55 protein-coding genes are annotated in these 55390 nt (G+C 59.2%); 23 read left to right on the top strand and 32 right to left on the bottom strand.

From position 1 onward, the window contains the following. Positions 1-89: 89 nt before the first annotated feature. Complete coding sequence (locus AC0QKW_RS09165; RefSeq protein ID WP_473150757.1) at positions 90-713, top strand: late competence development ComFB family protein; 624 nt, start codon at positions 90-92, stop codon at positions 711-713. Between the two features lie 26 nt (positions 714-739). Here the strand turns inward: AC0QKW_RS09165 and AC0QKW_RS09160 are convergent, their stop codons facing one another. From AC0QKW_RS09160 to AC0QKW_RS09145, 4 genes are all read right to left on the bottom strand, one after another. After that, complete coding sequence (locus tag AC0QKW_RS09160; RefSeq protein WP_473150756.1) at positions 740-1996, bottom strand: glycosyltransferase family 2 protein; 1257 nt, start codon at positions 1994-1996, stop codon at positions 740-742. After that, positions 1996-3390, bottom strand: a complete 1395-nt coding sequence (argH, locus tag AC0QKW_RS09155) for an argininosuccinate lyase (RefSeq protein ID WP_473150755.1) — start codon at positions 3388-3390, stop codon at positions 1996-1998. Before argH ends, AC0QKW_RS09160 begins: the two co-directional genes overlap by 1 nt. 15 nt (positions 3391-3405) lie before the next feature. Further along, positions 3406-3780: a hypothetical protein gene (locus tag AC0QKW_RS09150; protein WP_473150754.1), complete on the bottom strand. Its 375-nt coding sequence runs from the start codon at positions 3778-3780 to the stop codon at positions 3406-3408. A 162-nt stretch (positions 3781-3942) separates the two neighbouring features. Next, the gene (locus AC0QKW_RS09145; protein ID WP_473150753.1) at positions 3943-4233 is read right to left on the bottom strand and encodes a hypothetical protein; all 291 of its coding nucleotides are present in this window, start codon (positions 4231-4233) and stop codon (positions 3943-3945) included. A gap of 424 nt (positions 4234-4657) precedes the next feature. Here AC0QKW_RS09145 and AC0QKW_RS09140 point away from each other — a divergent pair, with 424 nt between their 5' ends. Next, on the top strand, positions 4658-4879 hold the full coding sequence (locus AC0QKW_RS09140) for a DUF4327 family protein (protein ID WP_473150752.1): 222 nt from the start codon (positions 4658-4660) through the stop codon (positions 4877-4879). Positions 4880-4933: 54 nt separating this feature from the next. Here the strand turns inward: AC0QKW_RS09140 and AC0QKW_RS09135 are convergent, their stop codons facing one another. The 6 genes from AC0QKW_RS09135 to AC0QKW_RS09110 all read right to left on the bottom strand — a co-directional run bounded on the left by AC0QKW_RS09135 (position 4934) and on the right by AC0QKW_RS09110 (position 8801). Then, the gene (locus AC0QKW_RS09135) at positions 4934-5848 is read right to left on the bottom strand and encodes a DUF72 domain-containing protein (protein WP_473150751.1); all 915 of its coding nucleotides are present in this window, start codon (positions 5846-5848) and stop codon (positions 4934-4936) included. 136 nt (positions 5849-5984) lie between these two features. Beyond that, positions 5985-6287 (bottom strand): hypothetical protein, encoded by a 303-nt coding sequence (locus AC0QKW_RS09130; protein ID WP_473150750.1) that lies wholly within the window; start codon positions 6285-6287, stop codon positions 5985-5987. A gap of 4 nt (positions 6288-6291) precedes the next feature. Further along, positions 6292-6699, bottom strand: a complete 408-nt coding sequence (locus AC0QKW_RS09125; RefSeq protein WP_473150749.1) for an ExbD/TolR family protein — start codon at positions 6697-6699, stop codon at positions 6292-6294. Between the two features lie 93 nt (positions 6700-6792). Further along, positions 6793-7398, bottom strand: coding sequence for a 2OG-Fe(II) oxygenase (locus tag AC0QKW_RS09120; protein ID WP_473150748.1), 606 nt, complete (start codon positions 7396-7398; stop codon positions 6793-6795). 3 nt (positions 7399-7401) lie between these two features. Further along, on the bottom strand, positions 7402-8133 hold the full coding sequence (gene rsmG, locus AC0QKW_RS09115) for a 16S rRNA (guanine(527)-N(7))-methyltransferase RsmG (RefSeq protein WP_473150747.1): 732 nt from the start codon (positions 8131-8133) through the stop codon (positions 7402-7404). 11 nt (positions 8134-8144) lie between these two features. Continuing rightward, positions 8145-8801, bottom strand: coding sequence for an ABC transporter ATP-binding protein (locus AC0QKW_RS09110; protein ID WP_473150746.1), 657 nt, complete (start codon positions 8799-8801; stop codon positions 8145-8147). Positions 8802-9091: 290 nt separating this feature from the next. On the opposite strand from AC0QKW_RS09110, the gene AC0QKW_RS09105 reads away from it, so the two are divergent. From AC0QKW_RS09105 to AC0QKW_RS09095, 3 genes are read left to right on the top strand one after another with little or no spacing between them, the layout of a single operon-like run. Beyond that, positions 9092-10045: a Sll0314/Alr1548 family TPR repeat-containing protein gene (locus AC0QKW_RS09105; protein WP_473150745.1), complete on the top strand. Its 954-nt coding sequence runs from the start codon at positions 9092-9094 to the stop codon at positions 10043-10045. A 59-nt stretch (positions 10046-10104) separates the two neighbouring features. Beyond that, on the top strand, positions 10105-10557 hold the full coding sequence (locus AC0QKW_RS09100; RefSeq protein WP_473150744.1) for a DUF3531 family protein: 453 nt from the start codon (positions 10105-10107) through the stop codon (positions 10555-10557). Between the two features lie 21 nt (positions 10558-10578). After that, positions 10579-12066: a glycosyltransferase family 2 protein gene (locus AC0QKW_RS09095; protein WP_473150743.1), complete on the top strand. Its 1488-nt coding sequence runs from the start codon at positions 10579-10581 to the stop codon at positions 12064-12066. Positions 12067-12293: 227 nt separating this feature from the next. On the opposite strand, the gene AC0QKW_RS09090 is transcribed toward AC0QKW_RS09095, so the two are convergent. The 4 genes from AC0QKW_RS09090 to AC0QKW_RS09075 all read right to left on the bottom strand — a co-directional run bounded on the left by AC0QKW_RS09090 (position 12294) and on the right by AC0QKW_RS09075 (position 14761). Then, positions 12294-12458 carry a DUF1328 domain-containing protein gene (locus tag AC0QKW_RS09090; protein WP_473150742.1) on the bottom strand — a complete coding sequence of 55 codons (165 nt, stop codon included), beginning with the start codon at positions 12456-12458 and terminating at the stop codon, positions 12294-12296. A 467-nt stretch (positions 12459-12925) separates the two neighbouring features. Then, entirely contained in the window at positions 12926-13546 is a 621-nt protein-coding gene (locus tag AC0QKW_RS09085) for a glutathione S-transferase family protein (protein WP_473150741.1), read from the bottom strand. Positions 13547-13571: 25 nt separating this feature from the next. After that, the gene (locus AC0QKW_RS09080; protein WP_473150771.1) at positions 13572-14327 is read right to left on the bottom strand and encodes an ABC transporter permease; all 756 of its coding nucleotides are present in this window, start codon (positions 14325-14327) and stop codon (positions 13572-13574) included. 221 nt (positions 14328-14548) lie between these two features. Next, a complete protein-coding gene (locus AC0QKW_RS09075) occupies positions 14549-14761 on the bottom strand; it encodes a hypothetical protein (RefSeq protein ID WP_473150770.1) in 213 nt (70 codons plus the stop codon). 293 nt (positions 14762-15054) lie between these two features. Between AC0QKW_RS09075 and ppsA the strand changes: the two genes are divergently transcribed. Next, positions 15055-17547, top strand: a complete 2493-nt coding sequence (ppsA, locus tag AC0QKW_RS09070; protein WP_473150740.1) for a phosphoenolpyruvate synthase — start codon at positions 15055-15057, stop codon at positions 17545-17547. 95 nt (positions 17548-17642) lie between these two features. Here ppsA and AC0QKW_RS09065 read toward each other — a convergent pair whose 3' ends face one another. The 4 genes from AC0QKW_RS09065 to AC0QKW_RS09050 all read right to left on the bottom strand — a co-directional run bounded on the left by AC0QKW_RS09065 (position 17643) and on the right by AC0QKW_RS09050 (position 21532). Next, positions 17643-19745, bottom strand: a complete 2103-nt coding sequence (locus tag AC0QKW_RS09065; RefSeq protein ID WP_473150739.1) for an FAD-dependent oxidoreductase — start codon at positions 19743-19745, stop codon at positions 17643-17645. A gap of 275 nt (positions 19746-20020) precedes the next feature. Further along, positions 20021-20401: a ribosomal maturation YjgA family protein gene (locus AC0QKW_RS09060; RefSeq protein ID WP_473150738.1), complete on the bottom strand. Its 381-nt coding sequence runs from the start codon at positions 20399-20401 to the stop codon at positions 20021-20023. A gap of 62 nt (positions 20402-20463) precedes the next feature. Next, complete coding sequence (locus AC0QKW_RS09055) at positions 20464-21003, bottom strand: DUF4334 domain-containing protein (RefSeq protein WP_473150737.1); 540 nt, start codon at positions 21001-21003, stop codon at positions 20464-20466. Positions 21004-21274: 271 nt separating this feature from the next. After that, complete coding sequence (locus AC0QKW_RS09050) at positions 21275-21532, bottom strand: hypothetical protein (RefSeq protein WP_473150736.1); 258 nt, start codon at positions 21530-21532, stop codon at positions 21275-21277. A 231-nt stretch (positions 21533-21763) separates the two neighbouring features. Here AC0QKW_RS09050 and AC0QKW_RS09045 point away from each other — a divergent pair, with 231 nt between their 5' ends. Together AC0QKW_RS09045 and AC0QKW_RS09040 are read left to right on the top strand one after the other, a co-directional pair. Further along, entirely contained in the window at positions 21764-22000 is a 237-nt protein-coding gene (locus AC0QKW_RS09045; RefSeq protein ID WP_473150735.1) for a hypothetical protein, read from the top strand. A 107-nt stretch (positions 22001-22107) separates the two neighbouring features. Beyond that, positions 22108-22671, top strand: a complete 564-nt coding sequence (locus AC0QKW_RS09040; protein ID WP_473150769.1) for a Uma2 family endonuclease — start codon at positions 22108-22110, stop codon at positions 22669-22671. A gap of 8 nt (positions 22672-22679) precedes the next feature. Here AC0QKW_RS09040 and AC0QKW_RS09035 read toward each other — a convergent pair whose 3' ends face one another. The 5 genes from AC0QKW_RS09035 to AC0QKW_RS09015 all read right to left on the bottom strand — a co-directional run bounded on the left by AC0QKW_RS09035 (position 22680) and on the right by AC0QKW_RS09015 (position 30675). Further along, entirely contained in the window at positions 22680-25862 is a 3183-nt protein-coding gene (locus tag AC0QKW_RS09035) for a DEAD/DEAH box helicase (RefSeq protein WP_473150734.1), read from the bottom strand. 82 nt (positions 25863-25944) lie between these two features. Continuing rightward, a complete protein-coding gene (locus AC0QKW_RS09030; protein WP_473150733.1) occupies positions 25945-27339 on the bottom strand; it encodes an efflux RND transporter periplasmic adaptor subunit in 1395 nt (464 codons plus the stop codon). Positions 27340-27365: 26 nt separating this feature from the next. Continuing rightward, a complete protein-coding gene (locus AC0QKW_RS09025) occupies positions 27366-27521 on the bottom strand; it encodes a hypothetical protein (protein ID WP_473150732.1) in 156 nt (51 codons plus the stop codon). A 20-nt stretch (positions 27522-27541) separates the two neighbouring features. Further along, positions 27542-29911, bottom strand: coding sequence for an ABC transporter permease (locus AC0QKW_RS09020; protein ID WP_473150731.1), 2370 nt, complete (start codon positions 29909-29911; stop codon positions 27542-27544). Positions 29912-29919: 8 nt separating this feature from the next. Next, on the bottom strand, positions 29920-30675 hold the full coding sequence (locus AC0QKW_RS09015) for an ABC transporter ATP-binding protein (RefSeq protein WP_473150730.1): 756 nt from the start codon (positions 30673-30675) through the stop codon (positions 29920-29922). 145 nt (positions 30676-30820) lie between these two features. On the opposite strand from AC0QKW_RS09015, the gene AC0QKW_RS09010 reads away from it, so the two are divergent. The 5 genes from AC0QKW_RS09010 (at position 30821) to AC0QKW_RS08990 (ending at position 35808) form a co-directional block, all read left to right on the top strand. Next, positions 30821-31360, top strand: a complete 540-nt coding sequence (locus AC0QKW_RS09010; protein WP_473150729.1) for a superoxide dismutase family protein — start codon at positions 30821-30823, stop codon at positions 31358-31360. Positions 31361-31574: 214 nt separating this feature from the next. Then, on the top strand, positions 31575-32918 hold the full coding sequence (locus AC0QKW_RS09005; protein WP_473150728.1) for a mechanosensitive ion channel family protein: 1344 nt from the start codon (positions 31575-31577) through the stop codon (positions 32916-32918). A 48-nt stretch (positions 32919-32966) separates the two neighbouring features. Continuing rightward, a complete protein-coding gene (locus AC0QKW_RS09000; RefSeq protein ID WP_473150727.1) occupies positions 32967-34493 on the top strand; it encodes a hydroxysqualene dehydroxylase in 1527 nt (508 codons plus the stop codon). A 63-nt stretch (positions 34494-34556) separates the two neighbouring features. Continuing rightward, positions 34557-35039, top strand: a complete 483-nt coding sequence (gene ispF / locus AC0QKW_RS08995) for a 2-C-methyl-D-erythritol 2,4-cyclodiphosphate synthase (protein ID WP_473150726.1) — start codon at positions 34557-34559, stop codon at positions 35037-35039. 385 nt (positions 35040-35424) lie between these two features. Then, the gene (locus tag AC0QKW_RS08990; RefSeq protein ID WP_473150725.1) at positions 35425-35808 is read left to right on the top strand and encodes a phospholipid-binding protein; all 384 of its coding nucleotides are present in this window, start codon (positions 35425-35427) and stop codon (positions 35806-35808) included. Positions 35809-35947: 139 nt separating this feature from the next. Here the strand turns inward: AC0QKW_RS08990 and AC0QKW_RS08985 are convergent, their stop codons facing one another. The 3 genes from AC0QKW_RS08985 to AC0QKW_RS08975 form a co-directional block, all read right to left on the bottom strand. After that, positions 35948-36274 carry a DUF2973 domain-containing protein gene (locus AC0QKW_RS08985; protein WP_473150724.1) on the bottom strand — a complete coding sequence of 109 codons (327 nt, stop codon included), beginning with the start codon at positions 36272-36274 and terminating at the stop codon, positions 35948-35950. 102 nt (positions 36275-36376) lie between these two features. After that, positions 36377-36643, bottom strand: coding sequence for a TIGR02450 family Trp-rich protein (locus AC0QKW_RS08980; RefSeq protein ID WP_473150723.1), 267 nt, complete (start codon positions 36641-36643; stop codon positions 36377-36379). Between the two features lie 37 nt (positions 36644-36680). Beyond that, a complete protein-coding gene (locus tag AC0QKW_RS08975) occupies positions 36681-37163 on the bottom strand; it encodes a hypothetical protein (RefSeq protein WP_473150722.1) in 483 nt (160 codons plus the stop codon). 145 nt (positions 37164-37308) lie between these two features. Here AC0QKW_RS08975 and pheS point away from each other — a divergent pair, with 145 nt between their 5' ends. The 3 genes from pheS (at position 37309) to AC0QKW_RS08960 (ending at position 41134) form a co-directional block, all read left to right on the top strand. Then, positions 37309-38823, top strand: a complete 1515-nt coding sequence (gene pheS / locus AC0QKW_RS08970; protein ID WP_473150721.1) for a phenylalanine--tRNA ligase subunit alpha — start codon at positions 37309-37311, stop codon at positions 38821-38823. Between the two features lie 49 nt (positions 38824-38872). Beyond that, positions 38873-40447 (top strand): lysostaphin resistance A-like protein, encoded by a 1575-nt coding sequence (locus AC0QKW_RS08965; RefSeq protein WP_473150720.1) that lies wholly within the window; start codon positions 38873-38875, stop codon positions 40445-40447. 168 nt (positions 40448-40615) lie between these two features. Continuing rightward, on the top strand, positions 40616-41134 hold the full coding sequence (locus AC0QKW_RS08960; protein ID WP_473150719.1) for an alpha/beta hydrolase: 519 nt from the start codon (positions 40616-40618) through the stop codon (positions 41132-41134). A 128-nt stretch (positions 41135-41262) separates the two neighbouring features. Here AC0QKW_RS08960 and AC0QKW_RS08955 read toward each other — a convergent pair whose 3' ends face one another. After that, the gene (locus AC0QKW_RS08955; protein ID WP_473150718.1) at positions 41263-41424 is read right to left on the bottom strand and encodes a hypothetical protein; all 162 of its coding nucleotides are present in this window, start codon (positions 41422-41424) and stop codon (positions 41263-41265) included. Between the two features lie 277 nt (positions 41425-41701). Here AC0QKW_RS08955 and gap point away from each other — a divergent pair, with 277 nt between their 5' ends. Further along, entirely contained in the window at positions 41702-42754 is a 1053-nt protein-coding gene (gene gap / locus AC0QKW_RS08950) for a type I glyceraldehyde-3-phosphate dehydrogenase (protein WP_473150717.1), read from the top strand. A 32-nt stretch (positions 42755-42786) separates the two neighbouring features. On the opposite strand, the gene tsaB is transcribed toward gap, so the two are convergent. From tsaB to AC0QKW_RS08930, 4 genes are all read right to left on the bottom strand, one after another. Further along, entirely contained in the window at positions 42787-43425 is a 639-nt protein-coding gene (tsaB, locus tag AC0QKW_RS08945) for a tRNA (adenosine(37)-N6)-threonylcarbamoyltransferase complex dimerization subunit type 1 TsaB (RefSeq protein WP_473150716.1), read from the bottom strand. After that, positions 43419-45491, bottom strand: a complete 2073-nt coding sequence (locus tag AC0QKW_RS08940; protein ID WP_473150715.1) for a prolyl oligopeptidase family serine peptidase — start codon at positions 45489-45491, stop codon at positions 43419-43421. The genes tsaB and AC0QKW_RS08940 overlap by 7 nt, the downstream gene beginning before the upstream one ends. Before the next feature lie 92 nt (positions 45492-45583). Beyond that, on the bottom strand, positions 45584-46960 hold the full coding sequence (locus AC0QKW_RS08935) for an MATE family efflux transporter (RefSeq protein ID WP_473150714.1): 1377 nt from the start codon (positions 46958-46960) through the stop codon (positions 45584-45586). A gap of 504 nt (positions 46961-47464) precedes the next feature. Continuing rightward, positions 47465-48214 (bottom strand): SDR family oxidoreductase, encoded by a 750-nt coding sequence (locus AC0QKW_RS08930; RefSeq protein WP_473150713.1) that lies wholly within the window; start codon positions 48212-48214, stop codon positions 47465-47467. Between the two features lie 87 nt (positions 48215-48301). On the opposite strand from AC0QKW_RS08930, the gene AC0QKW_RS08925 reads away from it, so the two are divergent. Next, positions 48302-49228, top strand: a complete 927-nt coding sequence (locus AC0QKW_RS08925) for a LysR family transcriptional regulator (protein WP_473150712.1) — start codon at positions 48302-48304, stop codon at positions 49226-49228. A gap of 25 nt (positions 49229-49253) precedes the next feature. Here the strand turns inward: AC0QKW_RS08925 and AC0QKW_RS08920 are convergent, their stop codons facing one another. Beyond that, the gene (locus tag AC0QKW_RS08920) at positions 49254-50333 is read right to left on the bottom strand and encodes a GUN4 domain-containing protein (RefSeq protein WP_473150711.1); all 1080 of its coding nucleotides are present in this window, start codon (positions 50331-50333) and stop codon (positions 49254-49256) included. Positions 50334-50558: 225 nt separating this feature from the next. On the opposite strand from AC0QKW_RS08920, the gene AC0QKW_RS08915 reads away from it, so the two are divergent. The 5 genes from AC0QKW_RS08915 to AC0QKW_RS08895 form a co-directional block, all read left to right on the top strand. After that, positions 50559-51185: a hypothetical protein gene (locus AC0QKW_RS08915; RefSeq protein WP_473150710.1), complete on the top strand. Its 627-nt coding sequence runs from the start codon at positions 50559-50561 to the stop codon at positions 51183-51185. Positions 51186-51278: 93 nt separating this feature from the next. Beyond that, positions 51279-54203: a DNA polymerase I gene (polA, locus tag AC0QKW_RS08910; protein ID WP_473150768.1), complete on the top strand. Its 2925-nt coding sequence runs from the start codon at positions 51279-51281 to the stop codon at positions 54201-54203. 17 nt (positions 54204-54220) lie between these two features. Beyond that, entirely contained in the window at positions 54221-54406 is a 186-nt protein-coding gene (locus AC0QKW_RS08905; protein WP_473150709.1) for a hypothetical protein, read from the top strand. Between the two features lie 2 nt (positions 54407-54408). Next, a complete protein-coding gene (locus AC0QKW_RS08900) occupies positions 54409-54672 on the top strand; it encodes a hypothetical protein (RefSeq protein WP_473150708.1) in 264 nt (87 codons plus the stop codon). Between the two features lie 44 nt (positions 54673-54716). After that, the coding region (locus tag AC0QKW_RS08895; protein ID WP_473150707.1) for a type IIL restriction-modification enzyme MmeI at positions 54717-55390 on the top strand (674 nt) is incomplete at its 3' end.

The raw sequence follows: 55390 nt of genomic DNA, 5'->3' as shown, positions 1-55390 counted from the left end.
TGCTAAACGCTCTATTTGAGGAGTGTTCATGAGTCAACCGGGTGCCCTTGGCCGTTGCATTCGCACATATCGTCAGCATGGGGTTGGTTATGACAACAAGACACGACATTCCTAGACACGGCTACATAAACGTGATGGAGCTTCTCGTAGCCGAGGAAGTGGAAAAACAGGTAAAGGGGATGCAGCCCCGGATGCTGAAATATCTCAAGCAGGTAGAGGTAGAAACCTACGCCCTCAATCGCCTGCCCTCTCTCTATGCCTCTAGCGAAAAAGGCTGGCAGCTCCAGTACGAAAAAGCTAAGCGCGAGTTTCACAACCAGATCAAGAGTGCCGTTCGCCAAGCCTTTGCGGCGGTACAGGTCGATCCCATTCGCTCCTCTGAGCCCCTCCAATTGCAAGATAGCGAAACCGCCAGTGCCGCTCTCAACGCCCTGCGGGAGATGCTTAGACAGCCTGACCTGAGCTGGGATGGCGTTATCAATCGGCTGCGATCGGCCCTAGGTCAAAAAGCTGAGCCTCAGGCTGAGGTCGGAGAGGGGTCTCACCGCACTCGCTATCGTCCAGGGGCTCCCGAGATGCCCACCGCTGAGCAAGACCATGAGCACGGCCACTACTGGCGTCCCGGTACCTACGGTTCTGAAGTGTCGTGGCAAAAAAGCCACACCAACTCCACGGGTGAGTTTGACTGGAATGACTCTCGCTACGCCAAGTAGTGACTTTTTCCTAAACTTATATCAGGCTACATCAGGCCTGCCTGCACCATCAGCGATGCGGGCAGGCCTAATTTATTTACCCCCTGGCGCAGGTCGGCGGCGGCGGGGGGGTTAACCCTGTCGTAGAGGTCGATCGCCCGCCGAAAGGCCTGGAGTGCTTCGGGCATTTGGCCCAGCTTAAACAGAGCTACCCCCAGATTTTGGTGGGCCTCTGGGTAGTTAGGGGCGAGGGCGATCGCCTGGCGGTAGGCGGCGATCGCCTCGTCGAGATAGCCCCGAGCGCGGTGGGCGGTGCCGAGGTTGTAGTGGGCCAAAGCGAGGCTGGGGTCGGCAGCGATCGCCTGCTCAAACAGCGCGATCGCCCCTTCTAAATCACCCTCGTTTTTTTTCAGACTGCCGTAGTTGACCCAGGCTCCCAGCTTGAGCACGGGGGGAATAGGCTCAGCCAGGGCCGCTTCATAGTCAGCGGCTGCACCGGGGCGATTCTTCTCTAGAGAGGCTTGATTAACGCTTAGGGCCAGGGCGCGATGGTAGTGCAGCTCATAGCGAGTCAGCTGGTCAAGGTCGTTGGCCTGCCCCAGGGCGCGATCGAGTAGAGGCAGCGCCCGCTCGGCCTGGTCTGACTCGACGTAGAGAGCGGCCAGCTTGTTGAGCAGGTAGGCATCGTCGGGGTGATCGGCCAGATAGCCCTCCATCGTGGTGCGGGCGCGATCAAACTTGCCCCGCTGCACTACCACCGCCGGATCGTAACCGGTGTGGTGGATCGCTACATCGGTAAGGGTGACCACCTGCCAGTGGGGAGATTGCCGCTGGAGTGCCGCAATGCTCTCGTCGACGGTCTCATGGTAAGGACGGTTGAAGGTGATCTCTGGCTGCCGCCGGAACAGGCGGGTGATCAGGGTGTAGGGGGTCTGGGGCGCACCCAACTCTAGACGGAGCAGGTTGAGGGCCAGTACATCGGCGGCGGCCACCTGCCCTAGGGGTTGGCCCTGGTCGAGGTTTTGCAGTAGTGCCACAGCCGGGGGCAGCAGTACCTCGTCGGCGTCGAGCACTAGCACCCAGTCGCCGGTAGCCTGGCGCAGCGACTCGTTGCGGGCGGCGGCAAAGTCATTAGTCCAGTCAAAGTGGTAAACCTTGGCCCCATAAGACTGGGCGATCGCCACGGTGTCATCCCTAGACCCAGTGTCGACCACGACGATCTCGCCCACGGCCCCCTGGGCACTCTCCAGGGCGCGGGCTAGGGTGGCGGCTTCGTCGCGCACGATCATGCAGAGGCTGATCATCAGGCTTCTCCGAGGGTTTGGGTGGCCCGCTGAAGGGCCTGGCGCACCTGGTCAAAGCCGGTGCCACCGTAGCTGTTGCGGGCTGAGACTACCTGCTGGGGGGCGATCGCTGCGTAGATATCGTCCTCAAAGGCGGGATGAATGGCCTGCCATTCGTCTAGGGTCAGCTCTCGCAGCAGCTTGTTGGCCGCTAGCGATGTCTTCACCACCTTACCCACCAGGTTGTAGGCTTCGCGGAAGGGTACCCCCTTGGTGGCCAGGTAATCGGCCACATCGGTGGCGTTGGCGTAGTCTTCGTTGACTGCCTGGCGCAGACGCGGCACCTGGAAGTTGACGCCCTCCGCCAGCAAAATGGTCATCGCCTCAATGCAGCCGCGCACGGTGGACACCGTGTCGAAGATGGCCTCTTTGTCTTCTTGCAGGTCTTTGTTGTAGGCCAGGGGCAGACCCTTCATCATCACCAGCAGCCCTTGCAGGTGGCCGAAGACGCGGCCTGTCTTGCCCCGCACCAGCTCGGGCACGTCGGGGTTTTTCTTTTGGGGCATGATGCTAGAGCCGGTAGAGCAGCTGTCGTTGAGGGTGACAAAGCTGAACTCCTCCGACGCCCAGAGAATCATCTCTTCCGACAGGCGCGACAGGTGCACCATGATCAGGCTGGCGGCACAGGCAAACTCGATCGCAAAGTCTCGATCGCTCACCCCGTCGAGGCTGTTGCCATAGACCTTCTCAAACCCCAGCAGCTCAGCTGAGTACTGGCGATCGATCGGAAAGGTGGTTCCCGCCAGGGCACCGCAGCCCAGGGGCGAAATATTCACCCGCTTTTGCAGGTCGTGGAGGCGATCCCAATCGCGCTGGGCCATGTCAAAGTAGGCCAGCAGGTGGTGGGCCAGGCTGAGGGGCTGGGCTCGCTGCAGGTGGGTATAGCCAGGGATCAGGGTTTCGACATGGGTTTCGGCCAGCCCCAGCAGGGTGCCCTGGTACTGGCGCAGCTGGGTTTGGATCGCCTCGATCTGGGCGCGCAGGTAGAGGCGCAGGTCAGTGCCCACCTGGTCGTTGCGGCTGCGGGCGGTGTGCAGCTTTTTGCCCACGTCGCCGATCAGCTCGGTCAGCCTGCGCTCCACAGCAAAATGGATATCCTCAGCCTCTACCCCTGGGGTGAACTTGCCCTGACGGTATTCTTGCCGGATGGTCTCTAGGCCATGGACGATCTGCTCGCCCTCGGTGGGGCTAATGATGCCGGTTTTGACCAGCATTTTGGCGTGGGCCTCAGAGCCAGTGAGGTCGTACTCAATCAGCTGAATGTCAAAGCCGATGCTGGCGTTAAACTGCGCGATCGCCGGGTGTAGAGCGGTCTCAAACCGCTGGCTCCAGGTTTGGGGAAGGGGCGTTTGCATGACGTAAAAAGCTGTCTAAAAGGCCGTCAGATTGCGAATCATATAGCCAACCACAATACCGAACAGCATCGCCCACAACTGTCCTGACTCAACAAAGTTGTTCAAGACAGCGCCCATATCGCCCAAAAAGTCTTGGTCAAAATATTGGCCCACCACCGGAGACAGGGGGCCTACCTGCGCGGGGGTAGCACCAGCCGCCCCAACCAGGCTAGCACTCTCAAACCCAGCAAAATAGCTGCTGAAGCTATCGTCAGCCGCTTCTAGACTGACGGGCCGCAACAGCCCCTCGATTGACCACAACTCGATAGCAATGGGCGGCAATGGAGAACCGTTGAGAAGCTGAACGGAAAGCTGAGGCATAACGTCCATAGCACTGTGACGACTGAGCATGGTTAACACCCAACAGACTACCACCATACTGCTGAGACGGTTCTCCACTAACCTAAAACCGCCCCAACCGCCCGAGTCTTGGGGCCGGTGGCGACCCTAGGCCCGACCGCGCCCGCCGTCAGATTGCAGACTGCCTGGATAGGCGATTGACGGCAGCGTCGATTAATCAGACGGCTCTACGGTTTGATCTTGCCAATCGGGACAGCCACCGCCCCGCTGCCAGCCGTAGGGATGAATGGCGCAGATCAGCACCGTGCGGCGACTGGTGCCATAGGCAATGCCATGGTAGTGAGCGCAGCCCCGACAGGGCTGGGGCCGGGAGGCGGTCACCGTCTGAAAACCCACCTGCGATCGCAAAATTTGCTGCTTGCTCTGACCTCGATGCCACTGCTGGTAGGCCCGGCGGCGGCACATATCGTTGGCTCGATAAAACAGTTCGTCGGTCACGCCCATGGTCTGTCCTCCCGGTAGCTTGACGGCGAGGGGAAACGCTGACGGTAGATCTAGCCTGGCAAGGCAGGACTAATTGGCGCTGCTGAAGCCCTCTTTTAGACTACCTAAGCCCACTGGTGAATTTCGGAAAATTTAAAGGGCCGCAACTTTGCGAGAGAGACTGTTTTTGGGCCGAAATGCAATAAATGCATATATTTATGCAAGAATCGCATGTCTCGGTTTCGTTACAATCCTGTGGTGTGTTAAAGGAAAAATTCAGCATTTGTTAATGGCACCGCCTGGTGATTAAGGCGACAATAAGCCAGAGCTGACTAGCCAAATCCTAAAAACTATCAGTAAACTGGGATACGGAATCCAAAGATTCTTGACTGGCTTATTTGACTTCCGTCTCGTGCAGCTCCTCCGTTGTTTCTGGGTTTTAGGCATGCTTCAGTCCCTCCATTATTCTCTCGATCTCATCCGCGACGAAGCCCGACAGCTGGTGCAAAAGGGTATGGTGAGCCGTCAGCAGCCCATCTACACCCTGTGCCGCCACATTCCTGCCCGCGAGTGGGAGATGGTTGAAGCTGAGCTTGAGTCTTCGGGGTTTTTGCTGCGCGATCGCGTCGGCGACCTCATGGGCCGCGAAGACTGGGAAAACGACTAGCGATTTAGACTATCGATTTCGATAGGTTCCAACCCAATATCCACCCAAACCACATTATCCAAACAAGCTTAGCTGGGTCGAGGAAGACGATTCCTCGGCCCTTTGTCGTTCGACCTGATCCCACAGTAGGTCGGGCAGGGTGGCCCCGGCCTGCTGCAGCTGGTGATATACGGCGCGAGCCACCGCTGGCGATTTGGCCTCCTGGGGGCAGTGGGCAAAAAAGTAGACGTCGGTGCCGGTGGCTAGCCACTGGCGTAGCCGGGGCACCCACTCGTCGAAGTAGGTCTGGTTGTAGGCCAGGTCAGGGTGGCTGATGTAGCGAATGATTGTAAAAGGGGCCGTTACCTCGGGCTGGAGGGGTACCCTGGGTTTCTTGCGCTCGGAGCCAATCTGGGGGTCGTCGTCGGTGGTATCGATGCAGTCGTAGATGGGGCGCGTATCCAACAAGACCCGGCCCACGCCCAGGCTGGTCAACATTTGGTTGAGCCGGGTGGCCTGGGGCTCGGCAAACCAGTCGAAATGGCGCACTTCTACCGCGATGGGGTGCTGCTGCCGGGGCCAGCGGGTTAAAAAGTCGCGCAGGTCAGCCAGCTGCTCGGGGCTGTAGGTGGGTGGCAGCTGCACAAACAGCGGCCCCAGGCGGTTGCCTAAAGGCGCGAGGGTTTGCAAAAACCGGTGAGACGCCTCCACAAAAGGTACCAACTTGCCCTGGTGGGAGAAGGCGCGGGGCAGCTTGGGGCAAAACCGAAACCCAGGGGGCATGGTGGCCGCCCAGCGATCGATGGTTTTGGCGTCGGGCATAGAGTAGAAGGTGGTGTTGCCCTCAACCGCCGTCATGCGATCGCCGTAGAGCTGCAAAAAATCTCCCGCCTTGCTGCCGGGGGGGTAGAGCTCGCCCACCCAACCCTTAAACGCCCACACCGCACACCCGGTAAAGTACCTTGAGCCCAATGAATTTCTCTCTGGCATTTTCTCTCTGGCATAAAACTAATACTGATCTACTGCCCAGGCTCTGCTAAAGCGATCTGCTCAACAGAAGCTGCCATTTAACGCCGCCAGTGAACAATGCTTTCATAGTCAGTACCAGAACCGCTTTCAGTCAGTCCTACATCAGCCCAGCACTTTCGTAGTCTCTACAGTCAATGGCTGCCTCTGAGAGAGCAATTTTGGGGTGAAGGGGGCACTTGAGGCGGTGGTCATTGGTGAAGTAGCGACAGTCGGCACAGGGCACTTTGTGCATGACCGTGGCTCGGGTGACCCCGTCGCGCACCGCCGTGATCAGGTTCCAGGCAATGAGGCCCACTAGCCCCCAGGCCAGCACAAAGCAGAGGGGCACCAGCACTTGGTGCACCGCAGCGCCTAGCCACTCCGGCAAAACCATTAGCTGCAACGTTAGCTGTAGCACCATGGCCCTAGTCCATCCCGCCTGCGGTGGCGATCGCCAACTGTACCCCTGGCAGTGCCCGCAGTCGATCCATCACCGCCACCACCTGACCGTGGCTCACTGACGCGTCGGCCCGTATCACCACCAAGCCGCCGTCGCTCACGGTGCCCAGGCTTTGAATGGCTTCTACCAGCTGATCGGCGCTCACGGCTCGGTCGCCGACAAAGATCTCACCCGCCGCATTGAGGGTGACCACGACCTGGCGCTGGGCCTGAGCTTCGGCAGTCTCGGCGGCGGGCAGGGCCACGGGCAGCCCTTCACTGCGGGTGAGAAACAGGCTAGAAATAATAAAAAACGCCAGCACCGCAAAGACCACATCGATCATCGGCACGATGTTGATCTGGATGGGAGTTTCGGGGTCTTCGGGGAGGTTCATAGATCAAAACGGGCGGGGTGGCTAATGTGGCCATGGTCAAATCATAGACTGTGATTTGAGCGATGGATTGTGATGGGCCAGCTGCCTCGTTTCTCAGCGGCTGGGTTTAGCCGCTGAAGCCCTTGACTCGATTAAAAACTCAGGGATATCCCACAGGGTGTCATCGTCGAGGGCGTACTGCTCGCATACCAGGCTGAGACGACTGCCACCGCTGGCCATGGCATTGACCGAGTGGGTCAAGTCGCCCTGAAAGTGCAGCAGCAGCCCCGCCTGGGGTTTGATCTGGGCCACCCGCTGCCGCCCCCGCTGCAACACCAGCTCACCGCTGGCGAGGTCGGTGGGCACCTGCACGTAGAGCACACTCACCTGATCGGGCGGGTCGATGGTCTTGCAGTAGGAGCGCAGGGAGCGATCGATGTGGGGGTCAACCCGTGAGCCCTGCTTGAGCAACAGCGGGTTGAGGTAAAAGGCGTTGCAGTCGGGCCGCAGGGCCAAATCGAGGTAAGGCTTGAAGTAGGGAAACTGGCGATCGACCTCGGCTCGGCCCGTCTGCTTAAACACCACTGAAAACCCCTTGGTGCCGACAAAGTCGCGGTTGAGGTTATTGGTGGCGAAATAGCGACTTGCCTGAATGGCCCCCCGCAGGTTGTGGAGGTAAGCGGGGGCAAAGGCGTCAGGCTGGCAGCGATAGTAGGCCATGCCTTATACCAACGGTGACTTAGACGGTATGCCCGGCAGACGCGGAAATTTGTCTGGGGTGCGATCGACCTTGGTGAGAATGACGTTGTGGCGCACGCCCTGGGTGAGGGGAGTGGTCTGCGATCGCACCTCCACTAGCTTGCCCCCCAGACGCGGCAAGATGGCCTTCAGCCCGGCTTCCTCGGCCGCTGACCACTGGCCTCGGTAGAGCACCGCCTGGCCGCCTAGGTTGATCAGCGGCAGGGCGTACTCAGCGCAGGTGTTGACCGGGCCAACGGCCCGCAGCAGAGCCAGGTCAAAGGCTTCGCGGTGCTGGGGCTGGTGGGCCACCTGCTCAGCCCGCTGGGGCAGGTAGCTGACATCGCTCAGACCTAGAGTCTCGCAGACAGTCTCAAGAGCGGTTAGCTTTTTGCGGGTGGCGTCGAGGAGGGCGATCGCCCAGTGGTCAAACACCAGAGCCACCGGCAGCCCCGGAAAGCCGCCGCCGGTGCCAATATCTACTACCTTGAGGGGCAACGCACGGTCGGAGTTCAGCCATGGCTCCACCCCCTGGATTGAGTCCCACAGGTGCTTTTCCCAAAAATCGTCGGGGCTAGTGATGCGGGTCAGATTGACCTGCTGATTAGCGGCCAAAATGGCCTCGTACAGCTGCTGAAAGCGCTGCTGCTGAGCTTCGGTGGGCTGCCAGTGCAGGGTGCTCTGCCAGCGATCGCCGTAGGTGGGTAGGGCATCCATTGGGGTTTCCTCTAGGCGGCGGCTGACGACAGGGTGCCCAGGGGCACTGGGCTGAGCCGCCCGTGGTCGAGCCGCCAGCAGCGATCGGCGAGGGCGGCCAACTCGTCGGCATCGTGGGAGACCACCAGCAGAGTCCAGTTTTGCTTGAGCTGCTTGAGCAGGGCAATGATCTGCTGTCGCATTGACCAGTCGAGGCCCGCCGTGGGCTCGTCGAGCAGCAGCAGGTAGGGCTTGCGAATGAGCTGCACCGCCAGGGCCAGCCGCCGCTGCTGCCCGCCACTGAGGGCGTGGGGAGCCGCCTGGAGCGACAGCTGATCGAGCCCCACGGCCCGCAGAGCTTGCTCAACTTCGCTGCGGGGCAGCTCGGGGTGCCCCAGGCGCAGCTCTTCTAGCAGGCTGTGGCCACAAAAGTGACGCTCAGGGAATTGAAACACTAGCCCCGCCAGCTGGCGCAGCGACTCGGGATCGAGGGTCTGCTCGCGCCATTGAATGCTGCCGGTGGTGGGCTGGGCAAAGCCAGCCATCAGCTCTAGCAGTGTGCTCTTGCCCGAGCCGCTGGGGCCGTAGATCAACCCCATCTGCTGGGGAGGCAGCTCCAGCGAAATCTGGTCGAGAATGGCGCGAGGGCTGGCGGGGGGGTGGTAGCTGAGCTGGCGAAGGTAGAGCATTCAACTTCGAAGGCAAAACAACGAGGGAGATTGGCCCAACGAGGCCCGGCTTAATCACCCATGCTGACAACGTAATGCCGCCAGCTTCTCTAGTGTGCCCTGGGATGTCGGCTTTAGGGGTGACAGGGGCTAGGCCAGTGTAGCTTCTGTAACATTCCCTGCGCAAACACCGCTAGAATTCGCCACAATTGGCCTATCCAGCATCACGATAGTTGAGTGGGTCAATTGCGCTCTACCACCCGCTACAGGTCTACCTTCAGGTTATAGGTCCTAACGAGCACTAACGCACTATGGTTCTTTCTCCTCACCGTATTTCTTCTCGCCGGTGCCTCAACCGGCGCTCCGGCTTGCGCCTGAAGGCGCTGCTGGCGGGTACTCTGACCACGGCTTTTTTGGCCTTGGCACCGATGACGGCCCAGGCGGGCGACCCCTTCCGCCCCAACGATCCTCACGCCATCGGCGACAAGACCGAGGCGGTGTTTACGGCTCTCTTTTATGAGGGCAACTACACCTCGGCCCAGACCCTGGTGCGCCAGGCGATCGCCGCCGAGCCCGCCGAGCCGATGAACTATGCGATCGCCGCCGCCCTGGGCTACCTCAACAAAGACCTCGATGGTCTGGCCGAGCAGGCCAGCAACACCCAGTCAGCAGCGGCAGCCCTCAAGGCCACCGACCCCCTGCGGGGCCACCTCTACGCTGCCGTCGGCATCTTTATGGAAGGAGCCCACGTGCTGCAAACCCAGGGCATTGCTCGGGGCACCCCCACCGCCCTGCGCCTGCTTCAGCGAGTATTTAGCGAGCTAGATGCCGCCGAGCGCATCGATCGCAACGATCCTGAGCTCAGCCTGCTGAAGGGGTTTATGGATCTGCTGCTGGCGGTAAATCTGCCCTTTGCCAACCCTGACCAGGCGATCGCCCGGCTGCAAAACGGCAGCCCCGACTACCTGGTTCACCGGGGCGTAGCCATTGGCCTGCGCGACCTCGAGCGCTACAGCGAGGCCCTGGTCGAAGTCGACAAAGCTCTGGCGGCAGCCCCTGAGAATCCCGATCTGCTCTACCTCAAAGCCCAAATTCTCTATCTTCAGCAGCAGCCCGCCGCCAGCCTGCCCTACTACCGCTCTGCCCTCACTTATGCCGATCAGTTGCCGGTGTCAACAGCGCGACAAATCGCCTTTGAAGCCTGCCTGGCGGAGGGCGTAGACGGCCCCGTCTGTGCCGATCGCTCGGGATTGAGTCAAGGCTAGGCCAGGCTAGTTATGGCAAATTAAGCCCTATGCTGAGTAATGCAGTATGGGGCTTAACTATGCAGGTCGAATTTCGTGAGTGTGACTTCTTTAACCTATGGGTCTGGCTCAAGTTTGAAACCGTGCCCTCCACCATGGAGCAGCAGTACATCGACGAAGTCTTTTCGTCGTGGTTTTTTTTGGGGAAGCTAGGCGGCTTTAATGCCGAAAACCTTCAGGTGCAAGACACTGGTTTAGACATTAGCTATATGCCCTACCAGCAAGAGCAGTTGGGCAATAGCATGGTGTCACTTATGCACAATATGGGTGAAGTGCAGTACCAGGGGCTATGGGCGCGCTGCTGGTTTGACCTAGGTACCAGCGACGCCCTGGCCCTCGATGTGCTAGTCAATGCCCTGGAGCAATTTAGCCGCGAATACGTGGTGATCGAAACCTGCTATATCGGCGGCGAAAATTCTGACTGGCCGATACCCGGTAGTGGACAGCCAGAGTTCGTCGATGACGACGCCTAAGACAAGGAGTTGATGCTGCCAATGAAGTCAAGCTTGGCGCGGTGGGCTGGGCCGGTGCTGGTAGTAGCCCGGCGAGGGTTATGGTTGAGCACCTGGCTGCTGTGGATGCCGATGGCGGTCTATATACCCTGGTTAAACCAGGGCTATAGCCTGGGGCTGTTGCAGGTGGCGCTGCTGATCATCTCTGCCGTGGGCCTGGTGGTGATCAATGCTGAGACCGTTGCCGTGGTCTTGAGCAGCCGTAGCCGAGCTGCTGTGTCTCAACGAGGGCTGCTACAGCGCTGGGGCTGGGGGGCTCGATCTGGGGTTCGACTGCCAGATCAGGGCCAGACCTCTTATCTGGCGGCCAGGCCTGAGGTGATGCCCTTTACGTCAGTCGTGGTGGCGGCCTACCTCCCCAACGAGCAAGACATCATTGAAGAAACCCTAATGCACTGGCTGACCCAGGTCACCCCGCCGGCCCAGGGCTGGGAGATCATTTTGGCCTACAACACCCCCACCCCGTTGCCGGTAGAGGCCCGTCTGCAAGACCTGGCGCGGCGATACCCAGCCCTGGTGCTGCTGCCGGTAGCCGACAGCCACTCTAAGGCCGAAAACCTGAATGCGGCGTTGCAGGTGGCCCAGGGCACCATGACGGGCATTTTTGATGCCGACCATCACCCTGCCGCCGACTGTCTGAGCCGGGCCTGGGGCTGGCTCTACCGGGGTGATTACGACGTGGTGCAGGGGCGCAACGTGATTCGCAATGCCTCAGATAACTGGCTCACCCAGCTGATTGGGGTAGAGTTTGAGTGCATCTATGGGGTTAGCCACTACGGGCGATCGCTGCTGGCTGACACCGCCCTATTTGGCGGGTCCAATGGCTATTGGCGCACTCCGGCCCTGCGGCACCTGGGCTTTCACCACACCCGGCTGACCGAAGATATTGACGTGACTATTCGGGGGCTGGTGGGGGGCTGTCGGCTGGTGCACGACCCGGCCATTGTCACCACCGAGCTAGCTCCCGACAACCTGCGCGGGCTGTGGCTTCAGCGCCAGCGGTGGAGCCAGGGCTGGCTGGAGGTGGCCGGGCTGCACCTGGGTAGGGTGCTGCGATCGCCCCACCTAGACGCCGCCCAAAAGCCCTACTGGGTGCTCATGCTGCTGTTTAGCCAGGGCTTTTACCCCGTGGTGTGGCAGGTAGTGCCCATGCTGCTGAGCATTGCCATCAGCGATCGCAACCGCGATCTGGGGTTTGAAACCCTCAACCTGGTGCTCATGGGGCTGCTCACCCTCAGCATGGTGGTGCAGGTGGCGGTGGCGGTGAAGCTGCGATCGCCCACCTCGCCCTATACCCAGCGCCACGGCTGGCTGTACTGCCTGCTCTCACCGGTTTATTTTTGGCTTAAGGCTCTGATCGGCGTAGTAGCCGTTGTCAACCACCTCTCTGGCAGCCGAGTATGGCATGTCACCGCTCGCACCAAAACTAAGGCCAAAAATTGGAGAGTGGCCCTACGAGGAGTAAAGTAGCGGCGGGTTGATGCCAATGACCCAGTCGCAGAGATGGGGCGCAGGGATGGGGTAGGCAAAGGACTTTATAACCTGGCTATGACAAAGTCATCCCTCCGGTTTGAGGAATGACTTTACCGCTCACGGTTTAACCTTAGACCCATGGGTTAGGCCAAGACTAGCGACAAAAATGCCGAAGGTGTTTGTTGTTTTCCCAGGGTGCAGACTAGGCACTGCTCAGGAGTGGGCTAGGCGCTCTTGATAAAGTTCATGATGAGGGACACCACAAAAATGGCTAAGAAAATGTAAAACAAGATTTGGGCAATGCCAGCGGCACTAGCCGCGACGCCGCTAAAGCCAAAAAAGGCAGCAATGAGGGCCACAACCAGAAAAATTAACGCGTAGCGCAGCATGGGGATTCTCCTTGGGGAAGGGTAAATAGCATCAGGCCTAAAGCCAATGGGGCCATTATGGAGACTGGCCCAGGTGGCAGCATCTGCCCAGGGAGTAGGCTCTCTCTATAACTTCCGACATGAAACCCCTGGGTCTGGGTAACCTGGCTGACTGATACAACGCCGAAATTCTCGACGGGGTTTGGGTCTCGCTGCGCTGCGCCCAACCTACTTTGGAGATGTGTCAGGCAATCAGCTGGGTAAATCTTTAGATAGAGTCTGGCTGATCCCCCTCATTAGAATTTCGTCGTTGCTGGATACAGGTATGAATCAAAAATGCCAACGGTTCTCGTCAGGGCAAACGGCCGTTTGCCCCTACCCAAATTTATGCGTCGGTTCAGCAACGCCAGAATTTCTTAGGTCAGGCAGATAGTAGAGCCGAAGACCCATGCCAACTCAGGCGAGAGCCTCCAGCTCAATACCAATCTTTAGGCTGAGAAGTCTGTCTGAGTAATGGGTACATACCCCGGCTGATTTGCCACATCCTTTAGCCAGCGAGAGATATGGCCAAAGCGCTCTAGCTCAAAGCCGCCCTCGTTGGCCACATGGGTATAGGCATATAGGGCAATATCGGCAATGGTGTACTGCTCTGCAACAAAGTACCGATGATTTGCCAAATGCTGGTCCATCACGGCTAAGGCCTGGTAGCCCTGTGCCTGCTTTTGGGGCAAAGCAATTGTTTGATACTCATCCAGTTCAGGCGTATGACAGAGCCAAAACCGAGGGGTGGCAATGTTGGGCTCGTGGCTATACTGCTCAAAAAATAGCCAGCTCAACACCTGGGTTTGAGCCAGCGTGTCTTCTGGCAAAAAGGGTGTTCCTTTGGCCAAATAAAACAAAATTGCGTTTGATTCAGCTAGGTAGTGACCCGGCTCAAGTTCTAGCAGAGGAATGCGCCCATTGGGGTTTTTGGCTAAAAATTCGGCGGTGCGAGTTTCGCCTTTGAGAATATCTAGCTCGACATAGTCGAAGGCGATCGCCAACTGCGACAGCAACAATCTGACCTTGTAACCGTTACCCGAAGGAGGATAGTCATAGAGTCGATACATGGCTCCTTCTCCTCGTGTGGCTCACCTAATCTTGCTGGGTTGAAAACTGGCGCGCACCGATCGCCGCCAGCACCGCCGCTGCCACCACCAAAATTGGAATCGTAAACCAGGGAAACTCTGCCAAAGGCTTGTAGGCCGCCGCCCGCAGACCAATGGTGGTGTAGGTCAAGGGCAGCAGGTAGACGATCGCCTTAAGCGCCACGGGCAGCGTCGCCGGGTCAAAAAACGTACCGCCGAGAAACGACATCGGCACGATCAAAAAGTTGTTGAACAGGCCCACGCTCTCCAGGGATTTGACATTGAGGCCGACGAGCACCCCCAGGCCCGCAAACACGGCACAGTTGAGCACCACCAACAGCAAAAACAGCGGGTTGATAAAGCTCCAAAACCGCCCGGTGAAAATAATCGCCACCAAAATTACCGAGCCTGCGGTCATCAGGCCGCGCACGATGCCCGCCAGCATTTTGCCCAGGTGCAGCGCCAGGGGGTGCACCGGGTAGAGCAGCATTTCTTCAAAGGTTTTGGTGAAGAGGCGATCGCCGCAAATCGAGAACGTAGTGCCGCCAAAGCTAATCACCATCGACGACAGCGCCACCATGCCCGGCAAAATGAACTCTAAATAGTTGTCGCCCGCTGGCGGTGTCGCCACCTGGTCGATCGCACTGCCCAGCCCCAGACCAAAGGCCAGAATGTAGATCAGCGGCGACACCAGACCCGACGCCGCCACCTGGGGAATGCGCACCCGCAGGTCGAGCCAGTCGCCCCAAAATACCGTAAGCATGTCACCCCAGAGGGTGCTCAGAGGTAGCGCCTGGACCTGACGCTGGCGCGGACGAGAGAGAATATTGGTCACGATATCATTTGCAACGCTTCTTAATAGTCTAAGGCGTCAGGGGCGATCGATCGCTAGACAGGTTCCTGCGGGCGAGCCCAATTACCTGAGTTTTAGATGCTGAGTGCTCACGGTAGGCGCTGCATCTCTGACTCAAAACTCTCCGTACCCTAAGGGTTTAAGAACTGATCCTCGTTGCCGACCCACCATTCCCCTAGCCCCATCATTTCTTTGTGCAGGGCGCTGAGTTCTTCGATGTAGACCTCAGGGGCCGTGGTGTCTTTGCGTTCTTCCAGCTTTTTTAACCTGAGCAACACCAATAGCCAGGGTTTAGAGATACCATCTCGGGCTTCAATAAATTGGGCGAGTTCGCGGCTATCCATGGTCACCTGCTGTGTGGTGTTCATGAATAACTGTAACAACGGTTTCAAGGGTTTGCTGGGGGAGCGAGCTTCCTCTTCGAGCGCTTGAGGGTTGTATACATCTATTGCATTCGAGACACGAAAAGTTAAACAAGCTTGTGAGCTGATCCCTGGCTTTTTAGCATGAAGATGTACGGTGCGTTGGCCCAGCCTTGCCCAGGCAAAATCTCTGATTATCGGCTCTGGTACGCGGGTAACTCTGGGGGGCTGTTGTATCGTGCCGACCGTTGCGAATAGTCTTTTGAGGTGGTGGCATGGTAGCTACATCTGTGGTTCAGCAGTCTCTAGTGCAGCGCGATCAACAGTTGGTGCTCTGGCTTGACGAGTTGCGTCTCGACGATGTGCCCATCGTGGGCGGCAAAAACGCGTCGTTAGGCGAGATGATTCAGCAGTTGACTCCCCAGGGCATTCGGGTGCCGACGGGGTTTGCCACCACCTCCCACGCCTACCGCTACTTTATTGAGAAAACCGGGCTCGATGCCCAGCTGCGGGCGGTGCTGGGCGGCTTTGACATCAACGACGTCACGGAGCTGAGGCGACGGGGGCGCAAAGCGCGATCGCTGATTCTTAACGCCACCTTCCCCGACGATCTCAAGGCCGCTATTCTGACGGCTTACCACCAGATGTGTGAACAGGCAGGCCAGAATTTTTGCCTGGGAGATGAGTCGTGCCTGTCAGACCACGCCTACACCGAGGTCGATGTGGCCGTGCGCTCTAGCGCCACCGCCGAAGATTTACCAGACGCCAGCTTTGCCGGCCAGCAAGAGACCTACCTCAACGTCTACGGCGACCAGGCGGTGCTGATCGCCTGCAAAAAGTGCTACGCCTCGCTGTTTACCGATCGCGCTATCTCTTACCGCACCACCAAGCACTTTGACCACTTTGATGTGGCCCTGTCGGTGTGCATTCAGCGCATGGTGCGCTCTGACCTCGCCACCTCGGGGGTGATGTTTTCTATCGACACCGAGACTGGCTTTCAGAATGCGGTGCTGATTACCGCCGCCTACGGTCTGGGCGAAAATGTGGTGCAGGGCACGGTAAACCCCGACGAGTACGTGGTGTTTAAGCCGACGCTGAAGTCGGGCCACAAACCCATTCTCAACCAGCGCCTGGGCACCAAGGCGCTGCGCATGGTCTACGACACCACGGGTACTGAGCTGACCAAAAACGAACCGGTGCCCCTGGCCGACCAAAACCGCTACGCCATCGAGGAAGACGACATTTTGCAGCTGGCTCAGTGGGCCTGCACCATCGAAGACCACTACACCCAGCTGCGCGGCACCCCCAGCCCGATGGATATCGAGTGGGCTAAGGACGGGCTGACCGGAGAGCTGTTTATCGTTCAGGCTCGGCCTGAGACCGTGCAGTCGCAGAAGTCGCAAAACGAGCTGCGATCGTACATTCTCGATCTGCCTGATGGGGTGAAACCCGTGGCCACAGGTCGCGCGGTGGGCGACCTGATCGGCCAGGGCAGCGCCTGCGTCATCCTGGAGGTGAACCAGATCGCCCAGTTTCGCCCCGGTGAGGTGCTGATCACCAGCCGCACCGACCCCGACTGGGAGCCGATTATGAAACAGGCCAGTGCGATCGTCACTGACCAGGGGGGGCGCACCTGCCACGCCGCCATCATTGCGCGCGAATTGGGCATTCCGGCGATCGTCGGCACAGGCAACGCCACTCAGCTGCTCACCACGGGCGAACCTGTCACCGTCACCTGTGCCGGGGGCGAAGAGGGGGCAATCTACCGGGGCGCGATCCCCTTCCGCATCGAGACCACTCAGCTCGACAGCCTGCCCGAAACCCGCACCAAAATCATGATGAATGTGGGCAACCCCGAGCTGGCCTTTACCCTGGCGGCCCTGCCCAACGACGGCGTCGGTCTGGCTCGACTAGAGTTCATCATCGCCAACCACATTCAGGTACATCCGCTGGCCCTGCTCAATTTTGACAGCCTGCCCGACGGCGGCGAAAAGCGCCAGATTCAGAAGCTTACCGACCTCTACGACCACAAACCCGACTACTTTGTCGACAAGCTGGCCCAGGGGGTGGGCACCATTGCCGCCGCCTTCTATCCCAAGCCTGTGGTGGTGCGCTTGTCAGACTTCAAGAGCAACGAGTACGCCCACCTGCTGGGGGGCAGCGGCTTTGAGCCTGGCGAAGAAAACCCCATGATTGGGTGGCGCGGTGCTTCCCGCTACTACGACGATCGCTACCGCGACGGCTTTGCCCTAGAGTGCCGCGCCCTCAAGCGGGTGCGCGATGACATGGGGCTCACCAACGTGATCTTGATGGTGCCCTTCTGCCGCACCCCCGACGAGGGTCGCCGCGTGCTCAAAGAAATGGCCCGCCACGGCCTGGTGCGGGGCGAAAACGGGCTGCAAGTCTACGTCATGTGCGAGCTGCCCAACAACGTGGTGCTGGCAGACGAGTTTAGCCAGGTGTTCGATGGCTTCTCTATCGGCTCCAACGACCTCACCCAGCTCACCCTGGGTCTCGATCGCGACTCGGCCCTGGTGGCCCACCTGTTTGACGAGCGCAGCGAAGGGGTCAAGCGCATGGTGAAAATGGCCATTCAAACTGCTAAGGAGTACCACCGCAAGATCGGTATCTGCGGTCAGGGGCCGAGTGACTACCCCGAGTTCGCGAGATTTTTGGTGGAGCAAGGCATTGACTCCATCAGTCTCAACCCCGACACGGTGATCAAAACTCGCCTAGAGATCGCCGATATGGAACAGCAGATGGGTTGAGGACGTTATCAATCTCAGCGAGCGATCGGCCTCTTGGGAAGTGTGGTTGGCCTATCTTTAGAAGATGGCCAACCTTTCACAGGTGTGCGATCGCCCTACCAAGGCTTCCACTCAGTCCAGTCTTCGTTGAAGATCGAAGTGTTAGGAAACTTGGTGGGGTTGCCGCTGGCGTCTAGCTCGGCCCGCAGTTGCTCAAGCAGGGGCTCGTGGCTGGGCAAATTGTCAACTAGCTCGTAGGGCAGCACCCCGTTGCGCAGCGAGAAGTCGATGGAGTGAGCCGCAGCTGCCCCCACCGACCACTCGAAGGAATGCACCCGGTAGGCGGCAGCGGCGCTGTAGCTGGCGGCAATGCTCTTGCTGGCCACCAGCATGTTGTCTACCCGCTGGGGAATCATCGCCCGCAGGGGAATCTGGGCTGGGTAGGCCTGCCCGTGGGCCTGGCGCACGCCGGGGCGCTCAATGTTGCCGGGGGCTTCGGCGGGGTAGTCGCGCATACAGGGGTGAAAGTCGATGGCGTACTGGGCAATGCCCACGGTGTCGGGGTACATGCGCGATCGCCCTCGAATCGGAAACTCATTGGGGTCGGCCCCCGGCATAAAGGTATCCACCGTATCCAGCCCGGCGAGATAGCGGCGCATGGAGGTGAAGGTGCTCTGGTCGAGGTTTTCGCGGTAAAACTCAGAGGCAAAGTCATTCCACGAGAAGTCGATCTCGCTGATCATAAAGCCGCTTTCGTAGCCGTAGGCGGGGCGACCAATGATACGTCTAGCCTCGCGAATGTAGGGATATTTTGACAGCCCGTGGGCGGTGCCCATGGGCGAGTCGAGCCCCTGTAGGTAAATGTTGTAGGGCTCCGGCTCTTTCCACGAGTCGTCGATCTGAGAGTCGGTGGTGCCGGTGGTCAGCCAGTAGAAAAAGCCGATCGCATTTTCTTCGCCCTTGCGCAGGGTGTCGGTGCGCAGGCCCCCCAGCCAGCCGCCGGGCGCTAGCTGACCGCTCTCCCGCAGCTGGTCTTCGGTCAAAATCAGGTTGTCGCGGAAGGTGCCGGGGCGATAGTCGTTGCCCCAGGTCCAGTTTTGCATGGAGATGTCGCCGGGGGTGGGGCGGGGGGCACCAAAGATGCGCTCCCCAGTGCGCCGGGGGCTCTCACTCCACAGACGACGGTAGGTAAACACAAAGTCGAAGTGATCTTGGGGGGTGAGCAACTGGGGGCGCTCCCGTTCCCAGCTGTAGTAGGGCTCGTAGATGCTGTAGAACTCGGGCACCTCAAAGGTCTGGGCCTCGGCGGTGCGCTCCATCGCAAAGGTGTAGGTAAAGCCCTGGGTGCAGTAGGGGTCGCGCTCGGCCACGGGCGAAGAGGGGTTGAGGGGCGACCTGGGGTCTAGCCCCAGCTCGTAGGGCACATTGGCCAGTACGATGAGCTCGCCGGTCTCGGTGGCCTCGACCACAAACCAGTCGACCCGGCGCTCTACGTCGCCCTCGCCGCGCTTGGGCACAATACCTGCGGGCACAAACTGAATGATCTCTTTGCTGAGGCGGGCCGAGTCGTCAAAGGTGTAGGCGTCTTCGATGATCTCGGAGAGAAAGTCAGTATTCAGCGGCGCGGTGCCGGGTGCCGGGCTATGGCGAATGGCGATCACCTCGTCGATGTGGGTGCCATCGGCATTTAGGGTTAGGTCTTTGACCACGGTGTTGGGGAACCACCGCAGCTCACCGCCGCCCTCGCGCTCGGCGTCTGCCAGCATGTCCATGAGAATAGCGTTGGCATCGGCGGGCATAAAGCAGCTAGCACTCACCCAGCACTGGCCAGGGTTAAGCTCGCCGTACTTGGCCTCGACGCGATCGCGCAGTTCTTTATACCCCCGCGAGTAAAACAGCAAGCGGCGCTGCTCCCGCGATTCGTCTAGCGCGGTGGTGCCCTGGGACGAAATCTGCCCACCCACCCAGTCGGTCAGCTCGGTCATGCAGACGGTGTGGCCTAGCAGCAGGCTCTCGTAGGCGGCGGCAGTGCCCGCCAGCCCACCGCCGACAATCAGCAGCTCGCACTCGACCACCTGGTCGGCCTGGCGCGGAATCTGAGCCACGCGCGGAGCCACGGTTTCTTGGGCGCGGGCATTGCCAATGGGCAACGGAAGCGACCCAGCGACTAGGGTAGAGGCGAGCAGGGGGGCTGTGAGGGCACGAAAGAAGCTTTTCATGGCAAATCAAGGGGGCGAATCGATTGCAATTCTCAGCTTATTAGCTAACGGGGGGGGTAAGCTATTTTTTGACCCGCTGCCTTTGAATCTATGGGCTAGATGATTGGTTTGGTCATTGGCCTGGGTTGGCGTTGCTTGGCAGAGTCCGAGATGCCGCCCTTGGGTCGAAATGACATCGGTCTATGACGTGCCGCTGCTGGCAAAGTTTCGTAAGCGTTCCTAGAAACAGGCTGGCTGGGCGAGGTCGTGCGGGCAAATGGCCTTAAAGTAATGCTCTAAGCCGTTTTACTTGTCTTGAGGCGGTACTCTACCGCTAGCACTAGGGCTGCACCGATCGCGTAGGCCAAAATGTCTTTGCGATCGAAGGTGGTGCCGAGTACGGTGGCTATCAGCCGGTTGTCTCGCAGCCCCAGGCGATCGACAAATCTGAGGTATTGCAGCCCTTCGATGAGACAGGCAAAGGCAAAGACCCCAAGGGCCGCCGTGCTGGGGCGAATTGGCCAGAAGGTTTTGATAAAACAGTAGATGAGAACGACAACTAAAACATCGCCGACCAGGGGGCGAATGATGCGATCGCCTAGAAAAAGCGCGATCAGGACTTCAATTAGAAACAATAAAACCGCTAGATAGAAATACTTAGCGTTAAATTTAATCATGAGCAAAGGGTGGGCAATACCAGCCCTAATAACTAAAAGCCCTGCCGAGGAAGCAGCTGGTTCTACTCGCGCCGCAGCAGAAAAAAGAAGGGTTGGGGGATGTCTTTAAAGTCCATCACGCCAAAAACGGTGTTGTCGTCTACTTTTCTAAAGCTGTCGTTGATGGGCAGGGTGTCGTAGATCATGGTGGCGCTGACCTTGTGGCGATACTCCATCATGCGCAGCCGGGCTTGACTCGCTTGAGTGGCAGACATTGCTGTCATCGAGCGCAGCAGGGGGCGAAAGGTGGTCTGCCTAAACATAGGCAGCTTCAAACCCAGCCGCATGGCGGCTAGACTGGGAGCCACTTTAAAAATACGGCCCTGACCATCCTGAAATAACAGCGGGTGTACTGTCTCTGGGTCAACAAATTCTTTGCCGTACCAGTTGGAGGCGACTAACAGCCCATCCATGGGGTGGTTGGTTGACAGCTCAGACCCTCGCCACCGCCCAATCATAAACTCTAAACTGACGGGGTCTAGGGCATCAAACAGCTCAAGGGCAGCCTCAGTGGTGGCCTGCCCGCTTTGCAAAATCGGAATGAGCTGATCGAGTGTTGGCATGATTTTCCAGCAACTGAGCCATTGCTATCAATGTACGGTAGAACGCTCCATGTGGGGGCAAACCCTGCACCCTTGTAACATCTGCTATTTTCGGGCTGGCAGCGTGGGGCAGCTAGCGATTTTGGGATGAATCTTGGGCGCAGTATGTTTGACCGACCGCCCCTAGACGAGGGTGATGGCTTGTGCGATCGCGGAGTGGTGGGTGGAAAGAACTGATGGCATGGTGGGCACTGCCTATCCTATTGAGGGTAACGTCCCCTTTCTGGTAAAACTACTCATCCGATAATCGTTCTAGCTCATCGGCTAGGGAAGTTTGAAACTCATCATCGCAGTGAGTGTGCAGGTGAATTGTAGACGTTAAAAGTTCAGCCAGAATTTTGGTTTTCTGACCATCTTGTAATCCTGGTAGTTGAAGTTGATGAATCAGTTCGAGTACTCGACCACACTCATCCCCCAACTCTCGGATCAGTGCCCGAAGCGTTTCGTCTTTAATAGCTAGCGACCTTGTCCCTAATTGCATAACGGCCATATACAGTTGAACTCCCAGCGGACTTGGCGTAAAATATTCGTGCGGGGAATGACTTCTAGGCGGGGAAGAGAGAGGTGGCAGCCTCTCAAATCCCCTGAGACATCCCTCTTAGTTACGGTAAGTGAGATGCCCTTAGGAGACATTCTAAGAGCTAGCGTCTTGTTTTACCTTCACATCGGGATTGCTAGAGCCTTCCCCGTTTTCCTTCACCCGAAAACGGAGACACCGTACATGTATCAACCCAACCCTGGAGACCTCAACGTCTCCACCCAGTTCAAGCTGCCTACCTACCACCCAGACCGGCTCTGCCACATCTTGCTGGGTGACTATGCCGCCGTCGCCGAAGCCATCAACCGCATGGAAGTGGTGCGGTACTGCGATCGCATCGCCTGGATAGAACCCATCCCCACCGGGCGCAACGGCGAATACATCAGCGTTATGACCCGACGCATTACTCCCACAGAGTAAACAGATCACGAATAGCCGGGGCAGACATGAGCATCTGCCCCTCTATTTCAGTTGATCATCTAAAATCGAGATATCGCTTGCCAGCCGCCCTTCCTGAAACAATCCCCATGGTACAGGCCCCCTCTAAACCCATCACCCTAGAGGAATTTCTGCAACGGCCAGAAACAAAACCGGCCAGCGAGTATATCGACGGGCAAATAATTCAGAAACCAATGCCCCAGGGTAAACACAGCACTATTCAAACCGAGCTTTCTACCACAATTAATAGTGTGCTTAAGCCTCCCCAGATGGCACGGGCTTTTTCAGAACTGCGGTGTACCTATGGCGGTCGCTCAACCATTCCCGATATATCAGTGTTTACCTGGTCTAGAATTCCTCGGGATAACAATGGTGAGATTGCCAACGTCTTCCCTATTTCTCCCGATTGGGCAATTGAAATTCTTTCCCCAGAACAGAGCCAAACTAAAGTCACTAAAAACATCTTGCACAGCCTCAACCACGGCACTCAAATGGGCTGGCTGATTGACCCCCATGAACAAACGGTATTTGTGTATCTGCCCAAACAGCAACCGGACGTCTTTGATCAGCCTGAACAATTACTCCCAGTTCCTGCCTTTGCCAGTGGCTTAAGTCTGAGTTTAGGCACTGTGTTTGGTTGGTTGCTGGAGTAATGCCTGCATCAATCCATAATCGCGCTTTTGTTGAGGGCGATCAGTTGTTTGAAGGCGTCGTTGTCTAGCTCCGTCAGCCACGATTCATCGGCTCCGACGATCGCACCCGCCAGCTTTTTCTTATCCTCAATCATCTGGTCGATGCGTTCTTCGAGGGTGCCCATGGCAACGAACTTGTGGACGAAGACATTTTTCTTTTGGCCGATGCGGAAGGCGCGATCGGTAGCCTGGTCTTCGACGGCGGGGTTCCACCAGCGATCGAAGTGGAAGACGTGGTTGGCCTGGGTGAGGGTGATGCCCACCCCGGCGGCCTTCAGCGACAGCACAAAGATGGCGGGCTCGGTGTCGGGGTTTTGAAAGTCGGCGATCATCTGCTCGCGCTTGTTGCGGTTGGTGCCGCCGTGGATGTAGTAGGTGTTGTAGCGGCAGGTGTGGCGCAGGTGGTGCTCTAGGGCGTCGCCAATTTCGCGAAACTGGCTAAAGACGAGGGCGCTTTCGCCTTCGGCCACCACTTCGTCGAGCATGTCGAGCAGGCGGCTGAGTTTGTGCGATCGCTCGGGCGTAAACTCGCTCTCATCCTGCAAAAACTGGCGGGGGTGGTTGCAGATTTGCTTTAACTTAGTCAGGGTGGCGAGAATTAGCCCCTTGCGCTGAATGCCCTCGCTGGTTTCGAGCTGTTCGGTGACATCTTTGAGCACGGCTTCGTACAGAGAGGCCTGCTCGGGGGTGAGGTTGCAGAATAGCTTTTGCTCAACTTTGTCGGGCAGGTCTTTGATGATCGACTGGTCGGTTTTGAGCCGCCGCAGAATGAAGGGTTCCACCAGTTTTTTGAGGGTGGCGGAGCGGGCGGGGCTGTTTTCTTTTTGGATCGGCAGCTCAAACTGCTTGCGAAACTGGGTCTGGGTGCCCAGGTAGCCGGGGTTGAGAAAGTTAAAAATCGACCACAGATCCATCAGCCGGTTTTCGACCGGGGTGCCGGTGAGGGCGAGGCGGTGGTGGGCGTTGAGCTTGAGAATGGCTTTGGTCTGGGCGGCCTTGGGGTTTTTGATGTTTTGGGCTTCGTCGAGCACGATGCGGTGCCAGGTGACGCCCTCTAGCAGCTTGGCGTCTTTGCGGGCCAGGGTGAAGGAGGTGATCACCACGTCGTGGTCGCGGCAGAGCGCTTTGAAGGCTTTGGGGTCTTGGTTGCGTTCCCCGCCGTGGTGCACCACCGCCCGCAGGTGCGGCGCAAACTTTTCGATCTCGTGGTGCCAGTTGCCCACTACAGAAGTTGGCGCAATCAGCAGCGTGGGAGGGATGGGCTGATTGACTGCTTCGCGCTCCTGTACCAGGCGGGCGATCACCTGCACGGTTTTGCCCAGACCCATGTCGTCGGCCAAACAGCCGTTCAGGCCCAAATTCTCTAAGTAGTGCAGCCAGGAGAGACCGCGCTTTTGGTAGTCGCGTAGATTGCCCTGGAGCTGAGCAGGATCGGGGGTGAGTTCGAGGCGGGTTTTGTCGCTGAGCTGGGTGAGCATGGTGGCCAGGGCGTCGTCGCGATCGAACTCGACCTCCAGGCTATCGTCGGCCTCGCCGCTGGTCAGGCGCATAAAGTCGAGCAGGCTCATCTCGGGGTTTTCGGCCTGCTGCTGCTGCCAAAACTCCAGCATTTGCTGCATTTTGTCCTGGTCTAGCTCCATCCACTGGCCGCGAAACTTGACCAGGGGCGACTTGGCATTGACGAGCTGCTGCCACTCTTGCTCGGTGACGGGCTGGTCGCCGATCGCCAGGTCGTACTGGTACTGCACCAAGGTGTCGTAGGAAAAGTAGCCCTTCGATTTGTCGCTGCCGCCCAAGGATTTGCCCTTGGCCCGCAGCCGCACCTTGGCCCGCTGCCGACCCTTGGGCGTCCACCAGGCGGGGACGATCACTTTGTAGCCAGCATCTTCCAGCACCCAGGCGGACTCTTTTAGAAAGGTGAAGGCGGTGTCTAAATTCATGTAAATGCCGACGGGCTCGTCCGTCTCCAGACCACGCCACAGGTCTGGGTAAATGCGGGCGGCGTAGCCCAGGTTCATCAGCAGGTTTTGTTCAAATCCATCACCCATCTGAGCTTTGACTTGGGCCTGCTGCTTGGGGCGCATGCGCCAGTAGTCATCTAAAGAGACTCTAAGGGAGGGGTCATGCTTGGGAGCAACCTGAAACAGGAGTTGCCAGGGATCTTCTGGCTTGAACGGGTCTTGCAGATGAAAGTAGAGATAGAAGGTTTGATCGGTTTGGGTGCGGACAATGCGATCGCGCCATCCCTGCCACTGCTGATACCGCTCCAGATCTGCCGCCGATCTGCCCAGAGTCTTGCCCTGCAAGCAGTCCTGAATCAGCGTATTTTCAATGGTTTTGAGATAGGTCTGGGGCATCGCCGTACTCCGCACCAGCCCGTCAACAAAGCATTCTGAAAAGTGGCGGAGTAACGTTTCGCGATCGTAGAAGGTGGGCGTCTGGGGAGCTTCTTCAAACCCGGCCACGCAGAGCAATGGCATGTAGTCGGTGTAGGTTTGAATGTGCTCGTGGTAGCGATCGCCAATAATTTCCCACCCCGAATAAATCTCAAACTCTTTCTCTAATTTCGTCGTCTGCTTTTTAGTTGCTTTCGTCCCCGCCGCCTTACGCCTGGTGGTCGCCTTCGGGGCTTCTATCTGCCGATACTTCAAAGCGGGAATGTATTGATCGCGCAGAATGACTTGCTTGAATGCTTGGGTGTAGTGGTGCCAAAACAGCAGGTCGGCCCCCATCTGCACCTCCGCCAGGTTGTAGACGGCCAGAAAGTGCAGATTATTAAGCAGGCTAATCACGTCAGCAAGTACGGGCACCTGGTAGCAATCGACCTGCCAGTACTGCCAGTCAAAGCGTTCTGGGATCTCCACCTCCAGGTACCGCGACAGCTCTAGGGAGGGGAGCGGCTGGCCGTCTACCGTGGGCAACAGAAAAGTTCGGGGGGTGATGGTGGTCGGGGGACGGCGATCGGGCGACTTCAGCCCTAGCTCATCGGTGAGTACCGCCGCCAAATCGGGTTCTGGCAGATGGCAGGGGTGGGCGTGGGGCGATTGCTTGCGGCGGCTCTTCTGCTCGGTTTCAACCCACAGGCAAAAGCTACCCGTTTGCACAAAGTCGGAAGCGGGCCGAGGTATCCAAGTGCCGTGGAGGATCTGCATCGTTATATCCTGGCCTCACGGATTGGCATGATTCTATCGGGTTGGCCCATAAAAAACGAGGGGTTGAGGTTAGAAGGTGAGTCTAACGCCCCCTAATTCTGACATTGGCTTCGATCTGGTCGCCGGGGTAGAGAATCACCTGCTCCCCTTCGGCTAGCCCCGACTCAACGACGGCGGCAAAGTCGCTGCGGGGGCCGATCGCCACCTGCCGCCGCTGGGCGCGGCCTGCCTCATTCACAAAGGCGCACCAGTCGGTGTCGCAGCGAAACAGGGCGCTGATCGGCACCGTCAGCACGTCTTCCCCTTCCCACACCACAATCTCGGCATCGACGCGAAAGCCATCGCCCAGGGGCACGGCGGGGTCGGTGAAATCGGCGATCACATTCACTCGCTGCTCATCGACCCCCAGGGCAGACACTTCAGTAAAGGCTGACGGCTCTACCTGGCGCACGATCGCCTGCAAATTCTCGTCGCCGCCCCAGCGGTCGAGCTGCACCGCATCTCCTGGCGACACCCGCACCGCATCGGTGGAGAGAATGTCGATCACCAGCTCTAGGCCATTGGGATCGCCCAGGGTGATCAGAGGTGTACCCGCCGACACAAACCGGGCGCTGGGTTCGAGCACTTCAAGCACGCGCCCGGCGGCGGGGGCAGTGATGGTGGTACGGCGGGCATCGTCGGTGAGGTTGGCCAGTTCGGCATCGATGGCGGCTAGCTCCGCCTGATAGACATCCACCAGGTAGTCGGGGTCTTGCTGCTCGGCGGTGAGCACCGCCAGATTGGCTTGGGCTGCTTGCACGTCGGCCTGGGCCACAGAGACCTGCTGGCGGGCGGTTTCTAGCTCCTGTTGGCGCTGGGTAACGGCCAGTTCCATGGCTTCGAGCTGCTGGCGGGCGATGGCTCCCTGACTATGGAGGGTGGCCATGCGATCGCGATCCCTCTGGGCCTGCACCAACGCCGCCTCCGCCTCCGTCACCTGGGCCTGGGCCTGAGTCACCTGGGCCTGGGCGGCGCGAATGCGGGTTTCGGCCTGGTTCAGAGCCTCGGGTTTGGGGCGCTGGGTATCGACCCCGGCGATCTGGGCCTGCACTGCTCGGCGGCGGGCCTGGGTAGCCTCGACCTGACTGCTCAGCGGTAGCGGATCGATGCGGGCGACGATCGCCCCAGCGGTCACCGTATCTCCAGGGTCTAGGTCAATGCGCTGAAGTTCGCCATCGACGGAGGAGGCGATTATGTAGCGATCGCGCACCCGCGTTTGGCCCTCTGCCCCCACCGTCACCTGCAATGCCCCTCGCTCTACCGGGGCCAGATCGACTGCGATCGGCTGGGGGCGCACAGCGTAGGCGATCAGCCCCACCAGGCCCAGCCCGCCGATGCCGTAGAGCCATCGCCGTCGCCATTGTCGTTTGGGCGGTGGGGCCGGGGCAGCGCCATTGCCTGATATTCGTTGGTCGCTGGTGGGTTCTGTGCTGGTCATGGATCTACCTTTTTGATGCGTTTGATTCAAAAGCCGTAGGGTGTATTCGCGGCTAAATCCCCATTGAGCAACTCTCCAATTCCCTTGACCAGCCGCAATGCACCACCGGGGAAGCGGGGATAGCGGTGCGTTGCGGTGGAGCGGTGCATTGCTGCGCGAATGCACCCTACGGATCCCCCCATCTCCCCAATCTCCCACGTCCCTACTCCCTCGTCTTCAGCACGGCGATTAAATCTAAACCCCGCAGCTGACGGGCGATCAGCAACCCTGACGCGATCGCCGCCAGGGCCGTCACCCCCGCTGCGAACAAAAAGCTGGCGGGCTGAATGATGAAGGGCACCCGAAACAGCTCGGTATTCTGAGCTGGGGAATGGTTTAGCACCCAGGACAGGCCGTAGCCCAGTGCCCACCCCACCGGAATCGCCGCCAGGGTCAGCACCCCCTGTTCGCCCAGCAGAATAAAGGCGATCTCTCGCTGGGTGAAGCCGATGATGCGTAGGGTAGCTAGCTCGCGGCTGCGCTCGGAGAGGGCGATGCGGGCGGCGTTGTAGATCACCCCCACGGCAATGATGCAGGCGAACAGCAAAATGGTGCTGTTCATCATGCCGGAGCTGGCGGCAATGGTGTCTTCAAATTGGCCCAGGGCAGTTTCTCTCTGAGCCATACTGGCCACCGCTGGAATTTGCTTGATCTGCGCATATAGAGCTGACATCTGCAACGGATCCACCGTCAGGTAAGCACCGGAAAAGGTGGGGCCTTCCTGCATCAGCGTATTCAGGGCGGTGACATCCATATACATGGCCAGGCCCACCAGCTCATCCACCAGCCCCACCAGGGGAACCGAGAGCACCGGGCGCGCCCCTTCGAGCACTTCGACGGTGAGGCGATCGCCCACCCGGGCCTGCAAAATCTCCGCCAGTTTGGTGGTCAGCACCAGTCCGTCGGCGGGTAGGGGCACAGTCTGCCCATCGCTGTCGATCAGCCGTCGCAGGGTGCTGGGGGAAGTAAGGCCCACGATGCCCCCGAGGCGCGATCGCTGCTCAAACCGCAGCCGCACCGGCACGCCGCGAAAGGGCTCGACCCGCAGCACCCCCGGCAGCTGGGCCAGGTCGTACTGCACCCGCCCCGGCAGCGGCTCAATAAAGGTGAGGGTGACATCTTCCCGCTGCACTGTGCGAAACTGCACCTCGATAATCGCATCGATGCCGTCGCTGAAGTAGCGGCCCACCACCAGCATCGCCACCGCCAGACCAATGCCCAGCACCGCCATGGCCGCCTGGGCCGGTCGCCGCTCCACATTGCGCAGAATGATGCGCCCGGCGGGAGAGAGCAACCGCTGCAATCCCAACTGCTCGATTAGCGTCGGCTTAAAGCTGGCCGGGGGCTCAGGGCGCATGGCCTCAGCGGGGGGCAGGCTCACCGCACCGCCCACAGCTTTAAAGGCTCCGGTGGCGGCGGCGATCGCACTCACCGCCACCGCCCCCAGCATTAGCCCCAGCCCCGCCCGATACTCCACCGCCGGCAACTGGTAAAACCGCGTGTAGAACTGAGTGAAGTTGGCCCCCCACCAGCGCCCCACCCCAATACCCAGCACCGACCCCAGCCCCACCACCACCGCCACCAGCTTAAAAAAGTGCAGCCCCACCGCCCAGTTGCCGTAGCCAAAGGCCTTGAGCACTGCAATCTGATCGCGCTGGGTGCTGACCAGCCGGGCCAGCACCAGATTCACCAAAAACGCCGCAATGCCCAAAAAAATCAGTGGCAAAATCAGCGCCATCACCTGCAATCCGGCCAGGTCGTCAGACAAAAATCGGTGCGAGAGCTGGTTGTCACGCCCGTAGGCCCCCAAGCCGCCGTAGCGCTCCAAAATCTGGTCGAGGCGAAAGATCACCGCCTGCTCATTGGCCCCCGGTGTCAGGGTCAGGGCCACATCGTTAAAGGCTCCATCCAGGTCAAAGGCCGTGGCCAGGGCCTCGCGCCCCATCCAAAACACCCCAAAGCGACGGTTGTCGGGCAGTAGCTCGGTGCCGCTAATTTCGTAGATGTACTCCGGCGAGAGCGCCGTGCCCACAATTCGCAGCGGCTGCCAGCGACCGTTGATCACCGCGCTGATGGTGTCGCCCAGCGCTAGATTGTTCGCTTGCACAAAGGCCACGCTGGCAATCACCTCATCGGCCCGCCCCGGCTGAATGTAGCGCCCCGATCGCAGCACCAGATCGTTCAGCATCGGCTGCCGCTGCTCAGGAATTGAGATCAGCCGCCCGCTGGCGGGATCCTCCAGCCCCGGCACGTCTAGAGTTACTGTGGCCACCACCCGCGCCTGCCCCTGGCCCACCCCTGGAATCTCTAGAATCTGCTCCATCACCCCGTTGGGGGCACGCTTGAGCTGTACAAACACATCGGCAAAGCGGTATTGGCTGTAGTAGCGCTCCTGCGACAGCAGCAGCGACTGGTAGGTGCTCACCATGGTCACCAGGCTGGCAATGCCGCAGGCTACAATCACCACGATCGCAATCACCTGGCCCCGCAGGCCTTTCAGATCGCGAAATAGCTTTAGATCGAGGGTTTGCATCGGCCTGCCTACCACTCCAGTTCGTCGGGGGAGGCGCGGCGGGCGTTGACTTCAATGGTGTGAATTTGGCCGTCGCGCATGGTAATGACGCGATCGCCCATCGCCCCAATGCCCGCGTTGTGGGTGATCACCACCACCGTCGTGCCCAGCTCCTGGTTGACCTGGGCCAGCACCTCTAGCACCCGCTTGCCGGTGCTAAAGTCGAGTGCTCCGGTGGGTTCGTCGCAGAAGAGTACTTCGGGCCGTTTGGCGATCGCCCGCGCGATCGCCACCCGCTGCTGCTGCCCCCCCGACAGCTGGGAGGGAAAGTGATCGAGGCGATCGCCCAGTCCTACCATCTCCAGCGCTGTCTCCGGGGTCATCGGTCGGGGGGCGATATCCGTCACCAGGGCCACGTTTTCCTTCGCCGTCAGGCTGGGGATCAGGTTGTAAAACTGAAAGATAAAGCCAATGGACTGGCGGCGAAAGCGGGTGAGGGTGCGATCGCCCCCCGCCGTCAGGTTTTGGCCCTTAAAAAACACCTCACCGCTGGTGGGTACATCCAGCCCGCCCAAAATATTTAGCAGGGTCGACTTGCCGCTGCCCGACGGCCCCAGCAGCACCACAAACTCCCCCTCGTAGAGGTCTAGATCGACCGATCGCAGCGCCCGCACCTGCACCTCGCCCATGGTGTAGGTCTTGGTCAGGTGCCGGGCCGAGAAGATGATCGGCGTCTCGGCAGGGCGCGGCTGGGTAGGTAAATTGGGGCTGGGCTGACGGGGCATGGCAAGGCCAACATTGCGTCTTCCGTACCCAGCCTAATCAATGGCGATCGCCGCTTTGCAGAACCTCAACGTTTCTTTAGGCCCATCTGAGCCCCTGGGGCGATCGCGACTATGATCTAGTCGCAGACCCTACGAGATTGCCCCCATGTCAGCCTTGCTCAACTCACTCCAGCGTTTTGGTCTGGCCCTTTGCCTGATCGGCCTGGCCCTGGTGGCCTGTCCTACCGCTGCCTTTGCCCTCAGTACCCAGGCCGACTTGATCGACAACAGCGGCAACCCGATCGGCACTGTGCAGATCGAGCAAGGGCATAAGGGGGTTTTGGTGACGATTCAGGCCAAAGACCTGCCCCCCGGCTACCACGGCATGCACTTCCACGCCGTGGGCGACTGCTCAGATCTCGCCGCCTTCAAGTCGGCGGGCGGGCATGTCAACCCTTTTGATACGCCCCATGGCTTCCGCAACCCTGGCGGCCCCCACGAGGGCAACTTGCCCAACCTGGTAGTCGCGCCCAATGGCACGGTAGAAGTCGAGCTATACAGCGATTTGGTGGCCCTGGATGCGGGAGCCGCCAAGCTGCTAGATGACGATGGCACGGCGCTGATCATCCACACCGACAAAGACGATCACTATTCTCAGCCCATTGGGGGTTCTGGCGGGCGCATTGCCTGTGCGGTGATTGAGTAGAGCACTGGGATGGTGGTGTCAAACCCACAAAACCCCAATTCAAAATCGATACCTTGTAGGGGCATTACAGCGTGTCAGGCCCTGTAATGTTGTGCTCTCATAAGCGACATAAGGTTATGCAAATCGGGGGACACAGATAGGATTTGGTTATGACTGGTTAAACCAGGGGGAGGTCAGTATTTTTCAGCGGATTTGGCGACCATGGGCGGGCGGGATGGTTCTCGTTCTCATCCTGATTGCGCCGGGTGCCAGGCTTCAGGCTCAAGACGAGGCTAGCCCCGAAGAACTTTCCCCAGCACCGGCGTTGCCTGCTCCTACAGAAGCCTTACCTCAACCGACCGAAGCCGGGGTGTTTTTTGCCGATGTGCTGGTGCGGGGGCAGCCGGTGTTTCAGGTGGGCAGCTTGACGGGGCTGAGTGCCCGCGATCGCGCGGCCATCATCAACCGCCGCATTGGCGGGCTGCTGAGCCAGGCTCAAGCACTGGATGCCGTCACCGTGCAGGTGGACGAAGACCGCCAGATTGCCCTTCTGACGGTGAATAACCGGGTGCTGATGACCGTCACCCAGCAGGATGCCACCGATTTTGGCCTGAGTGTTGAAGACCTGGCCCAGCAGTGGGCCGACCGGCTCAACCGGGTGCTGGCCCAGCCCAACTTAGCCATTGACGTACTGCAACGGCTAGACGGCACGGCGCGTCAGCTCGTAGACGACACGATTGTGCTGCTGCCGTCGCTGGTGGGGGCGATCGTGCTGGTGGGCCTGACCTGGATGGTGGCCCTGGGGGTGCGGCGGGTAGGGCTGCTGTGGGCCGAGCAAACCGAGGGCGATCGCAGCACCGAAATTTTGATTGGGCGGCTGTGCTACGGCGGCGTTTGGGTGATCGGCAGCATTGTGGCTCTGGGGGTTTTGGGCCTCGACTTTGCCACCCTGCTCGGCACCCTGGGGCTGACCAGCGTGGCCATCGGCTTTAGCCTCAAAGACGTGCTCAGCAACTACATATCTGGGGTGATTTTGCTGGCGGCGCGCCCCTTTCGCATCAGCGACCAGGTGGTGATTGGCACTTACGAGGGCACCGTCGTGCAGATTCAGCTGCGGGCCACCACCATGCGCACCTACGACGGGCGGCTGGTCTATATCCCCAACCAAAAGGTGTTTCAGAGCAGCATTGTCAACAATACCGAATCTCCGGTGCGGCGCAGCAATGTGATCGTGGGCATCGACTACGAAGACAACATCACCGCCGCCCAGCAGGTGATTACCGAGGCCGTTACCCAGGTCGAGGGGGTCGAAAAAGACCCGCCGCCGCTGATTTTGGTCCATGAACTGGCGGCCAGCACCGTCAATCTGGAGGTGCTGTTTTGGGTCAACTCTCGCCGTCAGTCATTTTTACAGGTGACCTCAGCGGCCTCCCAGGCGATTAAAGAGGCGCTGCAAGCCGCCGGAATTGACATGCCCACCGAGATTTATACGCTGACCTTTCGCGATCGCACCATCGCCAACATCGCCCTGGCCAATGCCGAGGCGATCGCCGAGCAGCCACAGGCCGAGCCTGAGTAAGCCAAGTCCCTTACAGTAAAAGAGCAAGTCTAGGCGACGGAGCTAACCATGGCAACAGAACAGACAGAGCGAAAGCAGGTTGTTGTCGTGGGCGCAGGCTGGGCCGGGTTGGGCTCTGCCTATCACCTGGCCCGCCAGGGCTACGCCGTCACGCTGCTAGAGGCAGGTGCTTACCCCGGCGGCCTGGTGGCGGGCTGGCAAACCCCCCAGGGTCGCGCCGTTGAGGCGGGCATTCACGGGTTTTGGTACCCTTACCGCAATATCTTTGCGCTGACAGATCACCTCGGCATTCAGCCCTTTACCGAATGGACCAGGTCGGCCCAGTATTCGCCCCAGGGGCTAGAGGTCGAGTCGCCGCTGTTTCAGGCTCAGCCCTACCTGCCCACGCCCCTGGGCACTTTTCTCTATACCGATTTCAAACGCCTGCCGCTGATCGACCGGCTCTCGGCCCTGCCCCTGCTGCAAGCGCTGATCGACTTCGACAACTCCGACGAAGCCTGGCAAAAGTACGATCGCATCACCGCCCGCGAACTTTTTCGCCAGTACGGAGTTTCCTCCCGGCTCTACCACGAATCCTTTGAGCCGATGCTGCTGGTGGGGCTGTTTGCCCCCGGTGAACAGTGCTCGGCGGCGGCGGCGCTGGGGATGCTCTACTACTTCATTCTCGCCCACCAGCCCGACTTTGATGTGCGCTGGTGCCGGGGCACCGTGGGGGCGCAGATCTTTCGGCCCTGGACGGAGGCGATCGAGCGGGCGGGGGGCAAGATTCTCGCCAACCACCGGGTGTCGGATGTGCGGGTGGAGAACAACCGGGTGACGGCGGTGGTTTGTAGTAGTGCCGGGGGCGACGAGGTGTTTGAGGCCGATGCGGTGGTGTTTGCCGTGGGCATCAGCGGGCTAAAGAAAATTGTGGAGCAGTCGGCCCAGCTCAGAGAACGTCAGGAATTTCGCGATATTCGCAATCTGGGAGCTGTGGACGTGCTGGCTACGCGGTTGTGGTGCGATCGCAAAGTCAATATTCCCCTGCCCTCCAACGCCTGCTTTGGTTTTCACCCCACCACCGGCTGGACGTTCTTTGACCTCAACGCACTCCACGACGAGTACCGCGACGAACCGGGCACCGTAGTCGAGGCCGACTACTACCACGCCAACCAGCTCCTGGCGCTAGACGACGACCAGGTGCTCAGGCAGGTACAGCAAGATTTGGCCGGGTGCATTCCCGCCTTTGGCGAGGCCAAGATCATCGATCACGCTGTGGTGCGTATTCCCCAGGGGGTGACGCACTTTGCCCCCGGCAGCTACCGCTACCTGCTGCCCGGCACCACCAGCTTCGACAATCTCTTCATGGCGGGCGACTGGATTGTCACCCGCCATGGCTCGTGGTCGCAGGAGAAGGCCTACGTGACGGGGCTAGAGGCGGCGAACCGAGTGATTGCGACCCTGGGACAGGGGCAACCGGCGGAGATTTTGCCGGTGATTCCCGATGAGCCGCATATTCAGGTGATGCGAATGGCAAACCGATGGGTCAGAGATGGCATGGCACAGTTACCTTGGCCCCGTTTCTGGCTACCGTAGAGACGTGGTTAATCATCAGGCCAGGAGACCAAACCCTGGCCGAAGCAGCGAAGGTGGAGCAGTATGGGCATCAGAATTGGCAACGGCTACGACATTCATCGGCTGGTGGAGGGGCGATCGCTCATTCTAGGCGGCATTAACATTCCTCACCATCTAGGGCTTGATGGGCACAGCGATGCCGACGTGCTCACCCACGCCATTATGGACGCCATGCTGGGGGCACTGAGCCTGGGTGACATTGGGCTGTACTTTCCGCCCGGCGACCCCGAGTGGGCCGGGGCCGACAGCCTCAAACTGCTAACCCAGGTAAATGCTTTGGTGCAAGAGAAGGGGTGGCAGGTGAGCAACATTGACTCGGTAGTGGTGGCCGAGCAGCCCAAGCTCAAGCCCTACATCGAAGCCATGCGATCGCGGCTAGCCGATACCCTGGGGCTAGCCCCCGACCAAGTGGGGGTCAAAGCCACTACCAACGAAACCCTGGGGCCGGTGGGTCGCCAAGAGGGCATCGCCGTCTACGCCGTAGCGCTACTCACGCACACGCCATAACTTGTATCTTTGGTCACCATCACCCTGGGCTTCGCTGCCGTCAGCCTTGAGACTTTGGCAAGAAACGTTTTGGCGGGAACCTTTTGCCTCTAGCTGAGTCAGACTACTCGGTTGCGTGACTTTGCAAAAACTTTATGAACTGCCCCGTAGATAGCGATCGAATTTGCTTGACAACAGGCAAAGCGGTTGCAAAAGATACGTAGTTACACCGAGAAACCTGTATAATCCTTCATAATATCTTCAAGTTTTCGCAAGGCAGACGGAGAACCTGTACTGCCTTTCACCTAGTACTGTGTTGGGTCTTTACTGGTTTGACTGTGGACGCATCGCAGGATTTGACCTGTGGGTGCTGGCTTTTTTCCAAGGGTTAAGGGGTACAGCTCAAATGGCTAAAATCGGGCAATCATTGGTGGCGGCAGGCCACACTGTTCAAGGGGTTTGCTATGCCAAGCCCGATTATCTAAGCCAGGTCAGTGCCAGTCTTTCTTCGATTCCGCCGGAGCGGGTTGGCCTAGATGGCGAGTACGACTACTACGGGCTAGCTAAGCGCATCCAGAGCAGCTTCTACGGTGCCTTGGGGCGATCGGCCGTAGCGCAGATCTCAGTGCGACAGCGGGGTGCGGCAGTAGTTTTGAGCGGCAGCATCAACACGCTGACCATGCTCGATCAGCTAGTCGAGCTTGCCCTTCAGGCAGAGGGCACCAGCTACGTAGAGGTGCAGGGCGTTGAGGTCAGAATCTTAACCGAGCTGAAAACTAGGGTTGCCTAGTCCCCAGATCAGCCGTTGGGGCAGATTAATTCTTAGCGAAGGCTCTTTAGCAGGCAGTGAGGCAGCAGATCACAGGCAGGTATAAAAACTATCCAACTAAAAACTTGCTAGCCTGCTGGTTGAGATAGGCGAAAACCTGCTAATCGAGGTCGCCATCGTCGTCGTCGGTGCCATTGTAGAGGGCGTCAAGCTGCTCTCGGGCATCTTTTACTGAGATCGAACGCATCACCAACAGCGGCTCTCGAATGACTTGGCCGTCTTGGTCAAGCAGCTCAGGGTGGGGCACCGATCGCCCTGTCGATGACAAGGTAGAGCCGGTTTGGGTAGGGCGCTGCCCACTGCCATAGTTGGCGGGGCGTTGAGGGTTGCGAGCACTACCGCCCAGCACAATCAAGTTTCTAACCAGGTTCGCGATCGCCATAATGGCCAAAACCGCAAACGCAATGATGTAAACAATATGCCACATAGCTGCTGTCCTTTGGCCAACCTTGCTTGATACTGACTTTAACGCGTTTGCGGGCTTCCTGCCCTCTCGGTTGAGAAACTCACGCCTGCAAATATCTTTCCCCTAGTTTAACCAGTATTCTTCGTCTTCAACGTCGGGGATCAAGGTATTCAGGGGCTGCCAGCCAGGCTGCCAGAGCGCTCGATTTTTGAGCTGTTTGGCGTTGACCCACAGCCGCACCGTAGGGTCACAGGAGGCCACCAGCTCGGCAAACACCCAGCCCCCTTCTGCTTTGCGGTTGGCCACCTGAAAATGTCGCCAACCTTCGGTTTTTTGGTGGGCCGTCCATTTTGAGCCCAGCAGGTGGGGGTATTTTTGCTTGCGAGGCATGGGGTTGTAGGGGGGACGAGGGAGTTTGGCGTAATTTCTAGCGGATGCCGCTGGCGGTCAGGCGCTTCTTGATACCCCCCATGTGAATGACGCGGGTGCCGATCTGAGCCTGTTTGTGATCGATTAAAACGTAGACTCGGCCAGAGAGCAGCTGGCGCACAAAGGGGCGACGGTAGACCAAAATGCCGTCGAGGTTGGCGGCAGTATCTTCGGTATAGCCCATGTCGGACAGGGCCGCATCGAGCTCACGTTTGAATGTTTTGCGGCTGCTAAAAGGCACTGTCAGGGTGGCACTGCGATTGACCAGGGCACCGAGCACCCCACCAACGGTGCCCAGGACGGTGCCGTAGAGGTTAGGTAAGCCGGTATCTAGGCCGACGCCCAGGGTTTTGACCGCCAGCAGGGCCGTCACCACGGCAGTGCCCGAAAAGTAGTAGAGAAAGGTGAGACCAAACCCAGGGCCAGCGGGTAAAACTGGAGCAGGGGAGTCATCGGTGGCGGGGGTGGGTGCTGCGGCCATAGGGAATATCTTGGGGGTGATGACTGGGGTGGTTGCTGGAATGGTTGGAGAGATCGCTACCGGCTGGTGTCTATCTTTTCATCAATCCTCACCCTTGGGAATGGTGGAAGATTGGTAGGCTAGGAAAAATTTTTGGGGTTTGGCCATGCTCGACCTGCTTCAGCTCAACGGTAAACAGCGGCAGTTTGTAGAACTGTTGCAGCGCCAGCAGCGGGTAGATAGCCTGCGATCGCTCTGTGCCCAGGCCGGCTTTGACATCAACTTTATCAACGGCTTTTTGCGCAGTGGGGCGCTGGATGGCTATGTGCAGTGGCAGGAGCACCGCCAGCAAACCTGGGTGTTGACGGCCAAGGGAGAAAGCCTGGACGGAGTGCTGCCGGGGTTTGCCCTGGCAGACCGGCTGCTGCATGGGGTATGCGATCGCGCCACTCTCCAGACCGAGCTGGGCCCTGCCTTTAGCCTCAACTACGGGGCGCTGCGCCGGGAGCAGGCGGTGGATCTGGTCGATGGCGACGGCGAAGGGGAAGTCAAGGTATTGAAATCGTCGGTGCTGGGGGCCTACCGGCAGCGGCAGGCGGTGTTTGCGGCAATTCACGGCTCGACCGGTGGGGGCAGCGCGGCCAGCCAGACCCTCGATGACAGCGCCTCGTCTTCGCTGGAGTGGCTGCACCAGCAGGGCTATATTGCCAGCCAAGTTGAGTCAGACTACAGCCTGACGGTGCTGCCATCGCTCCAGGCGCTCGACTTGGGCGATGTGGTGACGGCGCTGAGCAGTGAGCTGATTCTCTCGGGTCAGTGGCGTCAGGTCGACTTCAAGCCCTACGACATTCACGCTGACGTGCCCGATGTGGCCTACGGGCGGCCCACCATTCTCACCCAGTGCATTCAGCGCATTCGCGATATTTTTCTCACCATGGGCTTTGACGAAATGTCGGGCTACCTGGTGGAGTCGGCCTTTTGGAACTTTGACGCCCTGTTTACCCCCCAAGACCACCCGGCCCGGGAGGTGCAGGATACCTTTTACCTGGCCCATCCCCAGACCCTGCCCCTGCCAAAAGACGCCGCCCTAGTGCAGCGGGTGAAGCAGGTGCATGAGGCTAGCTACGGCGGCCAGTGGACCGAGGCCGAGGCAAGTCGTGCCATTCTGCGGGCTCACACCACCACCTCTACTGCCCGCCGTCTGCACCAGCTCCAGGGGCAAGATGGCAAGTATTTCTCGATCGATCGCGTGTTTCGCAATGAGACTATCGATCGCACTCACCTGGCCGAGTTTCACCAGATCGAGGGGGTAGTGGTGGGAGAGCTGCTCAGCGTGCGCACCCTGATGGGCTACCTCACCTACTTCTACGAGCACCTGGGGTTCAAAGATCTCAAGTTTAAGCCCACCTACAACCCCTACACCGAGCCATCCCTAGAGGTGTTTGCCTACCATCTGCCCAGCGATCGCTACATCGAGGTGGGCAACTCGGGCCTGTTTCGCCAGGAGATGCTAGAGCCCCTGGGCTGTGGCGACAAATCTACCGTGGCCTGGGGGCTGGGCCTAGAGCGCATCGCCATGCTGCTCTACGGGGTCGAAAAGCTCTCGGATCTGATTGGCCCCGAAATTTGTTTAGAAACCGCAGCCCGGCGCTCCAACGACAACGAGGCCCCCGGCCCTTAGACTAGATAGGACAGCAGCGAGCCTTGCTGCGGCCCTATTTTCCCTTGCTATGACCTCTGAACCCGCCTCGACCCAGCCCTGGCTCTCGCTCAAGCGTCTGTTTTTGATCGTTGTGACGGCCCTGGTGGGTCTGGTGCTGGTGCAATCGCTGCTGAGCAGCTGGAATGAGCCCCAGGTAGCCAGTCAGCTCCAGCTCTACCAGACCGATCTGCTGCTTGAGGGCAGCGCCTGGAAGGGCGAAGGTCTACCCCCCGAGCAGTGGCCGACTCTGCGCGAGGGGCTGCTGGGTAAAGAGCCAGTGGCCACGGCCCAAAAGCAGTACGAAGAGGTGCGTAAGACAGCCCTAGAGAGCATTGCCCGCTACCAACCCGAGGCCTCGGTGTCTCTGGCCGACGAGGCCAACGCCGCTAAGCCCCTGGCCCGGCGGGTGCAAAACGCTCTCACCCAGCAAGAGCAGCTGATTCACAAGCTCGATTTGCGGCTGGGGCTGATGGAGGCCTACCAGGGGCAGCCCGAGGCGGCGATCGCCCGCTGGACCCAGGTGAGCACCAGCGACACGGCCCTAGCCCCCGACCTGCGCACCGCCGATACGCTGATCCGCCTGTGGCAAGAGGCCCCCCTCACTCAGGCCGATACCGACTGGCTGCGAGACGCCCTCGACGGCTGGTTTGAGTATCGCGCCCTAGAGCAGGTCTATCTGCGCCAGGGCCGTGGGAGCGATTCGCAGGGCGATCCCTACGGGAATCGCGCCCAGCTCCAGGCCCTAGAGCAGTCGACGGCCCAAGCGAAGCTGGTCAAGCTGTCTCTGGTGGGGGCTCTGCCCGCCCTGGGTACCGTTGTCGGGGTCGGGCTAATCATCTGGCTGGTGGCCCAGCGGGTGCTGCGGGGTAGCCAGTCGCTGCTGCGTCAAAACGCCGATCGCGGGTGGGAGATTCCCTGGTCGGGCGAGACAATCTGGCAGGTGCTGATTTTGGGCTTTTTCTTTGTGGGGCAAATTTTGCTGCCCCTGGTGCTGGGAGGGTTGGGGGTGAATGGGGCCGCCCTCGGCAGCCGGGGGAAGGCGATTTTTTCGCTGGTTTACTACGGGCTGATGGCGGCAGGCTCTCTGGGGGTGCTGTGGTGGTCGATTCGCCCCTATCGGCCAGTGCCCAAGGATATGTTTCAGATTGCGCCCTCGCGGTCGGCTGTGCTGTGGGGGCTGGGGGGCTACTTTGTGGCCCTGCCGATGATGTTTGGGGTGGCGCTGATCAATCAGCAGATCTGGCAGGGCCAGGGGGGCAGCAACCCCCTGCTGCAAACGGTGCTCGAAGAGCAGGATGGCGTGGCGCTGCTGGTGTTTTTTGTCACCGCTGCCCTGGCCGCCCCCATCTTTGAAGAAGTGCTCTTTCGGGGGTTTTTGCTGCCGTCTTTGACCCGGTATATGTCGGTGGGCTGGGCGATCGCCCTCAGCGCCTTTATTTTTGCCGCCGCTCACCTGAGTCTGTCAGAGGTGCTGCCCCTGACGCTGCTGGGGGCGGCGCTGGGGTTTGTGTATACGCGATCGCGCAACCTGCTGGCCCCCATGCTGCTCCACAGCGCCTGGAACAGCGCCACTATGCTGGGGCTGCTGATTTTGGGTAGTTAGCCCAGGGGTGGAGGGCGGGCGCTAGGGCGATCGCTATACTGGCCCTAGACACTGATATGAGCGGCATTGGGCAGCAGATCTGTACTGGGACAACATGGCTGGGGCAACATTTTTGTCTGCGCCCCGTCCTCTCATGAGTCGGGTCTATCAGTCAGCTAGGTAGAGGGTATGAAAAAGCGAACTTTAGCAGCGGTTTTGGTGGCCCTAGGGCTGAGCATCTTCGCTTCAACGCCTGCCCTAGCCGCCGACTGGGTGCGGCTCAACTATCGAGGCTTTAGCCGCCGCGTGCCGGTGGCGCTCTTGGCCGCGCTGGCCGAAACCGGCGCAGCGTCAGGGGTGCTCGGGGGGTTGCTCAACCAAGCGGGGCAAAACCCAGACGAGCTGCGATCGCTGCTCACCCGCCCCCTCCCTGCTGACCCTGTGCTGCTCGATCGATCGCTCAACAGTCGCCCTGGCGAGTGGGTGCTCGACTACCTAGGCGAATCCATTCACACCGGCAGTGGCGCCGCCGACCGGCAGGCGCTGCGATCGGCCCTGGTGCTCTCCGCCAGCGACGACAAGCAGGTCACGCTGCTAGAGGTGTTGCAAAACTACCCCACCGAAGAAGTGGTGCTAGAGGGCGACAACATTCAAGTCGCCTACAACCGCCTCGCCGACTTCCTGCGCCCGCTGGCTATATTTCTCTAGCCTGCATCGCCGGTTTGATGAGTATCTCAACGGAGCACTGACGCTGTATCTCCCCGCGACCGACCCCACGGGCAGAGTTCGTGTTTGCAAACAGGACTTCTTTAGGTGAGATCGGCTCAGCGGCTGAACTAGCTGCCCAGCACCGACATCGCCACCATGCCCGCCACAATCGCCACCACTAGCAGAGTCAGCGGCTCTAGGGTGAGCTCTGACTCTTGGCTCTTGCCCGTAGCGTAGAAAAAGGCAAAGAAAACCAAGAGTATTACAACTAGATCAAAGCCGGTAAACACAGCGTGCCCTCCTAGATCAGAGATTCAGGTAAAAACCAGGCAGTAGCACCACTTACAGTCTAGTGCTCTAGCCTCAAAACACGAACTCTGAAATAAAAGCGTAGATCTCTCTGCCGTAGAAAAAATACCTTTAGCATGCCTTCTGTAGGCATGGGCATCAGCGATCGTTTGTCAAGAAGCCATGGGTTTTTAACGTGATGTTCACGTCTACACCCGCTCCCAGGGCGGGAAGGGGCTGACTCACCGAACGGTAAACCTCCGCAAAGGAATTCTCACCATGACCACTCTCAAAGTTGGTATCAACGGCTTTGGCCGCATTGGTCGCCTAGTACTGCGCGGCGGCATCAAAAACCCCAACCTTGAATTTGTCGGCATCAACGACCTAGTGCCCGCCGAAAATCTGGCCTACCTGCTCAAATACGACTCTACCCACGGTCGATTTGATGGCACTGTGGAAGCAGTGGACGACGGCATCATCGTCAACGGCAAAAAGATTCCCACTATGGCGGTGCGCAACCCCACAGAGCTGCCCTGGGGCGACCTTGGGGCCGACTATGTGGTGGAGTCTACGGGTCTTTTTACCACCTTTGACACCGCCCACCAGCACGTTGCCGCTGGGGCCAAGCGGGTCATTCTCTCTGCCCCGACCAAAGACCCCGATCGCGTCCACACCATGGTGGTCGGCGTCAACCACGACACCTTTGACCCGGCCAACGACATCATTGTCTCCAACGCCAGCTGCACCACCAACTGTTTGGCCCCTGTCACCAAGGTCATTCACGATACCTTTGGCCTGGCCGAGGGGTTGATGACCACGGTGCATTCTGTCACGGCCACCCAGCCCACCGTCGACGGCCCCTCCAAAAAAGACTTCCGTGGTGGTCGCGGCGCGGGTCAAAACATCATTCCCTCCTCCACCGGGGCGGCTAAGGCGGTGACCCTGGTGCTGCCTGACCTCAAGGGCAAGCTCACCGGCATGGCCTTTCGGGTGCCCACCCCCAACGTGTCGGTGGTTGACCTGACGTTTAGAACCGAGCAGGCCACCAGCTACGAGGCCATCTGCGCTGCGGTCAAAGCCGCTGCCTCTGGCCCGATGAAAGGCATTTTGGGCTATACCGAAGATGCCGTGGTCTCTAGCGACTTCATCACCGACCCGCGATCTAGCATCTTCGATGCTGGGGCGGGCATGGGCCTAAATGAGACCTTTTTTAAGGTGGTCACCTGGTACGACAACGAGTGGGGCTACTCGATGCGCGTGGTTGACCTCATGCTCCACATGGCCCAGACCGAAGGCATTCTCAGCGGCATCAAAATTCCGGCTTCAGTATAAAGGGGGCCATTGGTTAATCGGTAGCAGCCTCTCTACCGGTCAACCGGGTGCTGACCGTAGTAGGGCACCACCGTCGACCATGGGGGGCGATCGCCCGCCTGCCAGCGCTGACTGGCCAGCTCAAGCACTTGCGCTACCGTTGTCGCTAGGTCATCTCCTGCTCTGGCGCGATCGAGCGGGTGAGGGTGTGCGGCCAAGATGGCCTCCCAGTCGGCGGGGGTATGCACCTGGTCGGGCCGCACCACCGCCAGGCCCCCAGCGATGGGTCTATAGATGGCGGTATAGAGTTGACCTCGCTGGGCCTGCATCTCTACGGCAATATCGTGAGCGCGATCGCCCGATAGATCACCCTTAGGGCGATCGGCAATGCTCTGCTGGGCCACCGCCGCCAGACTCGACACCCCAAACAGAGGAATCTCAAGCTGCTGCGCCAGGGTGCGGGCCGTCACCACCCCAATGCGGGTGCCGGTGAAGCCCCCCGGCCCCTGGGCCACCGCCAAAAACGACAAATCTTGCCAGCGATCGGGAGCGATAAACTCGATCAAAAGGCCGTGCAGATGGGTCGATAGTTCGCGATTTAGGGGCCAGGTTTGGTGCCGGGTCTCACCGTCAAGGTCGCCCAGGGCCAGCCCCAGGTCGGGGCCACAGGTGTGAATCGCTAGGCCTAGCATAGACTCGAACCCAAATCTACGCCCAAATTTGCCGCCAAAAACGACCACTTATCGGCCACCTCTTCGATCACCTTGGCCGTGGGTTTGCCCGCGCCGTGGCCCGCCTTCGTCTCAATGCGAATGAGCACCGGAGCGTCGCCCCCGTGGGCGGCTTGCAGCGCTGCCGCAAACTTAAAGCTGTGGGCCGGTACGACGCGATCGTCGTGGTCGGCTGTGGTGATCAGCGTCGCTGGGTAGGCCGTCCCCGGTTTCAGGTTGTGCAGGGGCGAATAGCCGTAGAGCACCTTAAACTCGTCCTCGTTTTGGGGCGAGCCGTAGTCTGACTCCCAGGCCCAGCCAATGGTGAACTGGTTGAACCGCAGCATGTCCATCACCCCCACGGCGGGCAGCGCCGCCGCAAACAGATCGGGGCGCTGGGTCATGCAGGCCCCCACCAGCAGACCGCCGTTGCTGCCCCCGGCGATCGCCAGCTTCTCCGCCGAGGTATAGCCCGCGGCGATCAACCACTCTGCCGCCGCAATAAAGTCGTCGAATACATTCTGCTTGTTGAGCTTGGTACCGGCCAGGTGCCACTCTTCGCCGTACTCGCCGCCGCCGCGCAGGTTGGGCACTGCATAGACCCCGCCCATCTCCATCCACACCAGGTTGCTGACCGAAAACGACGGCGTCAGCGAAATGCTAAAGCCCCCGTAGCCGTAGAGCAGGGTCGGATTCTGCCCATTCAGCTCCAGCCCAGTTTTGTGGGTGATGAACATGGGAATGCGCGTGCCGTCTTTGCTGGCGTAGAACACCTGGGTGGTGGTGTAGGCGCTGGGGTCAAAGTCAACCTGGGGCTGGCGGTAGAGGGTGCTCTCGCCGGTTGTCATGTCGTAGCGGTAGATGGCGGGGGGCACCGTAAAGCTGGTGAAGCTGTAGAAGGTTTCGGTGTCGTGGCGCTTGCCGTCAAAGCCTCCGGCAGAGCCGATGCCGGGCAGCTCTACCACTCGCACCAGCTCCCCGGTGAGCGAGTAGATGCGGATAGCGGTGTAGGCATCTTTGAGGTAGTCGGCGACAAACTGATTGTTCAACAGGCCCACGCTCTCTAGGGTGTCGTCACCTTCGGGGATGATCTCTTGCCAATGGTCGCGCTGGGGCTGGGTAATATCGATCGAGATCAGCCGCCCCTTGGGGGCCTCTAGATCCGTCCGCAGCCAAAAGACTGTGCCGTCGTTATCGATCACGCTGTAGCTGGCCTCAAACTCTGAAATCAGCTCTACCACCGAGCTGTCTGGGTCGCTCAGGTCTTTGTAAAACACCAGATTGTTGGGGTCGCTGCCCTTCCACACTGAGATAATCAGATATCGCCCGTCTTCGGTGACGCCGCCGTCAAAGCCCCACTCCTTTTCGTCGGGGCGTTCGTAGATGAGCAGGTCGTCGCTCTGGGGGGTGCCCAGGCGGTGGTAGTAGAGCTTTTGGTAATAGTTGACCGCCTCTAGCTTGGTAGTCTCGTCGGGTTCGTCGTAGCGGCTGTAAAAAAAACCCTGGTGGTCGTGGCTCCAGGATGCGCCGGAAAACTTCACCCACTTCAGCCGGTCGTTGGTATCTTCTCCGGTCTCGATATTGCGCACGTGCCACTCGACCCAGTCGGAGCCGCCCGACGACAGGCCGTAGGCCAGGTAGGCCCCGTTCTCACTCACCGCCATACCGCTGAGGGAAACGGTGCCATCTGCCGACAGGATGTTGGGGTCGAGCAAGACTCGCGGCTCGGCCTCTAGGCTGGGCAGGGTATAGAGCACGCTCTGGTTTTGCAGGCCGTCGTTTTTGAAGTAAAAGTAGCGCCCGCCCTGTTTGAAGGGGGTGCTATAGCGCTCGTAGTTCCAGATCTGGGTGAGGCGATCGTTGATTGCCCCTCGCTTCGCCAGCGTTTGTAGATAGCCATCGGTGACCGTATTCTGCGCCGCAATCCAATCCTGGCTGGCGGGCGATTGGGGGTCTTCGAGCCAGCGGTAGGGGTCTGGTACCGCCACGCCGTGGTAGGTATCGATCTGGTCGTGCTGGGGGCTGGGGGGGTAAGTAAGCGAGGGCATGGAAGGGGGCAGCCAGAATAGGTGGTAGGCGGATGGCTTCTATTCTAAAACGGCACCGCACACCGCTTGAGTCCATCCCCGCAAGCTAGGCCTTAGGGCGGGCTGGGGAGCCGCGATCGCGTCAGTCGGTGAAATCGCAGAATAAAGATCAGCCCGGCGGTGGCCACCCCGGTAGACTGGCCAATCCACAGGCCCACCCCCCCCAGCCCCAGGGAAAACCCCAGCAGATAGCCCAGGGTGACGCCCACGCCCCAAAAGGTGAGGGCACTGAGAATCATCGGTAGGCGGGTGTCTTGTAGGCCGTAGAGGGCACCGGAGGCCACCCGCTGTACGCCATCGCTCACCTGCACCAGGGCAGCGACCAGCAGCATGGGCAGGGCCAGGGCCACCACCGGGGCGTTGGCCGGATTGTCTAAATCTAGATAGAGGCCAATCACCTGATGGCGGAAAATAAGCAGGCTCAGGGTAGCCATGGCCATGAAACAGGCGGCGATCGCCATCGCCACATACCCCGCCCGCCGCGCCGCCGCCATATCCTGCTGCCCCAGGGCATGGCCCACCCGTGCCGTAGCCGCAAACGACATGCCCAACGGCACCATAAACACCAGGTAAATGGTTTGGTACACCGTCTGGTGAGCCGCCAGCATGTCGGGGCCGAGCACCCCCATCAGCAGAGTCACCGCCGCAAACAGGCTAAACTCCAGGGCGATGGTGATCGCCAGCTCGCCTCCCATCACCACCATGCGCCAGATTAACTGGGGCTGCACCCGGTACCAGCCGCGCCAAAACCGATACTGCCCTAGCTGAGGGTGCCGCAAAACATACAGCAAAAATAGGCCAAACATCAGCCAGTAGCTCAGCCCGCTGGCAATGCCCAGCCCCCCCAGCCCCAGGGCTGGAAAGCCCCAGTTGCCAAAGCCCAGAGCATAGTTGCCCGCCACGTTAAATGCCGTGCCGATCAGCACAATGATGATCACGATCTGGGCCTGGGCCAGCGATGAGGCGTAGCCCCGCAGCATGGCAAAGCCCAGGGCCGGGAAGGCACCCCACAAAATCCACTGAAAGTAGGGGGCGGTGAGTTCAGTAATTGCCACCGGCTGCCCCAGGAGCCGCAACACTCCATCGAGCTGGCTGAGCAGCGCCATCATGGGCAGGCTGAGGGCGAGGGCCAGCCAGAAGCCTTGACGGGCGATCGCCGCGATCTGCCCCTTGTCTCCCGCGCCAAAGGCCTGGGCCACCAGCGGCCCTACCGTCATCACGCCACCCCCCACCACCGCCAGCAGAAACTGAAAGCACAGTGCTGCTAGCCCCCCTGCCGCCAGCGTTTCGGCCCCCAGTCGCCCCATCATCAGGGTGTCAATGAAGCCGACGGCGGCCTGGGCCACCTGGGCTCCGGCTAGGGGCAGAGCTAGGGCTAAAAAGGCTCGTACCTCTGGGCCAATCTGGGCTTGGGCGATCGCTTTACGCACAGTCCGCAGGTTGGAAGAGGGGGAAAGTCATTGAGTCGGAGCTAATTAATCGGGGCGAACGGTTGCATAGGTGGACAGCCGATGACCGTGACAGGGGCTGAGCTGTTGCCAAGGGTCTATGCTGCCTCGAAATTATAGACCAGATAGCTTTACGAGGGCGAGCGACTCCCTCGTTCCGATGGTTTGGGGTAGGAACGCTACCCCAGCGCTCCTACGCCAGACGACCCAGCAGCATTTAGGGAGGCGTTTCTACCCCAGAAGGGTTGACGATGTAAAGGCGGTCAAGTCGAAGAGTTTCTAGACGGATAGGCCACCTCAATTTAGCGATTGCGGGCTAACGTGCCGACTGAGCAAGGGCCAACTATCCTGACCTTTTCAGCAGATACTTTTGGCCAGTCGTCACCATCTGAGCTATTGTGCGGCGATCGCCAAGTTTTGTGTTTTAGCTGGGGTCGTTAATCCTGTTTTCTTGCTGGCGTTGGCTGGTCGTTTTGATGGGGCAAATTACCAGGATAGGGCCACTGGCCCCCCAAACTTTCGCATTTCTGCAAAAAACTTGCCCTGGGCACCACCCTCTGGCAGCGTTGCCAGAAAGACGGCGGTTTCAGCCCCCTCATCGGCTGTAAATGGTGCACTAGAGCCACCCATGTCGGTTTGCAGCCAGCCCGGAGAGTAGGCATTGATCAAAATATTGGTGCCCTGGAGTTCCTTGGCCCAGAGTGCCGTTAGTCCATTTAGCCCCACTTTAGATAAGCGATAGGACGGAGCCAGCGGATAGTAATCGCTGCCCATAGCGGTGAGGGAAGCCATCTCCGTAGATACGTTGACAATGCGCCCGTAGTTTTGTGCTTTCATCAAGGGCATTAGCGCCTGGGTGATGCGAGCTACGGCTAAAACATTGGTGGTCAACGTTGTCAGCATCGTTTCTATTTGAGCCGTGAGCAGGCTAGCTTCTTCGGGCTGCATGGTGGGGTTGACACCCGCATTGTTGACCAAAATATCGACCCTGCCATAGGTCTGCTGCACCCAGGTTGTAAACCGCTGCACGCTGGCGTCGCTGGTAACATCTAAAGGATGAAAATCCACTTGAATATTGTCTGCGGATAGCCGCTGTTGCGCTGCTAGACCATCGCGTTCTTGACGGCTGGTCAGCACAACCCGAATAGTTTCCTGCTGGGCGAGCTGGCGAGCGATCGCATACCCTAGCCCCTTGTGGCTACCTGTAATCACGGCAATTTTTTGCGTCATGCTCATCAAGTTTTCCTGAATAAACTGGCTGCACTGCTACAGTAACGATCGCTAAAATATTAGACAAGTCAATATTTCAGATACTTGGCATCAATGCGATCGATAAATCTGGCGGCGATCGACTTAAATTTGCTGGTTGCCTTTGAAGCTCTTTTAGAGCAGCGCAGTGTGACAAAGGCTGCCGAGCAGCTGCAAATTGGCCAGCCTGCCATGAGCGCCGCCCTCAGTCGTTTGCGGAGTTTGTTTGACGATGAATTGTTTGTGCGCTTAGGGCGACAGATGCAGCCGACGCTCAAAGCCCAGGCGATCGCCCCAGACATTCTGGCCGCACTGCAACAGATTCGCCAAGCCGTCAATAGCAGCCAAACCTTTGACCCATCGGCTAGCGATCGCACGTTTACGGTGGGCAGTTCAGACTACACCAGCTTTGTTTTGATGCCGCCGCTGCTAGCGTTTAGCCTTCAAAAAGCGCCATCCATCAACCTCCGGCTAATTGGATTTGAGAAGGACAGCGTTGGAGATTTATTAGAACAAGCAGAAATCGATTTGGCCTTGGGTGTTTTTCCCAATCCACCCCGACAAACCCAGTGGGAACCCATTTTTGAAGAACGATTTGTGGGCATTGTCCGCCGAGGTCATCCGGCTGTCCGGCAGGGAACCATGGATTTAGAAACCTTTGCTCAACTTCCCCACGCGCTCACCACCCTGCGTCGAGACACCACGGGTGCCATTGATAAGGCGCTGAATGAGCAAAACTTAAAGCGCCGAGTTGCCTTCACAACGCCGCACATGATGGTTTTACCATTCGCGATCGCATCCAGTGATCTAGTTGCGGCGCTTCCCCGACGCATTGCGCTGCGGTTGGCAACGGTCTGCGATCTAACCATCTTTGAGCTGCCAGTCCAAACCAAACCGTGGATGGTCTCTATGCTGTGGAGCACGCTGAGCGATCAAGATGCCGCTAATCGCTGGTTACGCCGCACAATCAAAGCAATTTCTCAGCAGATCGAGACCAGCTAAGCCAAAACTGATCAACAGGGCGTTGCTACTCTGAAACCTCGGCAACCGGCAGGTCTAGATACAACGCCAGCCGTGCCATCAGTTGCGGAATGTATCGATAGAAGCGTTCGTTGCGCAGCTGCATGGCATCGACCGTACAGACTCCACAATGCACCCCCGCTGGTGGAACCGCGATCGCCTGCACCACGTCATCTGACACGCCAGCCCAGGGCAGATGCCCCGCCGGAGCCTGCAACGAGTAGGTCAGCTCCGCCTCGTTTAACCAGTCGCTGCTGATGAAGTCAACCTCAGGGCGAGGAGCCGCTAATTTCCAGCCGACGCGATCGCGAAAGGCATTGACCGCCGCGGCCCCATCGTTAGGATGATCGGCTAGCGCTTCTTGCCAAAGCCGCCGCTGCACGCTGAGGCCAAACCGCCCGTTGCTGGCCGTCAGCCACATCTGGTCAATGGTTTCTATCAGCTCTGGCCGCAGCAAGACGGGGTCAGCGGGTAGGGGATCAAAAGGTGGCAGTGAGGCTGACCCTGGGGCCAGCAGCAGCCGGGTGATGCGATCGGCAGCGGCCCAGTCCTGAGCCTGGAGGCGTTCTTCTAACAGCGTCAACTGCTCGTCGATCGCCGCATCGACGTCTGCATTCGCCGTCTGACAGGTGCCCGCCATGGAGCGCAGGTACTCACCGGGGGCCAGGTAGTGGATCGTCTGCATCTGCTGGGGCTCTCCGCTGGTGGGGCGCAAACTGATATAGAGACCATGCACCGAATCGGGTGTGCCATAGATGCGATCGGCGTTGTTGGGCTGAGCGCGAAAAGGCTCCTCAAAGGGCAGTTGAGCATAGTCAGCATCGGGAGCCAGTTGCCCATAGTCCTCTAAGGGAGCGGCATTGAGCAGGGTTTGCACCCGACCCGTTTGATCTTGCCACTGTACCGTTAGGGTCAAAGCTGTGCCCATCGGGTTTTGCCGATTGTCCGCCGCCGTATGCTCCGGCAGGCTGCCCGTCAGCAGGTAGGTTAAACTCCCCCGCTGGCCCAGCGAGGCCATTGTTTCGCAGGCGATGCGGGTGGGGTTGTCCTGGGCAAATGCGGGTGGTGCAGTGGCTATCAGCGCCATCGCTAGGACACCACCTAACGGCTTTAGAGTTGGCATTTTAAGCATGGGCGCAATATCAAAAAGAATAGGGGCTGTGGTCAGTATCAATGATTCCTTCAAAGCCACGGCTGTCCGTTACGCAAATGGATACGCGATCGCATTGATTGGCAGGGCGATCGTCCTGTTGGTGGAACGATACACTAGAGAAGATCGCGCTTAGAACTTCATCCCTAAACGGTCTGAGATATGCCCAGAGCTGCCATCATCCAGCCCGAACAGTCATACACCTTTGCCGACTATTTCAAGCTCAACTTTGCGCCGCAGGATATTTTGGCCTACTTTGGCGTGTCGCTTCAGCGCCAGGCTTTGCATCTGCCCCGCTACCCAGGCCCACTCAATCGCCTCAACGATCTCAAAACCCGCATCGAAGAAAGTCTGCCCCGCCTCAGCCTCACCAGCGAAATGGCCCGGCGAGAATTTCTCATCGCTCCAGTGCTAACCGATGTGCTGCACTACACCCAGGCCACCCTCAATGTGGAATATCCCGTGGCGGTGAGCAATCAGCTCAAGGGATCGCTCGATTACCTGCTGCAATGTGACACGGCCTTAGGCACTGCTTTCTTAGTAATCGAGGCCAAAAATGAGGATTTGGAGCGGGGCTTTGTACAACTGGCGATCGAGCTGATTGCCTTAGATCAATGGATTGAGTCAGACCAGCCGGTTTTGCAGGGAGCCATTTCGACAGGGAATATCTGGCAGTTTGGGCAGTTCGATCGCCAGTCGCGCCAGGTCACCCAAGACCTCAATCTCTACCGAGTACCCGCCGATCTAGAAGACCTACTCCGCATCCTGGTTACGGCTCTGGGAGGTTAAGACTAGCCCCGCCCCTTACAATAGGAACTCATTCCCCGACGATGAGAATCCGCTGTGGCAGCACCCTCTCCCAAGGCCGATAAGCCCACCCTGATGCTGGTGGATGGCCATTCCCTGGCCTTTCGCTCCTACTATGCCTTTGCCAAGAATGCCGACGGCGGTTTGCGCACTTCCACCGGCATTCCTACCAGCGTGTGCTACGGCTTTCTCAAGTCGCTGCTCGACATGATGGAGGTCGAAAAGCCCCAGTACGCCGCCGTCGCCTTTGACCTGGCCCAGCCTACCTTTCGCCACGAGGCCGATGCAACTTATAAGGATGGCCGCCCAGAAGCGCCGGAGGGGTTTATCGAGGATGTCGAAAATCTCAACGAGCTGCTCACCGACTTTGGGCTGAATATCTACGTGGCTCCCGGCTTTGAAGCCGATGACGTGATCGGCACCCTAGCCACCAAAGCGCTGGCTGAAGGATTCTGCGTCAAAATTCTCAGCGGCGACCAAGATCTGTTTCAGCTGATCGACCCCGACGAGTGCATTACGGTGCTGCACCTGGGCAACGCCTTTGCCAAAGGCGCGAAAAACGGCCTGGCTCAGGAATTCAAAATTGAAGAGGTTAAGGCCAAGCTTGATATTTACCCCCACCAGGTGGTGGATTACAAAGCCCTGTGCGGCGACTCGTCCGACAACATTCCTGGTGTCAAGGGCATTGGAGCGAAGACGGCGGCCAAGCTGCTGGCGGAGTATGGCAATCTCGACGCCATCTATGCCGACATCGACAATATCAAGGGCGCGACCCAGAAAAAGCTGATCGAGGGCAAAGAGTCGGCCTACCACTCGCGCTATATGGCCAAGATTATTACCGATATTCCCGATGGGGAGTTAGCCATCGACCTGGCCACCTGCAAGCTCGATGGGTTTGACCCCGATGTGGTGATTCCGGCGCTCAAAAAGCTGGAGTTCCAAAACTTTGTCAACCGTCTGGGCAAGCTGCAAACGGCCTTTGGCGGCGCGGCGGCGGCAGAAACGGCGGCGAAGGCCAGCCAGGCGCTGAGTGGGGGCAGCGACCCAAAACCTGCTGAGTCTAGCCGCTTTGGGGACTCTGGCGGCGCAGATGTGGCGTTCTTTACAGCGGAAGAAACCGACAGTGCCCAGGGGGTAGATGAGGTGGCGATCGCACCCCAGATCATCACCACCGAGGCCCAACTCTACGAACTGCTCGACATTCTCTCGGAGCAAAAGAACTCCGCCGCTCCCGTCGCTTGGGACACTGAGACCACATCGCTGGAGCCGAGGGATGCCACCCTGGTGGGCATCGGCTGCTGCTGGGGCATAGGCCGAGACCAGATGGCCTACATTCCGGTGGGCCACAGCGAGGGAGAAATGTTGCCGTTAGCAACGGTGCTAGAGGCGCTGCGCCCCGTGCTTGAAAGCGACGAATTTCCCAAGGCGCTGCAAAATGCCAAGTACGATCGCCTGGTCTTTCGCCACCAGGGCATTCATCTGGCGGGGGTGGTGTTTGACACCATGCTGGCCAGCTATGTGCTCAACCCCGAGGCCACCCACAACCTCACCGACCTCAGCCTGCGCTATCTCAATATGGTCGCCCAGAGCTACGAAGACCTGGTGCCCAAGGGCAAGACCATCGCCGATGTGGCGATCGCCGCTGCTGCCCTCTACTGCGGGGCCGATGTGCACACCACCTACCTGCTGGTGCCCAAGCTTCAGGCTGAGTTAGATGAGGTTCCAGACCTTAAAACACTGTTTGCCGATGTTGAAATTCCCCTAGAGCCGGTGCTGGCCGAGATGGAGAGCACCGGCATTCGGGTGGATGCTGAGTACCTGGCCACCTTCTCAAAGCAGCTCGAAACCGACCTGGCCCGCCTGGAAAAATCTGCCTACGAAGCCGCTGGAGAAACCTTTAATATGGGTTCTCCCAAGCAGCTGAGCACGCTGTTTTTTGAGAAGCTGGGTCTCGACAAGCGCAAGTCGCGCAAAAACAAGTCGGGCGGTTATTCTACCGATGCGTCAACGCTCGAAAAACTCCAGGGTGACCACGCCGTGGTGGATCTGGTAGTCGAGCACCGCACCCTCTCGAAGCTGAAATCGACCTATGTCGATGCCCTGCCGACGCTGATTCGCCCCGACACCCACCGAGTGCATACCGACTTTAACCAGGCGGTGACGGCCACCGGGCGGCTGTCGTCGTCAAACCCAAACCTGCAAAATATCCCCATTCGCACGGCCTTTAGCCGCAAGATTCGGGCGGCGTTTTTGCCCGAGTCGGGCTGGCGACTGGTGGCGGCAGATTATTCGCAGATCGAGCTACGCATTCTCGCCCACCTCAGCGGTGAGCCGGTGCTAGTCGAGGCCTACAGCTCTGGCGACGATGTTCATGCCCTCACCGCCCGACTGCTGTTTGAGAAGGACGACATCACCCCCGACGAACGTCGGGCGGGCAAGGTGATCAACTTTGGCATTATCTACGGCATGGGGGCGGTGCGCTTTGCCCGCGAGGCCGGGGTTAGCCGTGCCGATGCCAAGACTTTCATCGATCGCTACTACGATCGCTACCCCAAAGTCTTTGAATATCTGCAACAGATGCAGCGAGAGGCGATCGCCCACGGCTATGTGCAGACCATCTGCGGGCGGCGGCGATATTTTAACTTTACCGATGGCAAACTGCGATCGCTCAAAGGCAGCGACCCCGCCACCATTGACCTCGACAGTCTGCGCACCAACGGCTACGACGCGGGTATGCTGCGGGCCGCCGCCAATGCCCCGATCCAGGGCAGCAGCGCCGACATTATCAAAATCGCCATGATTCGCCTGCACGAACTGCTGAAAGACTACCAGGCCAACCTGCTGCTGCAAGTGCACGACGAACTGGTGTTTGAGGTGCCCCCCGCCGAGTGGGCCGAGCTAGAGCCTAAGATTCTGGCCACCATGGAATCTGCTGTAGCTCTGAAGGTGCCCCTCAAGGTCGAAGCCCACGCTGGCCCCAACTGGATGGAAGCGAAGTAGATACACCAGGCAGAACGATGGGGAAGCGCAACCATCGAAAAACAATTAGAACTTTAGAAATACGGATTCAGGAACATTTAGAGAAAATTGATCTAGAGCAACAAAAGGATTTTCCAGATCTGGGATTAATCCACCATTGGGAAAGAGAGATTAGAGCATTCGAGAAAGGGATTCGGCAAGCCAGGAAGCGACTAGGGAGATAGCTATGCAGTTAGGTACGCGCAATTTGGCAATCCAGGATACAACGCTCAGGGTCTTGGTGCGAGAGCTAGGTGATGAATGTGGCCGCGTGATAGAACTCATTCATCAGCTCCAACTGCCTGGATTAAAGGACAGTCAGAAAGCCGATATCTTGGCAGAATTAATAGCCTCAGCCATACATCTCAACAGCCATTGTGATGAGACGTTTCAAGGTTTGTTGTCAGATGAGCTTGAGCACCTTTCGGATGATGGAGACGCTAAGGTTTGAGAAAAGAATAAAGAGACTTCGCCCCTTCTGTTACCTCTGCCCCTATGCCCACCACCGCTGACGGTCTCCGCGCCTTTGTCACGTTTGTCACCGATCACCTCAAGGGCGACGAAAAGAGCGAGTCCCACACCTTTTTGGATCGGTTCTTTCAAGCGTTTGGCCATGCGGGGGCAATGGAGGCCGGGGCCACCTACGAAGAGCGCATCGCCAAGGGCAGTAAAAAGGGCAATACCGGCTACGCCGACCTGGTGTGGAAGCCCCGCGTGCTGATCGAGATGAAAAAGCGGGGGGCCGATCTCAGCAAGCACTATTCTCAAGCGTTTGACTATTGGCAGCGGGCGGTGCCGAACCGGCCTCGCTATGTGATGTTGTGCAATTTTGACCAGTTTTGGGTCTACGACTTTGACACGCAGATCGACACGCCCATCGACATGGTGACACTGGCGCAGCTGCCCGATCGCGTCGCCACCTTTGGTTTTATGGAGGTCACCGAGCGCAAGTCGGTGTTTGGCAACAACCAGGTGGAGGTGACCGAAAAGGCCGCCGGACGCATGGGTGAACTGTATGCGATGCTGCGCGATCGCCTGCTGCGGCAGGGGTTGCCGCCCTCACCCCCGGCCCCTCTCCCAGAGGGAGAGGGGAGATCGATCCAGTCCCCCTCTCCCCCAGGGAGAGGGGTTATGGGTGAGGGCTCCGGGGCCGGGGGTGAGGGTTCCGG

Source organism: Pseudanabaena sp. PCC 9330 (genome assembly GCF_055795045.1).
Note: the sequence above shows the minus strand (reverse complement) of the source record. Positions and strands in the feature narration are given on the sequence as shown.

What these genes read in the sequence shown, in the direction of transcription:
- AC0QKW_RS09120 (WP_473150748.1), bottom strand. Translation starts at nt 7,398, where the DNA reads ATGGCCTACTATCGCTGCCAGCCTGACGCCTTTGCCCCCGCTTACCTC.
- AC0QKW_RS08905 (WP_473150709.1), top strand. Translation starts at nt 54,221, where the DNA reads ATGGGGAAGCGCAACCATCGAAAAACAATTAGAACTTTAGAAATACGG.
- AC0QKW_RS09025 (WP_473150732.1), bottom strand. Translation starts at nt 27,521, where the DNA reads ATGGGGGGATCCGTAGGGTGCATTCGCGCAGCAATGCACCGCTCCACC.
- AC0QKW_RS09075 (WP_473150770.1), bottom strand. Translation starts at nt 14,761, where the DNA reads ATGGATAGCCGCGAACTCGCCCAATTTATTGAAGCCCGAGATGGTATC.
- AC0QKW_RS09000 (WP_473150727.1), top strand. Translation starts at nt 32,967, where the DNA reads ATGGCAACAGAACAGACAGAGCGAAAGCAGGTTGTTGTCGTGGGCGCA.
- tsaB (WP_473150716.1), bottom strand. Translation starts at nt 43,425, where the DNA reads ATGCTAGGCCTAGCGATTCACACCTGTGGCCCCGACCTGGGGCTGGCC.
- AC0QKW_RS09030 (WP_473150733.1), bottom strand. Translation starts at nt 27,339, where the DNA reads ATGACCAGCACAGAACCCACCAGCGACCAACGAATATCAGGCAATGGC.
- AC0QKW_RS09050 (WP_473150736.1), bottom strand. Translation starts at nt 21,532, where the DNA reads ATGGCCGTTATGCAATTAGGGACAAGGTCGCTAGCTATTAAAGACGAA.
- ppsA (WP_473150740.1), top strand. Translation starts at nt 15,055, where the DNA reads ATGGTAGCTACATCTGTGGTTCAGCAGTCTCTAGTGCAGCGCGATCAA.
- AC0QKW_RS08985 (WP_473150724.1), bottom strand. Translation starts at nt 36,274, where the DNA reads ATGTGGCATATTGTTTACATCATTGCGTTTGCGGTTTTGGCCATTATG.
- AC0QKW_RS09005 (WP_473150728.1), top strand. Translation starts at nt 31,575, where the DNA reads ATGGTTCTCGTTCTCATCCTGATTGCGCCGGGTGCCAGGCTTCAGGCT.
- AC0QKW_RS08975 (WP_473150722.1), bottom strand. Translation starts at nt 37,163, where the DNA reads ATGGCCGCAGCACCCACCCCCGCCACCGATGACTCCCCTGCTCCAGTT.
- AC0QKW_RS09045 (WP_473150735.1), top strand. Translation starts at nt 21,764, where the DNA reads ATGTATCAACCCAACCCTGGAGACCTCAACGTCTCCACCCAGTTCAAG.
- AC0QKW_RS08925 (WP_473150712.1), top strand. Translation starts at nt 48,302, where the DNA reads ATGCGATCGATAAATCTGGCGGCGATCGACTTAAATTTGCTGGTTGCC.
- polA (WP_473150768.1), top strand. Translation starts at nt 51,279, where the DNA reads ATGCTGGTGGATGGCCATTCCCTGGCCTTTCGCTCCTACTATGCCTTT.
- AC0QKW_RS09150 (WP_473150754.1), bottom strand. Translation starts at nt 3,780, where the DNA reads ATGCTCAGTCGTCACAGTGCTATGGACGTTATGCCTCAGCTTTCCGTT.
- AC0QKW_RS09090 (WP_473150742.1), bottom strand. Translation starts at nt 12,458, where the DNA reads ATGCTGCGCTACGCGTTAATTTTTCTGGTTGTGGCCCTCATTGCTGCC.
- AC0QKW_RS08920 (WP_473150711.1), bottom strand. Translation starts at nt 50,333, where the DNA reads ATGGCGCTGATAGCCACTGCACCACCCGCATTTGCCCAGGACAACCCC.
- AC0QKW_RS09040 (WP_473150769.1), top strand. Translation starts at nt 22,108, where the DNA reads ATGGTACAGGCCCCCTCTAAACCCATCACCCTAGAGGAATTTCTGCAA.
- AC0QKW_RS09085 (WP_473150741.1), bottom strand. Translation starts at nt 13,546, where the DNA reads ATGTATCGACTCTATGACTATCCTCCTTCGGGTAACGGTTACAAGGTC.
- AC0QKW_RS08965 (WP_473150720.1), top strand. Translation starts at nt 38,873, where the DNA reads ATGACCTCTGAACCCGCCTCGACCCAGCCCTGGCTCTCGCTCAAGCGT.
- AC0QKW_RS09160 (WP_473150756.1), bottom strand. Translation starts at nt 1,996, where the DNA reads ATGATCAGCCTCTGCATGATCGTGCGCGACGAAGCCGCCACCCTAGCC.
- AC0QKW_RS08980 (WP_473150723.1), bottom strand. Translation starts at nt 36,643, where the DNA reads ATGCCTCGCAAGCAAAAATACCCCCACCTGCTGGGCTCAAAATGGACG.
- AC0QKW_RS09125 (WP_473150749.1), bottom strand. Translation starts at nt 6,699, where the DNA reads ATGAACCTCCCCGAAGACCCCGAAACTCCCATCCAGATCAACATCGTG.
- AC0QKW_RS08930 (WP_473150713.1), bottom strand. Translation starts at nt 48,214, where the DNA reads ATGAGCATGACGCAAAAAATTGCCGTGATTACAGGTAGCCACAAGGGG.
- AC0QKW_RS09105 (WP_473150745.1), top strand. Translation starts at nt 9,092, where the DNA reads ATGGTTCTTTCTCCTCACCGTATTTCTTCTCGCCGGTGCCTCAACCGG.
- AC0QKW_RS09145 (WP_473150753.1), bottom strand. Translation starts at nt 4,233, where the DNA reads ATGGGCGTGACCGACGAACTGTTTTATCGAGCCAACGATATGTGCCGC.
- AC0QKW_RS08915 (WP_473150710.1), top strand. Translation starts at nt 50,559, where the DNA reads ATGCCCAGAGCTGCCATCATCCAGCCCGAACAGTCATACACCTTTGCC.
- AC0QKW_RS09010 (WP_473150729.1), top strand. Translation starts at nt 30,821, where the DNA reads ATGTCAGCCTTGCTCAACTCACTCCAGCGTTTTGGTCTGGCCCTTTGC.
- AC0QKW_RS09100 (WP_473150744.1), top strand. Translation starts at nt 10,105, where the DNA reads ATGCAGGTCGAATTTCGTGAGTGTGACTTCTTTAACCTATGGGTCTGG.
- ispF (WP_473150726.1), top strand. Translation starts at nt 34,557, where the DNA reads ATGGGCATCAGAATTGGCAACGGCTACGACATTCATCGGCTGGTGGAG.
- argH (WP_473150755.1), bottom strand. Translation starts at nt 3,390, where the DNA reads ATGCAAACGCCCCTTCCCCAAACCTGGAGCCAGCGGTTTGAGACCGCT.
- AC0QKW_RS08900 (WP_473150708.1), top strand. Translation starts at nt 54,409, where the DNA reads ATGCAGTTAGGTACGCGCAATTTGGCAATCCAGGATACAACGCTCAGG.
- AC0QKW_RS09130 (WP_473150750.1), bottom strand. Translation starts at nt 6,287, where the DNA reads ATGGTGCTACAGCTAACGTTGCAGCTAATGGTTTTGCCGGAGTGGCTA.
- AC0QKW_RS09035 (WP_473150734.1), bottom strand. Translation starts at nt 25,862, where the DNA reads ATGCAGATCCTCCACGGCACTTGGATACCTCGGCCCGCTTCCGACTTT.
- AC0QKW_RS09110 (WP_473150746.1), bottom strand. Translation starts at nt 8,801, where the DNA reads ATGCTCTACCTTCGCCAGCTCAGCTACCACCCCCCCGCCAGCCCTCGC.
- AC0QKW_RS09055 (WP_473150737.1), bottom strand. Translation starts at nt 21,003, where the DNA reads ATGCCAACACTCGATCAGCTCATTCCGATTTTGCAAAGCGGGCAGGCC.
- AC0QKW_RS09015 (WP_473150730.1), bottom strand. Translation starts at nt 30,675, where the DNA reads ATGCCCCGTCAGCCCAGCCCCAATTTACCTACCCAGCCGCGCCCTGCC.
- AC0QKW_RS09065 (WP_473150739.1), bottom strand. Translation starts at nt 19,745, where the DNA reads ATGAAAAGCTTCTTTCGTGCCCTCACAGCCCCCCTGCTCGCCTCTACC.
- pheS (WP_473150721.1), top strand. Translation starts at nt 37,309, where the DNA reads ATGCTCGACCTGCTTCAGCTCAACGGTAAACAGCGGCAGTTTGTAGAA.
- AC0QKW_RS08990 (WP_473150725.1), top strand. Translation starts at nt 35,425, where the DNA reads ATGGCTAAAATCGGGCAATCATTGGTGGCGGCAGGCCACACTGTTCAA.
- AC0QKW_RS08940 (WP_473150715.1), bottom strand. Translation starts at nt 45,491, where the DNA reads ATGCCCTCGCTTACTTACCCCCCCAGCCCCCAGCACGACCAGATCGAT.
- gap (WP_473150717.1), top strand. Translation starts at nt 41,702, where the DNA reads ATGACCACTCTCAAAGTTGGTATCAACGGCTTTGGCCGCATTGGTCGC.
- rsmG (WP_473150747.1), bottom strand. Translation starts at nt 8,133, where the DNA reads ATGGATGCCCTACCCACCTACGGCGATCGCTGGCAGAGCACCCTGCAC.
- AC0QKW_RS09080 (WP_473150771.1), bottom strand. Translation starts at nt 14,327, where the DNA reads ATGCTTACGGTATTTTGGGGCGACTGGCTCGACCTGCGGGTGCGCATT.
- AC0QKW_RS09140 (WP_473150752.1), top strand. Translation starts at nt 4,658, where the DNA reads ATGCTTCAGTCCCTCCATTATTCTCTCGATCTCATCCGCGACGAAGCC.
- AC0QKW_RS09135 (WP_473150751.1), bottom strand. Translation starts at nt 5,848, where the DNA reads ATGCCAGAGAGAAATTCATTGGGCTCAAGGTACTTTACCGGGTGTGCG.
- AC0QKW_RS09165 (WP_473150757.1), top strand. Translation starts at nt 90, where the DNA reads ATGACAACAAGACACGACATTCCTAGACACGGCTACATAAACGTGATG.
- AC0QKW_RS08960 (WP_473150719.1), top strand. Translation starts at nt 40,616, where the DNA reads ATGAAAAAGCGAACTTTAGCAGCGGTTTTGGTGGCCCTAGGGCTGAGC.
- AC0QKW_RS09095 (WP_473150743.1), top strand. Translation starts at nt 10,579, where the DNA reads ATGAAGTCAAGCTTGGCGCGGTGGGCTGGGCCGGTGCTGGTAGTAGCC.
- AC0QKW_RS09060 (WP_473150738.1), bottom strand. Translation starts at nt 20,401, where the DNA reads ATGATTAAATTTAACGCTAAGTATTTCTATCTAGCGGTTTTATTGTTT.
- AC0QKW_RS09020 (WP_473150731.1), bottom strand. Translation starts at nt 29,911, where the DNA reads ATGCAAACCCTCGATCTAAAGCTATTTCGCGATCTGAAAGGCCTGCGG.